53 protein-coding genes (1 of these 53 cut by a window edge) are annotated in these 55,759 nt (G+C 74.0%); 28 read left to right on the top strand and 25 right to left on the bottom strand.

The annotated features are described in order from the left end of the window. Window positions 1-621, bottom strand: partial view of a substrate-binding domain-containing protein gene (locus ABZ234_RS10395; RefSeq protein WP_344183537.1) — the 5' portion only. 396 nt of this gene lie to the left of the window's left edge; only the first 621 of its 1,017 coding nucleotides appear in the window; the start codon lies at window positions 619-621; its stop codon lies beyond the left edge, outside the window. 213 nt (window positions 622-834) lie between these two features. Here ABZ234_RS10395 and ABZ234_RS10390 point away from each other — a divergent pair, with 213 nt between their 5' ends. Genes ABZ234_RS10390 through ABZ234_RS10375 form a run of 4 tightly spaced genes read left to right on the top strand, consistent with a single transcriptional unit; the run spans window position 835 to window position 5,563 of the window. Beyond that, complete coding sequence (locus tag ABZ234_RS10390; RefSeq protein ID WP_267946123.1) at window positions 835-2,130, top strand: extracellular solute-binding protein; 1,296 nt, start codon at window positions 835-837, stop codon at window positions 2,128-2,130. Further along, window positions 2,127-3,017, top strand: a complete 891-nt coding sequence (locus tag ABZ234_RS10385; RefSeq protein ID WP_267946124.1) for a sugar ABC transporter permease — start codon at window positions 2,127-2,129, stop codon at window positions 3,015-3,017. The genes ABZ234_RS10390 and ABZ234_RS10385 overlap by 4 nt, the downstream gene beginning before the upstream one ends. A 1-nt stretch (window position 3,018) precedes the next feature. Then, window positions 3,019-3,843 (top strand): carbohydrate ABC transporter permease, encoded by an 825-nt coding sequence (locus ABZ234_RS10380; protein ID WP_267946125.1) that lies wholly within the window; start codon window positions 3,019-3,021, stop codon window positions 3,841-3,843. Between the two features lie 46 nt (window positions 3,844-3,889). Continuing rightward, window positions 3,890-5,563, top strand: a complete 1,674-nt coding sequence (locus ABZ234_RS10375) for a glycoside hydrolase family 43 protein (RefSeq protein ID WP_355011786.1) — start codon at window positions 3,890-3,892, stop codon at window positions 5,561-5,563. A gap of 376 nt (window positions 5,564-5,939) precedes the next feature. On the opposite strand, the gene ABZ234_RS10370 is transcribed toward ABZ234_RS10375, so the two are convergent. Beyond that, entirely contained in the window at window positions 5,940-6,395 is a 456-nt protein-coding gene (locus tag ABZ234_RS10370; protein ID WP_355011785.1) for a YkvA family protein, read from the bottom strand. A gap of 597 nt (window positions 6,396-6,992) precedes the next feature. Between ABZ234_RS10370 and ABZ234_RS10365 the strand changes: the two genes are divergently transcribed. The 8 genes from ABZ234_RS10365 to ABZ234_RS10330 all read left to right on the top strand — a co-directional run bounded on the left by ABZ234_RS10365 (window position 6,993) and on the right by ABZ234_RS10330 (window position 14,521). Beyond that, a complete protein-coding gene (locus ABZ234_RS10365) occupies window positions 6,993-8,114 on the top strand; it encodes a hypothetical protein (RefSeq protein ID WP_355011784.1) in 1,122 nt (373 codons plus the stop codon). Between the two features lie 69 nt (window positions 8,115-8,183). Beyond that, a complete protein-coding gene (gene cpaB, locus ABZ234_RS10360) occupies window positions 8,184-8,957 on the top strand; it encodes a Flp pilus assembly protein CpaB (protein ID WP_344183527.1) in 774 nt (257 codons plus the stop codon). A 3-nt stretch (window positions 8,958-8,960) separates the two neighbouring features. Next, a complete protein-coding gene (locus tag ABZ234_RS10355; protein WP_355011783.1) occupies window positions 8,961-10,364 on the top strand; it encodes an AAA family ATPase in 1,404 nt (467 codons plus the stop codon). After that, window positions 10,357-10,770, top strand: a complete 414-nt coding sequence (locus ABZ234_RS10350; RefSeq protein ID WP_267946131.1) for a TadE family protein — start codon at window positions 10,357-10,359, stop codon at window positions 10,768-10,770. Before ABZ234_RS10355 ends, ABZ234_RS10350 begins: the two co-directional genes overlap by 8 nt. Continuing rightward, the gene (locus tag ABZ234_RS10345; protein ID WP_355011782.1) at window positions 10,767-11,234 is read left to right on the top strand and encodes a TadE/TadG family type IV pilus assembly protein; all 468 of its coding nucleotides are present in this window, start codon (window positions 10,767-10,769) and stop codon (window positions 11,232-11,234) included. Before ABZ234_RS10350 ends, ABZ234_RS10345 begins: the two co-directional genes overlap by 4 nt. 48 nt (window positions 11,235-11,282) lie before the next feature. Beyond that, window positions 11,283-12,608 (top strand): CpaF family protein, encoded by a 1,326-nt coding sequence (locus ABZ234_RS10340; protein ID WP_355011781.1) that lies wholly within the window; start codon window positions 11,283-11,285, stop codon window positions 12,606-12,608. Window positions 12,609-12,663: 55 nt separating this feature from the next. Next, complete coding sequence (locus tag ABZ234_RS10335; protein ID WP_330161168.1) at window positions 12,664-13,596, top strand: type II secretion system F family protein; 933 nt, start codon at window positions 12,664-12,666, stop codon at window positions 13,594-13,596. 13 nt (window positions 13,597-13,609) lie between these two features. Beyond that, window positions 13,610-14,521 carry a type II secretion system F family protein gene (locus ABZ234_RS10330; protein WP_344183521.1) on the top strand — a complete coding sequence of 304 codons (912 nt, stop codon included), beginning with the start codon at window positions 13,610-13,612 and terminating at the stop codon, window positions 14,519-14,521. Between the two features lie 293 nt (window positions 14,522-14,814). On the opposite strand, the gene ABZ234_RS10325 is transcribed toward ABZ234_RS10330, so the two are convergent. The 5 genes from ABZ234_RS10325 to ABZ234_RS10305 all read right to left on the bottom strand — a co-directional run bounded on the left by ABZ234_RS10325 (window position 14,815) and on the right by ABZ234_RS10305 (window position 22,456). Next, window positions 14,815-16,224 (bottom strand): hypothetical protein, encoded by a 1,410-nt coding sequence (locus ABZ234_RS10325; protein WP_355011780.1) that lies wholly within the window; start codon window positions 16,222-16,224, stop codon window positions 14,815-14,817. Window positions 16,225-16,359: 135 nt separating this feature from the next. Continuing rightward, a complete protein-coding gene (locus ABZ234_RS10320) occupies window positions 16,360-17,595 on the bottom strand; it encodes a tyrosine-type recombinase/integrase (protein ID WP_355011779.1) in 1,236 nt (411 codons plus the stop codon). A gap of 142 nt (window positions 17,596-17,737) precedes the next feature. Next, window positions 17,738-18,244, bottom strand: a complete 507-nt coding sequence (locus tag ABZ234_RS10315; protein ID WP_355011778.1) for a hypothetical protein — start codon at window positions 18,242-18,244, stop codon at window positions 17,738-17,740. An 85-nt stretch (window positions 18,245-18,329) separates the two neighbouring features. Then, the gene (locus tag ABZ234_RS10310) at window positions 18,330-18,653 is read right to left on the bottom strand and encodes a hypothetical protein (protein ID WP_267949961.1); all 324 of its coding nucleotides are present in this window, start codon (window positions 18,651-18,653) and stop codon (window positions 18,330-18,332) included. A 200-nt stretch (window positions 18,654-18,853) separates the two neighbouring features. Then, the gene (locus ABZ234_RS10305; protein ID WP_355011777.1) at window positions 18,854-22,456 is read right to left on the bottom strand and encodes a TM0106 family RecB-like putative nuclease; all 3,603 of its coding nucleotides are present in this window, start codon (window positions 22,454-22,456) and stop codon (window positions 18,854-18,856) included. A gap of 290 nt (window positions 22,457-22,746) precedes the next feature. Here ABZ234_RS10305 and ABZ234_RS10300 point away from each other — a divergent pair, with 290 nt between their 5' ends. Continuing rightward, complete coding sequence (locus ABZ234_RS10300) at window positions 22,747-23,130, top strand: hypothetical protein (RefSeq protein ID WP_355011776.1); 384 nt, start codon at window positions 22,747-22,749, stop codon at window positions 23,128-23,130. Between the two features lie 199 nt (window positions 23,131-23,329). On the opposite strand, the gene ABZ234_RS10295 is transcribed toward ABZ234_RS10300, so the two are convergent. From ABZ234_RS10295 to ABZ234_RS10285, 3 genes are read right to left on the bottom strand one after another with little or no spacing between them, the layout of a single operon-like run. Further along, on the bottom strand, window positions 23,330-23,515 hold the full coding sequence (locus ABZ234_RS10295) for a DUF397 domain-containing protein (protein WP_355011775.1): 186 nt from the start codon (window positions 23,513-23,515) through the stop codon (window positions 23,330-23,332). A gap of 5 nt (window positions 23,516-23,520) precedes the next feature. After that, entirely contained in the window at window positions 23,521-23,691 is a 171-nt protein-coding gene (locus ABZ234_RS10290; RefSeq protein ID WP_355011774.1) for a DUF397 domain-containing protein, read from the bottom strand. Between the two features lie 8 nt (window positions 23,692-23,699). Then, window positions 23,700-24,512 carry a helix-turn-helix transcriptional regulator gene (locus tag ABZ234_RS10285; RefSeq protein ID WP_355011773.1) on the bottom strand — a complete coding sequence of 271 codons (813 nt, stop codon included), beginning with the start codon at window positions 24,510-24,512 and terminating at the stop codon, window positions 23,700-23,702. Between the two features lie 242 nt (window positions 24,513-24,754). Between ABZ234_RS10285 and ABZ234_RS10280 the strand changes: the two genes are divergently transcribed. Next, window positions 24,755-25,315 carry an ATP-binding protein gene (locus tag ABZ234_RS10280; protein ID WP_355011772.1) on the top strand — a complete coding sequence of 187 codons (561 nt, stop codon included), beginning with the start codon at window positions 24,755-24,757 and terminating at the stop codon, window positions 25,313-25,315. A gap of 733 nt (window positions 25,316-26,048) precedes the next feature. Further along, window positions 26,049-26,309, top strand: coding sequence for a hypothetical protein (locus ABZ234_RS10275; protein ID WP_355011771.1), 261 nt, complete (start codon window positions 26,049-26,051; stop codon window positions 26,307-26,309). A gap of 151 nt (window positions 26,310-26,460) precedes the next feature. On the opposite strand, the gene ABZ234_RS10270 is transcribed toward ABZ234_RS10275, so the two are convergent. From ABZ234_RS10270 to nirB, 6 genes are all read right to left on the bottom strand, one after another. Further along, on the bottom strand, window positions 26,461-27,174 hold the full coding sequence (locus ABZ234_RS10270; protein ID WP_344180470.1) for a septal ring lytic transglycosylase RlpA family protein: 714 nt from the start codon (window positions 27,172-27,174) through the stop codon (window positions 26,461-26,463). Between the two features lie 199 nt (window positions 27,175-27,373). Then, window positions 27,374-28,528: a dual specificity protein phosphatase family protein gene (locus ABZ234_RS10265; RefSeq protein WP_355011770.1), complete on the bottom strand. Its 1,155-nt coding sequence runs from the start codon at window positions 28,526-28,528 to the stop codon at window positions 27,374-27,376. Window positions 28,529-28,937: 409 nt separating this feature from the next. Continuing rightward, the gene (locus tag ABZ234_RS10260) at window positions 28,938-29,630 is read right to left on the bottom strand and encodes a sirohydrochlorin chelatase (RefSeq protein WP_355011769.1); all 693 of its coding nucleotides are present in this window, start codon (window positions 29,628-29,630) and stop codon (window positions 28,938-28,940) included. Window positions 29,631-29,680: 50 nt separating this feature from the next. Then, a complete protein-coding gene (locus ABZ234_RS10255) occupies window positions 29,681-30,787 on the bottom strand; it encodes a uroporphyrinogen-III synthase (RefSeq protein WP_267950379.1) in 1,107 nt (368 codons plus the stop codon). A 119-nt stretch (window positions 30,788-30,906) separates the two neighbouring features. Continuing rightward, complete coding sequence (gene nirD, locus ABZ234_RS10250) at window positions 30,907-31,281, bottom strand: nitrite reductase small subunit NirD (RefSeq protein WP_267949967.1); 375 nt, start codon at window positions 31,279-31,281, stop codon at window positions 30,907-30,909. Continuing rightward, the gene (nirB, locus tag ABZ234_RS10245) at window positions 31,278-33,788 is read right to left on the bottom strand and encodes a nitrite reductase large subunit NirB (protein ID WP_355011834.1); all 2,511 of its coding nucleotides are present in this window, start codon (window positions 33,786-33,788) and stop codon (window positions 31,278-31,280) included. The genes nirD and nirB overlap by 4 nt, the downstream gene beginning before the upstream one ends. Before the next feature lie 274 nt (window positions 33,789-34,062). On the opposite strand from nirB, the gene ABZ234_RS10240 reads away from it, so the two are divergent. Next, complete coding sequence (locus ABZ234_RS10240; protein ID WP_355011768.1) at window positions 34,063-34,959, top strand: ADP-ribosylglycohydrolase family protein; 897 nt, start codon at window positions 34,063-34,065, stop codon at window positions 34,957-34,959. Window positions 34,960-35,059: 100 nt separating this feature from the next. On the opposite strand, the gene ABZ234_RS10235 is transcribed toward ABZ234_RS10240, so the two are convergent. Then, window positions 35,060-35,476, bottom strand: a complete 417-nt coding sequence (locus tag ABZ234_RS10235) for a helix-turn-helix domain-containing protein (RefSeq protein ID WP_344180460.1) — start codon at window positions 35,474-35,476, stop codon at window positions 35,060-35,062. Window positions 35,477-35,557: 81 nt separating this feature from the next. Between ABZ234_RS10235 and ABZ234_RS10230 the strand changes: the two genes are divergently transcribed. From ABZ234_RS10230 to ABZ234_RS10220, 3 genes are all read left to right on the top strand, one after another. Then, complete coding sequence (locus ABZ234_RS10230; RefSeq protein WP_267949971.1) at window positions 35,558-35,704, top strand: hypothetical protein; 147 nt, start codon at window positions 35,558-35,560, stop codon at window positions 35,702-35,704. Window positions 35,705-35,719: 15 nt separating this feature from the next. After that, window positions 35,720-36,361, top strand: coding sequence for a DsbA family oxidoreductase (locus ABZ234_RS10225; RefSeq protein ID WP_355011767.1), 642 nt, complete (start codon window positions 35,720-35,722; stop codon window positions 36,359-36,361). Between the two features lie 153 nt (window positions 36,362-36,514). Next, entirely contained in the window at window positions 36,515-37,651 is a 1,137-nt protein-coding gene (locus ABZ234_RS10220; RefSeq protein ID WP_355011766.1) for a hypothetical protein, read from the top strand. Between the two features lie 274 nt (window positions 37,652-37,925). Here the strand turns inward: ABZ234_RS10220 and ABZ234_RS10215 are convergent, their stop codons facing one another. Then, window positions 37,926-38,753: a hypothetical protein gene (locus ABZ234_RS10215; RefSeq protein WP_355011765.1), complete on the bottom strand. Its 828-nt coding sequence runs from the start codon at window positions 38,751-38,753 to the stop codon at window positions 37,926-37,928. A gap of 589 nt (window positions 38,754-39,342) precedes the next feature. Here ABZ234_RS10215 and ABZ234_RS10210 point away from each other — a divergent pair. Continuing rightward, window positions 39,343-40,512, top strand: coding sequence for a PP2C family protein-serine/threonine phosphatase (locus ABZ234_RS10210; protein WP_267949976.1), 1,170 nt, complete (start codon window positions 39,343-39,345; stop codon window positions 40,510-40,512). Between the two features lie 31 nt (window positions 40,513-40,543). Here ABZ234_RS10210 and ABZ234_RS10205 read toward each other — a convergent pair whose 3' ends face one another. After that, entirely contained in the window at window positions 40,544-41,383 is an 840-nt protein-coding gene (locus ABZ234_RS10205) for a class I SAM-dependent methyltransferase (RefSeq protein WP_267949977.1), read from the bottom strand. A 189-nt stretch (window positions 41,384-41,572) separates the two neighbouring features. Next, on the bottom strand, window positions 41,573-44,581 hold the full coding sequence (locus tag ABZ234_RS10200) for an AAA family ATPase (protein WP_355011764.1): 3,009 nt from the start codon (window positions 44,579-44,581) through the stop codon (window positions 41,573-41,575). Window positions 44,582-44,792: 211 nt separating this feature from the next. On the opposite strand from ABZ234_RS10200, the gene ABZ234_RS10195 reads away from it, so the two are divergent. Further along, window positions 44,793-45,281, top strand: a complete 489-nt coding sequence (locus ABZ234_RS10195) for an anthrone oxygenase family protein (protein WP_355011763.1) — start codon at window positions 44,793-44,795, stop codon at window positions 45,279-45,281. A 213-nt stretch (window positions 45,282-45,494) separates the two neighbouring features. Further along, complete coding sequence (locus ABZ234_RS10190) at window positions 45,495-46,409, top strand: aminoglycoside phosphotransferase family protein (RefSeq protein WP_355011762.1); 915 nt, start codon at window positions 45,495-45,497, stop codon at window positions 46,407-46,409. 81 nt (window positions 46,410-46,490) lie between these two features. On the opposite strand, the gene ABZ234_RS10185 is transcribed toward ABZ234_RS10190, so the two are convergent. After that, window positions 46,491-46,643 (bottom strand): hypothetical protein, encoded by a 153-nt coding sequence (locus ABZ234_RS10185; RefSeq protein ID WP_355011761.1) that lies wholly within the window; start codon window positions 46,641-46,643, stop codon window positions 46,491-46,493. A 352-nt stretch (window positions 46,644-46,995) separates the two neighbouring features. Here ABZ234_RS10185 and ABZ234_RS10180 point away from each other — a divergent pair, with 352 nt between their 5' ends. Together ABZ234_RS10180 and ABZ234_RS10175 are read left to right on the top strand one after the other, a co-directional pair. Further along, entirely contained in the window at window positions 46,996-47,367 is a 372-nt protein-coding gene (locus ABZ234_RS10180) for a hypothetical protein (RefSeq protein WP_355011760.1), read from the top strand. A gap of 286 nt (window positions 47,368-47,653) precedes the next feature. Beyond that, window positions 47,654-48,133 (top strand): hypothetical protein, encoded by a 480-nt coding sequence (locus tag ABZ234_RS10175; protein ID WP_355011759.1) that lies wholly within the window; start codon window positions 47,654-47,656, stop codon window positions 48,131-48,133. Between the two features lie 404 nt (window positions 48,134-48,537). Here ABZ234_RS10175 and ABZ234_RS10170 read toward each other — a convergent pair whose 3' ends face one another. From ABZ234_RS10170 to ABZ234_RS10160, 3 genes are all read right to left on the bottom strand, one after another. Further along, complete coding sequence (locus ABZ234_RS10170; protein ID WP_355011758.1) at window positions 48,538-49,413, bottom strand: aminoglycoside phosphotransferase family protein; 876 nt, start codon at window positions 49,411-49,413, stop codon at window positions 48,538-48,540. Window positions 49,414-49,610: 197 nt separating this feature from the next. Further along, on the bottom strand, window positions 49,611-49,799 hold the full coding sequence (locus ABZ234_RS10165) for a hypothetical protein (protein ID WP_355011757.1): 189 nt from the start codon (window positions 49,797-49,799) through the stop codon (window positions 49,611-49,613). Between the two features lie 167 nt (window positions 49,800-49,966). After that, window positions 49,967-50,143, bottom strand: a complete 177-nt coding sequence (locus ABZ234_RS10160) for a hypothetical protein (protein WP_355011756.1) — start codon at window positions 50,141-50,143, stop codon at window positions 49,967-49,969. 295 nt (window positions 50,144-50,438) lie between these two features. Here ABZ234_RS10160 and ABZ234_RS10155 point away from each other — a divergent pair, with 295 nt between their 5' ends. The 3 genes from ABZ234_RS10155 (at window position 50,439) to ABZ234_RS10145 (ending at window position 52,547) form a co-directional block, all read left to right on the top strand. Next, window positions 50,439-50,981, top strand: coding sequence for a peptidase inhibitor family I36 protein (locus ABZ234_RS10155; protein WP_355011755.1), 543 nt, complete (start codon window positions 50,439-50,441; stop codon window positions 50,979-50,981). An 805-nt stretch (window positions 50,982-51,786) separates the two neighbouring features. Next, window positions 51,787-52,209 carry an FG-GAP repeat protein gene (locus tag ABZ234_RS10150; protein WP_355011754.1) on the top strand — a complete coding sequence of 141 codons (423 nt, stop codon included), beginning with the start codon at window positions 51,787-51,789 and terminating at the stop codon, window positions 52,207-52,209. Between the two features lie 182 nt (window positions 52,210-52,391). Beyond that, window positions 52,392-52,547 (top strand): hypothetical protein, encoded by a 156-nt coding sequence (locus ABZ234_RS10145; protein WP_355011753.1) that lies wholly within the window; start codon window positions 52,392-52,394, stop codon window positions 52,545-52,547. An 859-nt stretch (window positions 52,548-53,406) separates the two neighbouring features. Here ABZ234_RS10145 and ABZ234_RS10140 read toward each other — a convergent pair. Further along, window positions 53,407-54,042, bottom strand: a complete 636-nt coding sequence (locus ABZ234_RS10140; RefSeq protein ID WP_355011752.1) for a histidine phosphatase family protein — start codon at window positions 54,040-54,042, stop codon at window positions 53,407-53,409. Between the two features lie 240 nt (window positions 54,043-54,282). On the opposite strand from ABZ234_RS10140, the gene ABZ234_RS10135 reads away from it, so the two are divergent. After that, window positions 54,283-55,629, top strand: a complete 1,347-nt coding sequence (locus ABZ234_RS10135; protein ID WP_355011751.1) for a TIGR01777 family oxidoreductase — start codon at window positions 54,283-54,285, stop codon at window positions 55,627-55,629. Window positions 55,630-55,759: the final 130 nt, after the last annotated feature.

Genomic DNA, 55,759 nt, shown 5'->3' with positions numbered 1-55,759 from the left:
GCGCATCGCGCTCCGGTAGCCGTCCACCCGCGCCCGGCTGCACATCACGTCCGGCGGGCCGCTCAGCGTGGCGATGCGCCGGTGGCCGAGGCCGATGAGGTGCTCGGTCGCGGCGACGCCCCCGGCCCAGTTGGTGGCGCCGACCGCCGGGACGTCCTTGGCGAGGTCTCCGACGGGGTCGACCACCACCACGGGTATGCCCAGCGCGTCCAGCTGGGCGTGCTGCGCGGCGGACAGTTCGGACAGCACCAGGACCACGCCGTCGGAGTTGCGTGCCTGGAGGTTGTCCAGCCACTTGCGCCCCGGCCGGGTGCGGCTGCGGTCGTGCACGGCGGAGACCACGATGCCGAACCCCGCCTCGTGGGTGACCTCCTCGACCCCGTCCAGGATCGCCATCGACCAGGGGCTGCCCAGGTCGAGGAAGACCAGGTCGATGAGGCCCACCGTCCGGTCGTCGCGGTGCCTGCGCGGCTGGTAGCGGTGCTGTTCCAGGAGCCGTTCCACCTGGCGGCGGGTCTCCGCGGCGACGTCGAGGCGACCGTTGAGCACCTTGGACACGGTCGGGACGGAGACCCCCGCCTCCTGGGCGATCTCCGCCAGGGTGGGTCGTCGCTGTGGCATGCGCCTCCTCGTCGGATCCGGGCCGGGAGCGGTTCGCGGCCCTTCAGGATTCTATCTCGAAAGATTTCGAGGGCATTCGCCGTAACCTACCCGAAATCAGAGGGGGCCTTGACGCACCCCCTCGGACAACTTAGCGTCATGCCAACCGAAACATATCGAAATATTTCGAGAATTTCGACCCACGTCTCCCCCCGACGGAAGAGCGGTGTCCCCATGAGAAGCACCTACCGGATACGTGTGATCGGCGGTACCTCCCTGGCCCTGGCCATGCTCCTGGCCACGGGCTGCGGGACGACCGGGCCCGGCGGCGGCGACGCCTTCCAGGTGTGGGCCCTGGAGGACGCCGCGGTGAACGAGCTGGTCGAAGCGGGCATCGAGGCCTACAACGCCGACAGCGACGTCCCCGCCGAACTCGTCACCTACGTCAACGACTCCTACAAGCAGCGGCTCCAGGTGGCCCTCGGCTCGCCCAACGCCCCCGACGTGTTCTTCAACTGGGGCGGCGGCAACCTGGCGCAGTACGTCGACGCCGGCCAGGCCGTCGACCTGACCGGGGCGCTGGAGGACGCGCCGGAGTTCCGGGACGCCTTCCTCCCCAGCGTGCTCGACGTCGCCCGGATCGACGACGCCTACTACGGCGTCCCCATCCTCGGCGTGCAGCCCGTCGTGCTGTTCCACAACAGGGCGGTCTTCGAGGAGGCCGGCATCGAGCCCCCCGAGACCTACGACGAACTGCTCGACGCCGTCGACACCTTCCAGGAGCGGGGCGTCACCCCCGTCACCCTCCCCGGGGCCCAGGGGTGGACCCAGCTGATGTGGTTCTCGTACCTGGTCGAGCGGATCGGCGGCCCCGACAGTTTCCAGGCCGTCGTCGACGGCGAGGCGGGCGCGTGGAGCGACCCGGCGATCGTCAGGGCCATGGAGATGTGCCAGGAGCTGGTCGACAGGGGCGCGTTCGGCACCAACTTCAGCTCCATCGACTACGACAACGGCAGCGCCTCGGCACTGCTCGCCACCGGGGAGTCCGCCATGTTCCTCATGGGGACCTGGGACATCGCCCGCCAGCAGCAGGACAGCCCCGAGTTCATGGCGAGCGGCGACCTCGGGTACACGGCCTTCCCGACCGTGGAGGGCGGCGAGGGCGAACCCGGGGCGATCGTCGGCAACCCCAGCAACTACTTCTCCGTCAACGCCGACAGCGGGCACACGGACGCGGCCGTGGACTTCCTGGTGGAGACCTTCGCCTCCGACGAGTACGTCGACGGGCTCATCGAGGCGGGCCAGGTGCCCCCCATCGAGGGCGTGGAGGACCGGCTCCAGGAGAGCGAGCACGCCGACTTCGCCGTCTTCACCCACCAGCTGGTCTCCGAGGCGCCGAGCTTCACCCAGTCGTGGGACCAGGCGCTGTCCCCGTCCGCCTCGCAGGCCCTGCTGACCAACCTCCAGCTGCTCTTCCTCGGCGACATCACCCCCGAGGAGTTCTCCCAGGACATGGAGCAGCACCTGTGAGGACCGCGACCCCCGCGGAGCGGCCCGGGTTCGCCTGGGCCGCTCCGGCCCTGCTGTTCTTCGGCCTGTTCGGCCTGGCTCCCGTCGCGGTGGTCGTCTACCTCAGCCTCACCGCGTGGAACGGGCTCGGCTCCCCGCAGTGGGTGGGCCTGGACAACTGGCGGGCGCTCCCGGGCGACGACGACGTCACCCGCGGACTGGGCGTCACCCTGGCCCTGACCGCGCTGTGCTGGGCGACGCAGACCCCCCTGGCCCTGGCGTTCGGCACATGGGCGGCGGGACACCAGCGCGCACGGGCCGTGGCGAGCGCCGTGTTCTTCCTCCCGCTCCTGCTGTCCACCGCCGCCATCGCCCTGATCTGGAAGGCGCTGCTCGACCCGAACTTCGGCCTGCCCTCCCAGATCGGCCCCTGGATCGGGCTGCCCGACGGCAACGTGCTCGGCAACCGCTCGCTGGCCCTGTACGCGATCGTCCTCATCCTGCTGTGGCAGTTCCTGCCGTTCCACATGCTGCTCTACCAGGCGGCGGCACGGCAGATCCCGAGCTCCCTCTACGAGGCCGCGGAACTCGACGGGGCCTCCCCCCTCCGGAGGTTCTGGCACATCACCGTCCCCCAGCTGCGGCACACGATCATCGCCTCGTCCGTGCTGATCCTGGTCGGGTCGATGACCTACTTCGAGACCGTCCTGCTGCTCACCGACGGCGGTCCGGGCAACGCGACCCGCATCCTGCCGCTGCACATGTACAACCAGGGCTTCATCGCCTTCGAGATGGGCTACGCGAGCGCCGTCGCGGTGCTGCTGGTCGTCATCGGCACCGGGCTGTCGCTGCTGGTGGTGCGCGTGACCGGCTACGCCCGTATGACCAGCCAGAGAGAGGGAATGTGACATGGCCACCCGAACCAGGCCCTCGGTCGGCGGCGGGATCGGGGCCGCGCTGTGGCTCGTCGTCGTCGCGGTGCCGATCTACTACCTGCTCGCCACCAGCCTGCGCGGGCCGGGCGACTACATGGCCGACGGCCCGCTCGCCCTGCCGGACGACCTGACCCTGGACAACTACCTCAACGTCCTCGAGGTGGGGTTCCTGCGGTTCCTCGCCAACAGCCTGGTCGTGGCGTGCGGCTCCGTGGCACTGGTCCTCGCCGTGGCCCTGCCGGCGGCGTTCGCGATCGTGCGCGGCCGCAGCCGCGCCCTCCGTGTGGCGTTCCTGCTGTTCCTGCTGGGGCTGGCGGTCCCCGCCCAGGCGGTGATCATCCCGATCTACCTGATCATCACCCGTCTCAGCCTGTACGACAGCCTCACGGCGATCATCCTGCCCACCGCCGCGTTCACACTGCCGATCTCCATCGTGGTGCTGACCAGCTCGCTGCGCGACGTGCCCGGCGAGCTCTACGAGGCGATGGCGCTGGACGGCGCCACCAACCTCCAGGCGTTCCTGCGCCTGGTGCTCCCCCTGGCGCGCCCCGGCGTGGTCACCGTGGCCATCTTCGTGGGGCTCAACGCCTGGAACAACTTCCTCTTCCCGCTGGTGCTCACCCAGAGCGAGGAGAACCGCGTCCTCCCGCTGGGCCTGTGGTCCTTCCAGACCCAGTACGGCACCGACGTGCCCGGCCTGATGGCCGCCGTCGTCCTCTCCACCCTGCCGATCTTCGCCCTCTACCTGTTCGGGCGCAGGCACCTCCTGGGCGGGCTGGCCGCGGGGTTCGGCAAGTAGGAAACCCCTCCCGACCACACACGAACCGCACTGACGAAAGGCCACGATGACGACCCTCCCCGCCACCGCCGCGCTCTCCGGGACCATCGCCAACCCGGTGCTCCCCGGGTTCCACCCCGACCCCTCGATCCTGCGGGTCGGGGACGACTACTACCTGGCCACGTCGACCTTCGAATGGTGCCCGGGGGTGGTGCTGCACCACTCCAGGGACCTGGTCCGCTGGCGTCCCCTGGGCGGCGCGCTGACCGAGGCGCGGCTCCTGGACCTGACGGGGCGCCGGGACTCCGCCGGCGTGTGGGCCCCCTGCCTCTCCCACAAGGAAGGGCTGTTCTACCTGATCTTCACGAACGTGGAGAACTACGCGGGCGGCTTCTGGGACACCCCCAACCTCGTGACCACCGCACCGGCGGTCACCGGCCCCTGGTCGGACCCGGTGCCCCTGCACTCCATGGGGTTCGACCCGTCGGTCTTCCACGACGCGGACGGCCGCAGCTGGGTGCTGTCCAACCTGAACGACTGGCGTCCCGGCAGGAACGCGTTCAGGGGGATCGTGCTCCAGGAACTGGACACCGACGCGATGCGGCTGGTCGGCGAGGCGCGTCTCATCTTCGCCGGGACCGAGGCCGGTGTGACCGAGGGGGCGCACCTGTACCGCAAGGACGGCTGGTACTACCTGATGACCGCCGAGGGCGGGACCACCTGGGACCACCAGGTCACGGTGGCGAGGTCGCGCCGGATCGAGGGCCCCTACGAGCCCGACCCGGCCGGCCCGACCCTCACCTCTCGCCCCGACCCCTCGCTGGTCCTCCAGAAGGCCGGCCACGGGAGCCTGGTGGAGACCCGGGGCGGCGAGTGGTTCCTGGCGCACCTGGCCTCGCGCCCCCTCACCGAGCGCGGAAGGTGCGTGCGCGGCCGGGAGACGGCGCTCCAGCGCGTGGCCTGGTCGCCCGAGGGGTGGCCGCGGGTGGAGGGGGCCGCGCCCCGCGAGGAGGTGCCCGGCCCCGCGCTGGAGCCCCACCCGTGGCCGGAGCCGCCGGAGACGGACGGCTTCGACGCCGCCGAGCTCCGCCCCGAGTGGAGCACCCTGCGGCGCCACGCCTCCGCGGACTGGCTGTCGCTGGAGGAGCGCCCGGGGCACCTGCGGATCCGGGGCGGGCAGTCCCCCGCGGGCACCGGCTCGCCGAGCCTGGTGGCGCGGCGCGTCCAGCACGAGCGGTGCGCCATGGAGACGGTGATGGAGTTCCGCACCCGCACCTTCCAGCAGATGGCCGGCCTCACGGCGTACTACAACACCCGGCACTGGCACTACCTGAGGATCGGTTTCGACGAGGAGGAGGGGATGTTCGCGAGGGTCCTCACCTGCGACCGGGGCCGGTACCGGGAGGTCGGGCACCGTGTCGTGGTCGAGGACTGGGAGCGCTGCCACATGAGGGCCGTGATCGACGGCGCCGAACTGCGGTTCGGCCTCTCCCGGGACGGGCGCTCGTGGACCGACATGGGCGTGGTGCTGGACGCGGGCATCCTCTCCGACGACCACGTGGCCGAGCGCGAGGGCGGCGAGGGCGGCCATCCGGACCGGGAGGGCAACGCCGGCCTGGTGAGGGCCTGGGGTTTCACGGGCGCTTTCCTCGGCCTGTGGGTGCACGACCTCGCCGGGACCGGGTGCCACGCCGACTTCGACCACGCGTCGTACCGGGGGACGGCGCGGCCCGACCGGTGATCCCGCGCCGGAGCGGCGGACGGGGACCGCTCCTCGGCCCCGCGGGGCGTGGGAGCGGCGGGCGGGCCCGCGTGCCCCGGCGGGCCGTCGGCGGCACACGGCCGGACGCCGTGGCCCACGACGTGCTCCGGCCCAGGGCGCGGGCGGGCCGCAGGGCCCGTCCGCATCGTTGCGGAGCCACAGGCGTCACACTGTCACCATTTGCGGACCGACCACAATTGCTTTGAGGTCTCAACCCCCACGCGTCACGGGGGCGGCTCGGCGCCGGGGCGGGCCCGGGCCCCGGCCGCGGGGACGGACGGACCGGAGCGGGCCCCGCGTGTCCGGTGACGCGCGGGGCCCGTCAGTGCTTCCGGGAGGCCGGGCGGCCCGCCCGTCAGGACCTCCGGGCGGCGGCCCGGTCGGCCCCGTCTCGGGCGCCCCCGGGGCCCGGGCCCGCCTGTCCGGGATCCGGACGACCGGCGCCCTCACCGGGCCGGTTGGCCTCGTGGAAGGCCTGCTGGGTCTGGCTCTGCCGCTCCCACCGCACGAAGCGCTCGCTCTCGCCGAGCGCCATCGTGGTCAGCCACACGGCGACGCCGATGTCGTCCGCGAGGCCGAGCAGGGGGATGAACAGTTCGGGGACGAAGTCGACCGGCGAGACGATGTAGACCGCCAGCACCAGCATGCCGAGCAGCTTCCCGCTGCTCAGGTCCGGGTACCGGCCGCGCATCTTGGCCCCGAGCATGCGCGGGACGGCCCCGATCCGCTTCCAGACCGAGATGTCGGTGTCGGAGTTCTGGATGACCTGCCAGGCGGCGGCTCCGGCCGCGGCACGGTTTGCCTTGCGCATCGTTGGTCTCCTCAGGGGCGTCTGACTTCTCAAGATATGACGCGAAGTCCCCCCGATTCGTTCCCTCCGCAGGACGCCCCAACCCCCGACGAGACGCACGCGACACCCGTGCCCGCCGGGGAGTTTTCCACAGTTCGGCCGTGGGCACTGGTGGGAGGCGGAGCGGAGGGGCATCCTTGGGTGGGAAGGACGGAGGTGAGGAGACGAACACGCGTACAGCCCGCGAACACGCCGGGCAAGGCACACACATGTCCACCGGACCGGCGCGGAACGGCCTGTCCACCCCCTGGCCGCATGCGGCCGACGCGACCGGCGTCCCGCCCCGGGCCGGTCCCCCGGGACCTGCGCGGGAGGCGCCGCGCACGGGTCGCGCACGCGGGTTCCCGCCCCCGGTCCTTCCGGCCGGCCCGCGCCTCCTGTTCAATGGCGACAAATGCGAGGTCTCCCCCCTTCAGCCACACATTCGTTACGATGCGTTCGGGTGGCACCTTCGACGCGGGAGGCCGCTCTGCTTCAGATCTCTCCCAAGCGCGCAGAACCGATGGAGCTTGCCCAGTGTCCAGAGCCCAACCTCGGTCGGCGACGACCGTCGCCCTGTTGGCGGATATCCCCAGCACGGGCCATGTGGGCGAGGTCCGGGCGCAGCGGTTCGCGATGCGGGGCGAGGGCATCGGCGAGCGCAGCTCGGCGTTCGTCGCCTTCGCCAGGCAGCAGGTGGACGCCGGCCGCAAGGTCGTCGCGCTCTACCCCGCCTGGCGGTCCGAGGACGCCGAACGCGCGATCAACTTCGCGCGCGGCTCCATGCGCACCGACCACGTCGCGGGGATCGCCGTCGACCTCTCCCCCCTGGCGCTGTCACTGATCGCGGACCAGCTCGCCTACCTCGCCCCCTACCTGCCGCCGGGCATGGTCGCCGCGCTCTGCGACGAACTCCCCCGGCACCTGCTCGCGGGCGCCTGGCTGAAGACGGTCTCCGGCCTGTCCACCATCCCCACCTCGATGCGCCAGCACATGGGCTCCTTCGCACCGTCCGTGTCCTTCCTCGCCTACTGCGCCCCCACCGCCCGCGTGGGACGCCTGCGTCCGGCCGACGTCTCCCGGACGCTGCCCTTCCGCCCGGTCCAGCCGGTCCAGCTGCTCTGCTCCACCCCCGACCCGTCCATCACCGGGGTCTTCGACGACAACCTGCCGCAGGCCATCCAGCCGGTGGCCACCCGCACCCTTCCCGTCCAACCGCTCGGGCCCGTGTACTGGGGAACGTCCCGGTACGTGGAGTTCGTTGCCCTGAGCGCCCACCCCCAGGCGCTCGCCTACGCGGCGGGCGCCATTCGCGCCTCGTACTGCTCCTGGTGCGGCGAACCCATGTCGGGCAGGCCCTGCCCCTTCTGCTCGGCCGACAGCCCCCGGACCGGCGCAGGCGTCCGGACACCGCAGACGTCCCGGCCCCCCGTGCCCGAATCCGCGCCCCGGCCGCAGCGGCGCCCGTCCCCCGGACCCGCGCAGGGCCCGGTGGAGGGCCCGTCGCCCGGCCACGCGCGGGGCCGGCGCCGGGCGGGGCCCCTACCCTCCGACCCGCCGTCCGACGGCACCCCTCCGCCCCCGGGCGGCAGGGGCGCCTCCGACGGCCGACCGACCCCACCGACCGCCGACCGGCCGGAGGGCGCCCCGTTCGCGGGCCGCGCCCTGTGGCCCGGTACACCCAGGACCTACTCCCGCTAGGGCCCGCGACCGCGCCGGCCCGACGGGCGGACGGCTCCGCGACGACACTGGAAACGGAAAAGACCCCCTATGAACCCCCGTCAGCGACGTGGCGTGCTGCTCATGGTCGTCGCCGCCATCGGCGCCGTCGCCGTGTTCGCGTCCGTGTTCACCTACCTCAACTCGCAGCAGGACCGCCTGGGCGAGTTCGCGACCGTCCTCCGCCTGTCGGAGGACGTGGACGCCTACCAGCCCGTCGGCGAGGACTCCGTCGAACGGGTGCAGGTGCCGAGGATGTACTTCGACCCCGAGGTGTTCATCACCGACCTGGCCGACGTGGACACACCCGCCGACCAGGAGCTCGTCGCCGCCTCCCACCTGGAGGAGGGCGTCTACCTCCAGCGCGGCATGGTGCAGCCCCAGCCCACCCTCACCACGGGCGAGCGGGAGATCGCGATCATGGTCGACGCCGAGACCGGTGTCGCGGGCAAGGTGCAGCGCGGATCGTTCGTGGACATCTACGGCACGTTCCAGCCGCGCGACCACGGTGAGGCGTGCGCGGTGCGGATCATCACCGAGGTCGAGGTCCTCGACATCGGGGAGCTCCGTTCCCAGGAGCGCGAGAACGGCGGTGTCTCCGGGGTGGTCCCGGTGACCTTCCGCCTCGACCCGCAGGCGGCGCTCCAGCTCGCCTACGCGGAGGACTTCTCCACCAAGCTCAGGCTGGCGCTGGTGAGCGCCGACGGCGGCGGAACGCCCGGGGCCAGCGAGTTCTGCAGCGGGGACTTCGACGACCTCGCCGGGGGCGCGACCCCCGACGAGGGAGAGACGACCGACGAGCGGCCCGCGCCGCATGGGGGGTAGACGTTGATGTTCCGAGTCCTGGCGGGTATGCCCACCTCCGAGGCGGAGCTGGTGCTGGCCGCGCGCTTCGAGGAGCTGGGCAGCGCCGAACTGGTGGCCTCCCGGCCCACCACCTCCGCGCTGATCGACGCGGCGGGGGAGTTCCCCGAGATCGACGTCGTGCTCATCCACCAGGAACTGGGGCCCGCCCCGGTGTTCGACGCCATCCGCGACCTGTCCCACCGCCACCCCCAGCTCGCGATCCTCCTGGTCTCCCCCACCATGGACCCCGACACGTTCACCGGGGCGATGGAGGCCGGCGCCCGGGGCGTGCTGCCCCACGACTCCGGGATCGCCGAGCTGGAGACCCGCGTCACGAAGGCCGCGGAGTGGTCGCGGACCCTGCGCCGCCACCTGGAGTCGGCGTCCCTGGACCTGCCCGCCTCCGGTGTGCGCGGCCGGATCATGGCCGTCAGCGGCGCCAAGGGGGGCGTGGGCGCCACCACCTGCGCCGTCCACCTCGCGATGGTCGCGGCGGCCGCCGGCCGGGTCGTGTGCCTGGTGGACCTCGACCTCCAGACGGGCGACCTGCCCGCGTTCCTCAACCTGCGCCACCGCCGCTCCATCAGCGACCTGGTCGACGCCGGGGACGACATCACCCCGGGGATGCTCGCCGAGACCCTGTACGTGGACCACCGGGGCCCGCACGTCCTGCTCGCGCCCGAGCACGGCGAACGCGGCGAGGACGTCACCGCCCGCGCCACCCGCCGTGTCCTCAACGCGCTGCGCTCCCGGTACGAGCTGGTGGTGGTGGACTGCGGCTCGACCATGAACGAGGCCACCGCCATGGCGGTGGAGCTCGCCGACACCGCGGTCGTCACCGTCACCCCCGACGTCCCGGCGCTGCGCGGCGCCCAGCGGCTCATGGGCATGTGGGAACGGCTGCAGATCCGCTCCCACGAGGACGTGTACTCGCTGGTCACACGGCACAGCCGCAAGAACGAGATCCAGCCGGACTTCCTCCAGCAGCTGTTGGGCACCAGGGTGCTGCGCACCCCGGTCCCCGCGGCCTACCGGGCCCTCGAACCCGGGGAGAACAACGGCGATCCGACCAAGGTCACCGACGAGGGCCTGCGCAAGGCCTTCGCGCGCCTGGCCGCGGAGCTGGACCTGCTGAGCCCGCCGGCCCCTCCGGGCAGCGGCGGCAAGGGCGGGTCGACCACGCCCTCCGGCGGGCTGGGGTCGTTCGCCGCCCTCGCGGACCGCCAGGCACTCGCGCCGTCCACCCGCGACGTGTCCGGGTTCCTCAACGCGTCGGTCCCCGATCCGGCCCACAGGGCCGCCAACGGGTCCTCCGCGACGCCTTCGGGGGGCCGCCCGGCGGCGGGGCCGTGGGGCGGCGGGGGCCGCGGTGGGTTCGATGGCTGAGCCGCGGTCCGCGCGCGCCCGGCGCCGCCGCGACGACGGCGCGGTCATCGTGGAGTTCGCGGCCGCGGTGCCGTTCATGATGCTCGCGATGGCACTGGTGTGGCAGGTCCTGCTTCTCGGCATCACCTCGATGTACGCCTCGCACGGCGCCGCCGAGGCCGCCCGCCAGGCCTCCGTGACCCCCGACGACATGGAGCGCATCGGTGAGGAGGCCCGCAAGCGGGTGCGGCCGCCGTGGGACGGCGAGGACGTGATGACGGTGAGCGTCGTCGAGCGCGACGGCGGGCGGTTCGCGCGGGTCACGCTCGCCATGCCGATCTTCCTGCCCGGGGTCACGGGGCCGTGGGACATCACCGGTGAGGCCCTGGTCGTCCCCGAGGTGGAGCCGCGGGGGACCGCGCCATGAGCCGACCGACCGCCGGTCCCGGCTCCGGCCGGGGCGGCCCCACCTCCCGGGGTTCCTCCCCGGGGCGCCCGCGCGGTGGAGCCGCGCGGCGCCTACCGCTCGGCGGCCGGGCGGGGCGGGACGCCGACCGCGGCGGCCCGCTCCTGGAGTTCGCGGCGTTCTTCCCGATCCTGCTCCTGACCGCGGTCGTCGCGATCGAGGCGTTCCTGGCCTTCGTGGCGGTCGAGCGCCTGGAGTCGGCCGCGCGCGCCGGCGCCCGGGTGGCCGGGGCCGAGCAGTTGCCGGGCGCGGAGGCGGCGGCCCGGGAGGCCCTGCCCTCGTGGCTGGACGACGCGACCGTCACCAGCGGGACCAACGACAGCGAGGGCTTCTACGTGGAGGTGTCGCACCCGCTGCCCATCGTGTTCTCGTCGTCGGGGCTCGACCTGACCCTGACGCGTCGCGTGGACATGCCCAATGTGTGAGGCGGGAGCGGTGCGCCGCGCCCGTCCGGGGGGAAGGAGACGAGGGACATGGGCCTGAAGGACCGCCTCGAGGAGGACCGCGTCGTCGAGGGCCGCGCGGACAGCGCCAGCGTGACGCACTGGCGGCGGCGCCTCCTGGAGGAGATCAACCTGGAGGACCTCACCCAGCTGTCCCTGGCGCAGCGCCGGGTGCGGCTGGAGAAGGTCGTGGGTCACGTCCTCACCCGCGAGGGCCCGGTGCTGTCCGACCGTGAGCGGTCGCTGCTGATCCGCAGGGTCGTGGACGAGGCCCTGGGCCTGGGTGTGCTGGAGCCCCTGCTGGCCGACGAGACCGTCACCGAGATCATGGTGAACGGTCCCGACAACGTGTTCATCGAGCGCGGCGGCAGGATGCAGCGTGTGGACGCCACCTTCAACGGCGAGGAGCAGCTCTACCAGACCATCGACCGCATCGTGTCGCTGGTCAACCGCCGGGTGGACGAGTCCTCGCCGATGGTCGACGCCCGCCTGCCCACGGGCGAGCGCGTCAACGTGATCATCCCGCCGCTGTCGCTGTCCGGGCCGATCCTGACCATCCGGCGCTTCCCCAAGCCCTACCCCATCGACGAGCTCGTGCGGATGGGCAGCCTGGACGCGCCGACGGGCATCCTGCTGGCCGCGATGGTGCGGGCCCGGTTCAACATCGTGGTGTCCGGGGGCACCGGCACGGGGAAGACCACGTTCCTCAACGCCATGTCGGCGTTCGTGCCGACCGACGAGCGCATCGTCACCATCGAGGACTCCGCCGAGCTCCAGCTCATGCAGGAGCACGTGGTGCGGCTGGAGACCAGGCCGGCCAACATCGAGGGCCGGGGTGAGATCGCCATCCGCGACCTGGTCCGCAACGCGCTGCGGATGCGCCCCGACCGCATCATCGTCGGCGAGGTGCGCGGTCCGGAGACCATCGACATGCTCCAGGCCATGAACACCGGCCACGACGGCTCCCTGGTGACCGTTCACGCCAACTCGGCCGACGACGCCATCTACCGGCTGCAGACCCTGGCGACGCTGGGCGACGGCAACGTGCCCTACGACGCGATCCGCGACCAGATCAACAACGCGGTGGACGCCATCGTGCACCTGGGGCGCTGGCCGGACGGGTCCAGACGGGTCAACGAGATCGCCGTGGTCTCCTCACGCCGCCGGGAGGAGTTCCGGCTGGACCCGGTGATGACCTTCGACGCCCTGCCCACGGGCCCCAACAGGTCCGTGTCGGGCGAGTTCCGGCACTACCCGATGCCGCGGCACATGGCGGGACGGATCTACCACGTGGGCGAGGCCATCCCGGCGGCGTTCGGCGTCGTCCCCGACGAGGGCGTCGCGGGCCGATGGTGACCCCCCTTCCCGAGCCCTCCGGGGCGTGCTCGCCCCCCACCCGATTGGAGTCCCGGTGACCTGGCAGTTCGTGGCGATCCTCGGCGGCCTGGCCGTGGTCCTCGCCGTGGCCCTGTGGGGGCTGTGGGAGTTCGTGGCCAGCGCCGAGCAGCGTCGCATGATCGCCGCCCGCAGCGCCCTGGACCGGGCCGAGTACGAGGCGTCCACGCCGGCCGCCCGCCTGGACGCGGCCATCTACCGCACCCAGTGGGGTTCGCGTCTGTACCGCCGGATCGCCAGGTCCGGGGCGGACGTGCGCCTCTCGACGTTCGTGCTCGCGCTGACCGGCGGTTCGCTCCTGGCGGTGATCGTGGTCTGGCAGGTCCTGGCCCCGTTCTTCGGCCTGCTGGCCGCGGTCGGGGTGGCGTTCCTCTTCTTCTCCTACCTGAACCGGGCGGAGGCCAAGCGGCGCGAGGAGTTCACCGCCCAGCTGCCGGACCTGGCGCGGGTCCTGGGCAACGCGACCTCCGCCGGGCTGGCGCTGCCCACGGCGGTGGCGATGGCCGCCGAGGAGCTGGACGGGCCCGCCGGGGAGGAGCTGGGCCGGATGGCGGAGTCGATGAAGCTCGGCGCCGCCTTCGAGGAGGCCGTGCGGGAGCTGCGCGAGCGGATGCCCTCGCGTGAGCTGGGGGTGCTGCTGTCCACACTGGTGGTGGCGTCGCGCTCGGGAGGTTCGCTGGTCACGGCGCTGCGCAACATCTCCGAGACCCTGGAGAACCGCAAGGAGACCCGGCGCGAGGTGCAGACGATCCTCAGCGAGACGACGAGCACCGTGTGGGCTCTGGGGTTCATGTCGGTGGGCGCCCTGTTCCTGATCAACGGCATCGAGCCCGGGATCATGCGCGTCATGACCACGTCCGTCGCGGGGGTGACGGTGCTGCTGGTGGTGGCGGCGCTGTTCGCGCTCGGTTTCCTGCTGGTGTCCCGCATCACCAAGTTCGACCTCTAGAAGGACTCCCCCGATGAGTGTGCTCCCCACCCTGGTCCCGCTCGCCGCGGCGCTGGCCGGCGCCCTGGTCGTGCTGACCGCCTGCTACGGCCTGTACCTGACCATGTCGCGGACCCGGGTGGAGGTGGGCGGTCCGGCGGCCCGCACGCCCCGGACCAAGTCGGAGGAGACGTTCTTCCTGCACCGCCTGACCGAGGCGATCGGCAAGCCCTTCGTCAAGTCGGTCCTGGCGTCGATGAGCCCGCGGATGCGCGCCTCCGTCACCGAGCGGCTGGAGGCGGCGGGGCGCCCGGACGGGCTGACCGTCGAACGGTACGTGCGGCGCAAGATCGGCGAGGTGGCGCTGTACGGCCCCCTGGGGCTGCTGATGTTCGCCGTGGGCAGCCCCCTGGTGGGCGTGGTCGTGCTGGCGTTCATGGGGCTGACCGATCTGAGCATGTACGTCCAGGGCCAGGAGCGGGCCGACCGGGTGCAGTCGCAGCTGCCGGACTTCCTGGACGTGCTCTCGGTGACGGTGAGCGCGGGGATGTCGTTCCGGGCCGCGGTGGCCAGGGTGGCCGAGTCGATGCCCGGGGTGCTCGCCGACGAGTTCACGCTCGCCCTCCGCCAGATGGAGCTGGGGACGTCCCGGCGCGAGGCCTTCGAGATGCTGCGGCGCCGTACCCGCAACGAGTCGCTGAGCAAGTTCGTGACCGCCATCCAGCAGGCGGAGGAGCTGGGCGCCCCGCTCAGCGACACCCTGGTGGACATCAGCCGGGACATGCGCCGTGCCGACGCCCAGTACATGCGCCGCAAGGCCCAGCGGATGAACCCGCGCGTGACGATGGTGACGGCGGTGACCCTGCTGCCGGGGCTGCTGATCCTCATCGTCGGGTCCATGTTCCTGGGCACAGAGGTCGACCTCGGCGCCATCTTCGGCGGCTGACCGCCGGTCCCCGGGGCAGCCCCCGACCGCGGTGGGGGGGGGGGGCCCCCGGGGGGGGGGGGGGGCCGGGGGGGGGGGGGGCCCCGGCGCCGGGGGCCCGGGGGGGGGGCGGGCGCCCCCCGCCGTGCCCGGGGGCGCCCCCGCCCACGGCGCGCTCCCCCGGCGGGTGCGGAGCCGTGCCCCTCCCCCCTCGGGGGGCCGGTGCGCCGGAGCGGGGCCCGCCCGGCTCACCGCGGGGCCGGGGCCCGGCCGGCGCGGTCCCCGCCGGTGCGGGAGCGGTCCCCGGGCGCGGGTCAGCGCCAGGTGGGTCCCCAGTTGGCGCTCTTGGACACCCCGGGCGGCAGGGGCGGCAGGATCCCGGTGCCGGGGGTCCCGGGGCGCTGGGCGGCCCGGCCCGGGGGCTCGGGCGCGGGGTCGGCGGACGGTGCGGGCGGTGCGGGGCGCGGCCCGGCCGGGGGCCGGGTGTCCGGCGTCGGCAGGGGCGGCACGGGGAAGGGCTCGGTCCACGGTTCGGCCGGGGGTGCGGCGGGGGTCGGGGCCGGTGCGGGCGCCTCCTCGGCCAGGAAGCCGCGCACGCGCCCGGGCTCGGGTTCGTCCACGGCCAGGACGGGTTCGGGGATGGGGGTGTGCTCGCCCTCGTCGTCGCTGGGGATGGCGGGTTCGGCCGGGGCGACGCGCTTCCACCACAGGGCGGCCTCCTCCCGGGGCAGTTCGGACTCCACCTCCAGCCATCCGCGGACCTGGGGGTGGCGCCGTCCGGCGTTCCAGGAGCGGGGGTAGGGCTGTTCGTCCAGGACCAGGACGGGTTCGCCGTCGACGGTGGGGATCTCGGCGGGCACGCCCTCGTTCCAGACCCAGGTGCCGTCGTGGGCGACCAGGTTCCACCAGCCGCGCACGGTCTGGGCGGCGGGGTCGGGGTCGCTGTCGCGGAAGGCGGCGACCCAGCGCGGGTCGGGCGGGTCCCCGGCCAGCCCCTGGCCGCGGGGGCCGACGAGGGCGTCGGCGAGCAGGGTGTGGAGCTGGAAGTTGTCGCCGATGCCGTCGAAGAGGACGCGGAAGGCGCGCTGGGAGTGGCGGTCCATGACCAGGGCGCTGGTGGCCTCGGTCATGCGCAGCAGGGCGCGGACCTCGTCGAACTCGTTGAGCAGGTCGCTGAGCTGGTTGGCGATGGCCATGAGTTCGGCGTGCAGGGAGGGTGTGCGGCGCACCAGGGCGCGCACGGAGGCCTCGCCGAGCATGGTGCGGGCGGCCAGGCCGTGGCGGCGGATGGTCCACCAGCACATGGTGGCGTTGGGGGCGTCGGTGCCGAGTTCGGCGGCCACGCGGGCCTCGGCGTCGGCGGTCACGGAGTCGGGGTCGGGGGGCGGGCCGCCGCCGGTGCGCTCCCAGGCGCGGACGAAGACGATGGCGCCCTTGCCCATGGTGCGCAGGCGGTGCAGGACCTCGGGGCCGGTGGGGCCGGGGTCGGTGCCCATCTCGACGAGGGCTCCGGCGACCACCGACAGGTCGGCGATGATGCCGGGGGCGGCGTGGTCCCCGGAGAGGAGGGGGGCCAGGGCCTCCAGGGCGAGTTCGCGCTCGGAGGCGGGGATGCGGGAGGCGAGTACGTAGACCGTGTGCACCGCCGGGGGGAAGTGGCGGGGGTCCGTGGCGACTGAGGCGTCGATCAGCTGCTGGAACGCCCTGCGAAACTCGTCGACCATGGGTCCGTCCCCTTTCTTACGCAACCAACCTAATGTCTCATCAGGGAAGGATCGCACTTTAACGGGTGATTTCATGTGCTGCTGGTGGGTTTGTTGACGTTTTGAGACGCCGGGGGCGTAAGGGCCCCGCGGGGCTCACAGCCCCAGTCGTGTGACCGCGTTGTCCTCCAGCGGGTTGGCGGTGCGGATGTAGTCGTGCACGGTGCGCGGGTTGGTCCACCGGCCCTGGCGCATGATCTCGCGGTCGGTGGCCCCGCCCAGGGCCGCCTGGGTGGCGAAGCCCGCCCTCAGGGAGTGGCCCCCGAAGTCGTCGGGGTCCAGACCGGCCCGCTCGGCGTAGCGTTTGACCAGCTCGTTCACCGCCCGCCCCGACATCGCCCGCTCCCCCACCCGGCCGTGCCGGGTGACCGTGGGCAGCAGCGGGCGCTCGGAGCCGTCGGCCAGGTCGGTGCCCCGCCAGCCCTGGCACCGGTGCGCCGGCGAGGCCGTGGCCGCCGTCCCCTCCACCAGGGCCCGCACCGCCTGCGGCCCGCCGTCGCGGCGCGCCTCCAGCACCTGGGACCAGTCGGCCAGCGCGCACACCGGGCAGGTGTGGCGGTGGCGGCCCCGGGGCAGCGCCACGACCTGGCCGTGGCGCCCCTCCTGGTCGGTCTTGGTCGAGCCCAGCCGCACCACCAGGGCCGGGGTGCCGGTGGAGGCGTCGGTGCGCACCGCCACGTCGTCGAAGGTGAGCGCGGCCAGCTCGGCGCGGCGCAGCGCACCGGCGAACCCGGTCAGCAGCAGCACCGCGTCCCTGCGGCGGCAGACCCCGCCGGGGAAGCCGTCGGCGGGGCGCACCGCGAGCAGGGACTCCAGCGTGGAGAGCACCACCGGGTCCTTGCGGCGCGGCCGGCTCCTGCGGGTGCGGCGGATGCCGCGCAGCGTCATCCGGACCACCTCGGCGCGGGTGGGCGTCTCCAGGCCGTGGGCGCCGTGGACGGCGGCGATGGCCGCGGAGCGCCGTTCGATGCTGGAGGGGGCCAGCGCCCACCCGGCGCCGTCCTCGGTGCGGGCCTGGGCGCAGGCGGCCAGGTAGACGGCCACGTCGACCGGGTCGGCCGGGAGCGACTGGCGGTGCTCGGCCAGGCACCAGGCGGTGAAGGAGGTCCAGTCGGCGCGGTAGGCGCGCAGGGTGTTGGGCGACTGGGCGCTGGCCAGGTACCGGCCCAGGGTCCGGGCCTGTTCGTCGTCGAAGCGCTCGCGGACCCGGGCCAGGGCGCGGGTGTCCACCAGGACGCTGTGGGTGACGCGCTCCAGGCGGGCGCGCACGGTCGCGGGCAGGGCGGCCTCGTCGGCCGGTTCGGGGTCCTGGGAGGGGGTGGGTGTGTTCACGGTTATCCATGATGGCCCAGGCGCGGGTGCGGGCGGCACCGCGACGCACGGGGGCGTGCGGGGGTGGTGGCTGGTGTGCCGGGTGTCCTCAGCGCCGCCGGTCCGGTCCCGCGCGCGGGGGCGGTGTGGCGGGGGCCACGGCTCAGCCGCCGAAGTGGGCGCGCAGGGCGTCCCACAGCTCGGCGGGCGGCATGACCCACAGCAGGGGCGCCGCGGACAGGACCAGGGCGGCCGTGAACCCGATGGCGGCGATCCTGCGGCGCAGCACCAGGGCGGTGACGGCGCCGCCCGCCGGGACGCCCAGGGCCAGGACCAGGACCCACACCAGGGCGTTGCCGACCGCGTCCATCGCCTCCTGCGGGGCCGGGGCGGTGGGGTCGGCCGCGGCCACGGCGGCGTCCTGCAGGTCCATGGCCGTGAACAGCAGGTTGGCCAGGGCCAGGAAGGTGCCCAGGGCCCACACCAGGGTCAGCACCACCCACAGCAGGGTGATCCTGCGGTCGGGCGGGTCGGCCACGACCACCGGGGTGCGGCTGATCCTGCCCCCGGTGCGCGCCGGGGGCGCGTCGGCCTCCCGCGTGCGGGGGGCGGTGGCGGACACGGGGGCGGTGGGCCGGTCCTTGCGGCGTTTGCGTTTCTTGGGTGACACGCGCCTGTCCTTGGTGGGGTGGGTTCGCTGGTCGCCGCACCCGGCCCGGGGTCCTCGCGGACGGGCGCGGCCGGGAAGTCGGAGCCTACCCGCCCAGCGGGGTCAGGTGGATGGCCGACACGAACACCACGGGCCAGGCGAGCAGTGCCAGCGCCCACAGGGCGGCTCTGCGGTCCCCGGCGACGGTGGCCACGGCGGCGGCCAGCAGGGGGATGCCGACGGCGGCGCCGAAGGCGAGGGTGAACCACTCGGCCGCCGAGCCGGCGTGGGAGTGGGCGTCGACGCCCATCAGGTAGCCCACGGGCCCCAACACCAGGGCGAACAGGGCGAGGACGGCGACGACGACGCGGATGCCGGTGGGGTGGCTGGTGTTGCGGCCACCGCCGGGGGCGGAGGGACGGTCAGACACGGGGGCCGTGGTGCCTTTCGAGAACGGGGCGGCGGGCCAGGGCGTCGACGGACGGGGGCATGCCCGGGCCCGGGGGCGCGGGGTGGGTGGGTCCGTCGGGGACGGCCCGCATCCGCCCGGGCGCGGGCGCGCCGGGTCGAGTGCGGTGCTGTGTAAAACGTACTCCACCTGGGGGGCGTCCGAAACCCGAGGGCGGGCCCTCAGAGCGCGGGGGGCCAGGGGCGGGCGCCCCCGACCAGGCCGGTGAAGGAGGCCAGCAGCCGGAGTTCGTCGATGCTGCGCGGGGCCGTGGTGAGCAGGTCGGGCGAGTGGACCACGGCCGCCAGGAGCTGGGCGCGCGAGAGCGCGACGTTGAGGCGGTTGCGGTCCAGGACGAACGCGGTGCCGCGGCTGGCCTCTGCAGCGTTGGAGGTGGTCATCGAGCAGATGACGGCGGCGGCCTCCTGTCCCTGGAAGCGGTCGACGGTGCCCACCCGCACCCCCTCCAGGGCGGGGTCGGTGCGGGCCGCGGCGGCCAGGGCGCGGCGCAGGGCGCGCACCTGGAGGTTGTAGGGGGCCACCACCAGGATGTCCTCGCCGGTCAGGGGGCGCGGCTCCAGGCCGGGGCCGGGGGTGAGCTTGTCCTGGACCAGGCGGGTGGCGATCGCGACGACGGCCTCGACCTCCTCGGGGCTGTGGGTGGTGCGGCCGTGGTGGGTGACGGGCAGGGTGTACACGCCGGGGTCCAGGGCGGACAGGGCGCGTTCGGCGGTGGAGGGGTGGGCGTGCAGGCGGCCCTGGTAGGACAGGGCCGAGACGGTCGCGCACACGTCGGGGTGCATGCGGCGGGTCTGGTCCAGGAAGTAGCCGCGGGCGGGGTCGATGATCTGGCGTCCGGCCATGAGGTGCTGCAGGGCGGAGGCGTCGGCGCCCTCGCCGTGGGTGCCCTGGACGACCTGGGGCAGCTGCTGGGGGTCGCCGAGCAGGACGAGGTTGTGGGCGGCGGCGGAGACCGCGAGGGTGTCGGCCAGGGCGAACTGGCCGGCCTCGTCGATGATGAGCACGTCCAGGGGGTCGGCGATCATCGCGGCGTTGGACAGGGCCCAGGCGGTGCCGCCGATCAGGACGGGCTGGTTGTCGGCGGTGCGCTTGGCGCGCCAGCCCATCAGCGCCTGGGGGCTGGTGGGCTGGTCCCAGGGCAGGTCGGGGTCGACGGCGTCCTTGCCGCGGCCCTTGGCGCGTTTGGCGGCGGCCAGGGACACCCCGGCCTGTTCGGCGGCGCGCAGGGCGGCGCCCATGACGTTCTCCACGGCCTTGTGGCTGGTGGAGCACACGCCCACGTTGCGGCCCTGGCGGGCCAGGTGGGTGATGAGCTGGGCGGCCAGGTAGGTCTTTCCGGCGCCGGGCGGGCCCTGCACGGCCAGGTAGGAGCCGTCCAGGCGGTCCACGGCGGCGATGGTGGCGGCGATGAGGTCGCCGCCGTGCTCGTCCGGGGAGGGCAGGGGGCCGGGGGTGCGAAGGCGGGGCGGGACGCGGCGCAGCACGTCCAGGCCGGGGTGGTGGGGCCACCGGGGCAGGGCGGCGACGGCGGTGCGGGCGACCGACTCCAGCGCCCCGTCCTTGGGCTGGGGGTTGACGGGCGAGCCGGGCAGGACCGCCACGGGCGCGCGGGAGCGGGTGTCGTCGGGGTCGCTGGTCTCGGTGACGGTGAGCGTGTCGGCGTCGGCGCGGGCGACGTTGGCCGGTACGGCGGTGGCCGGCCTGCCCGGGGCGCCGGGGTAGAGCAGGTGGACGTCCTGGCCGGTGGTGAAGGGGTGGGGGTGGGCGGCGTCCAGGCGCATGGACAGCTCGCGGCGGGCCTTGCGCTGGCGGCCGGTGGGCTCGGCCCACTCCCCCGTGTGGACCTGCCAGGGCACGGCGCAGTCGGTGTCGGCCTCCAGGTCGGTCAGGGGCGCGCTGGTGCGGCGGTAGTGCTCGCGCCAGGGCGGCAGGTTCTCGCGCTGGTAGTAGCCGACCAGGGCGGCCAGGGAGGCGCGGGTGCGGTCCTCCTCGCCGCGCTCCTCGGCGGTGGCGGGCAGGTCCGCCAGGAGGGGTTCGGTCAGGGCGGCGTGGCGGGCGAGCTTCTCGGCGCGCTTGCGGGCGCGTTCGGCCTCCTCCTCGGTGAGTTCGAGCTGGACGGGGGGCCGGTCGGTGATGCCCTGGCGGACGCGGTGGTCCTCCAGCCAGTCGCGCAGGCGGGCGGTGGAGTGGCAGTCGTCGCGGTTGTAGGCGCCGATGTCGGCGAGCACCCGGGCGGCGCGGTCGTGGTCGCCGTGCTCGGCGGCGCGCAGGTAGGCGGCGTAGGCGTCGATGCTGGAGGTGGCGGTGGTGACGTCGCCGGAGCGGGCGGCGCCCAGGTAGAGGGGTTCGAGGTACTTGATGGAGTAGGAGCGCTGGGACACGCGCAGGCTCTTGCGGACCACCGTGTACAGGTCCACGAGCCGGTTCTCGCGCAGGAGCCGGTTGACCTCCTCCTCGCGGGTGGCGAACTCGGAGCTGAGGTGTTTGAGCCGGTCCACCTCGTAGGAGGCGTAGTGGTAGACGTGGGCGTTCTCGTCGGCGTCGATGCGCGCGCACGCGAAGTCGACGAAGTCCTCCAGGGCCTTCTTCTCCTGGGCGCGGTCGTGGGCCCAGAAGGTGTGGAAGGTCTCGGCGCCGTGCTCGTCCTCGGTGGTGGCGCCGAACAGGTACTCCAGGCCGCGTCCGCCGTCGCGGGAGTGGTAGGGGTAGCCCTCCATGTCGAAGAACACGTCGCCGGGGCTGGGGGCGGGCAGGGCGGCCAGGCCGTCGGGTGAGAACACCTCGGCGGTGACGGTGCCCTGGGGGTTGTGGGGGGTGCGCGTGGTGTCCTGGCGGACCTGGAGGGCGGCCTGGGCGCGCAGCTGGTCGAAGGAGCGGCGGGGCAGGGTGGCGGGGCGCTGGTCGTCGCCGGCGCCGGCCAGGGCGTCGATGGTGTCCAGGCCGGCGTCGGTGAGTTTGGCGGCCTGGTCGGTGCGCAGCCCGGCGACCAGGGACAGGTGGCGGGCGGCGGTGCGCCCGCCCGAGCACCAGGTGCCGTAGCCGCAGCCCTCGCAGCCGGGGCGGGGTTCGCCCCAGGTGGGGGCGGGCAGGGCGGGGGGCTGGGCGAGCCGGTCCAGCAGGCGGGTGGTGACGGTGGTGAGGATGGGGGCGAAGTCGGCGGTGTCCAGGGTGTGGGTGTGGCCGTCGCCGGTGAGCAGGTGCATGCGGTCGGGGGTGCGGCCGGTGGCCACGGCGACGGCGTGGGCGTAGGCGGCGAGCTGGACGACGGCGCCGGGGCCGGGGCGGCGGGCGAGCTTGGTGTCCCAGGGCTCGTAGGACCAGGGGTCGGGTGCGGGGTCGCGGCGCTCGCCGGTGGCGGGGTCCAGGTCGGAGCGGATGAGGAAGTCGGCGCGGCCGTGGAAGGCCACGGCCGGGGCGGTGGGGGTGGCCGCGGTCAGGGGGTGGTGGAAGCTGCCCTGGTAGATGACGGGCGCCCCGGCGGCCATGGCCTGGGCGGTGGCGGTGGCGGCGGCCGCGAGGGAGGCGTCGTCGGCGCGGGGCTCCTCGATGCGCACTACCTCGCCGAACAGGGCGGTGAGCCGGTCGAGTTCGGCCTGCTCGTGGACGTGGCCGTGGTGGGCGACGAGGGGGTCGACCTTGTCGGGGGCGGGGGCGCCCTCCATGCGGGCGGCCAGCGCGGTCTTGAGGGCGCTGCGGTGGTCGCACTCCAGGGTGTCGACGAGGTCGGTGGGCGAGACGACCCAGCCGGTGGTGGTGCGGAACAACGCCCCTGCTCCCTGTGTGTCGGTGGTGGGTGGGTGCTGGGGATTGTTCCACGTCGAGGTGACGTGTGGGGTCTCACACGCGCGTGTGCCCCGCCACGGGGTGTCGGGGCGCGTCCGCGCCCGGCCGGGTCCGGCCCCTTCCGCGGCGGCCCCGCCGGGGCCGGTGACGCGAACGTGACGCGGGTCGGGGGAACCGGAGGGGCGCGGGGGGCGTCCTCACCGGTGGTCGGCGCGGATCGGTCACCGGAAGAGGTGTCCGCACCGGCGGCCCCGAAGGAGAGTGGATCCCCATGGTGTTCCCGCGCAGTCTTGCGGTGATCGGTGCGAACGCGCTGCTGGTGCTGGCGTCCTCGGCCTCGTGCGAGGTGACGTCGGGCAGCGGGGCCAGGTCCGCCACAACCTCCTGCCAGAGCCGGGACTGCGAGGTCACCGTCAGCGGGGCCCAGGGCACCGGCGACCTGTGGGAGCAGGGGAACACGACGATCGGGTACCGCATCCTCCTGGCCGAGGACCAGGAGGCCGACGTGCGGGTGAGCGTGCAGGAGCGGGCGTACCGGGAGTCGGAGGAGGCCGTTCTCGTGCCAGGGGACTCCGCCGAGGTGGGCGGCTACACCGTCACCTACGTCGAGCACACCGGCGACGCCGCCGCCTTCGACTTCACCTGGCAGGACTGAGCCGGCGCCCTCCCGCTGCGGCGGTCCGCTGCGGGCGGTGGCGGGGCCGCGGCCGCCCGGCTCGCGGGGCCGGGACGGGGCCGCAGCGTCCGCTGCGGCGGCGGTCGGGCCGGGCGGAGACGGGTGCGCCCCGCCCCGGGGTGTCGTGGCGGGGCGCACTGTGAGGCGTGCAGCGGCGGCCGTGGTGGCAGGGCCGGGGTCAGGCGGAGGCGTTCTTGAGGGGGCCCAGGAAGGCCGACCAGGCCGCTGACGGGTAGGCCAGGTGGCCGAGGCCGCGGTGCTCGGTGTCGCGGACCAGGGTGGCCGCGCCCTCCGACACCTCGACACAGTTACCAGCGGAGCCGCTGTAGGTGCTCTTGTGCCACGGAGCGTGTTCGCTCGACACCGGGGTCACCCCTCGGTTTTCACGTGCTGGAGGAGGGCGGTCCAAGCGGTGGCCGGGTACTCCAGATGACCCAGTTCACGGTGCTGGGTGTCACGCATCAGCACTGTTGCACCCTCGGACACCTCGACGCAGGCGGAACCATCACCGCTGTAGGTGCTCTTGTGCCACGGAGCCATGTCGGTCGTCATTTGAACACTTCCCTCGCCTTGCTGATCTGTTCCAGCGTCTCAGTGACCGGAAGCGCCGCGGCTTGGAGGGCGCCGAAGACCACCTCGCACTGCCGCAGCTTGGCCATCTCGTCGAGAACGATCTCACCGGTCATGTACTCCGCCGAGGCGAGAGTGGGCTTGTCCGGGAAGCTGTAGATCCGGAACGGGCCGGACTTCCCGGGGTTGACCCGCGCGTCCATCGGCAGCACTTGCAGGTGGATCTTCTCGTCCTCCACCAGTGTGGTCAGGTGGTCCAGTTGTTCCTGCATAGACGCATCCGTGCCTACGGGGCTGCGGAGCACGGTGCCACTGATCACGAACCACAGTAGCGGGCGCCGCTCGTCGTCCAACAGCTCCCACCGTTCGAGCCTCGCATCCATCATCCGCTCGATCTCGTCACGTTTGGCCCATGGTTTAACCGCTCGGAACAGGGCCCTGGCGTAGCGCTCGGTCTGAAGGAGCCCCGGGATCAGCAGTGGCTGGTACTCGCGGATCTCGGAGGCGGCGCGCTCCAGTTCCGGCACCCGGTAAAACCATTCGGGCAGCCGTTCGGGACTGACCATCTTCGTCCACAGGCGTATGACCTCGTCGCCGCTCTCCAGGACCTCATCGAGCCTGACGGCGTGTTCTCGCAGGCAGAAGCGCCTGCCGCGCTCGATGGACGAGTACATCGTGGGTGAGAGGCCGATACCGAGGGCCGTGGCCGTCCCCGTCAGTCCCCGTTCCTTGCGGAGCCTCCTCAGACCCGCGCCGAACGGTATCCATTCCGGTTTCATCTTGCGGTCCACGCCGATCCCCTTCGCCGTTTCCACCAGAGAGCGGCACCAGTATGCGCCGATGCACAGTCGAGGTGTGCCGGTTCGCTCCAATCTCCTCTAACTGGTGAAAGCCCTAGCGGCGTACCTGCGCCAACGCTCATGGTGTTGCCCACGGACGCATCACGGTCGCAAGTTCGGTCCCGACCGAATCCCGGACCGGGCGTGAGGGCCGTAACCGACGGAACCGTCCGTGACTCAAGGCGACGGTTCGGATGGGATGGGTGATGGGAGTGGGCGCAGTGATCGAGGTGGACCCGGGCCGGTTCCGCGCTGACGGCCAGAAGGCGGGGGCGGCCCCGCGTCCGCCCCGGCGGGTGTCCGACCCGCGCGAGCGGGCGCCGATCGTCCTGGACCAGAGGGCGGAAGGTGTGGGCTCGGCGCTGGTTCTGGCCGGTGAGCCCGCGCAGGCGAGCGTGATGCGCCACCACCTGCGGCTGATCGCCGGAACCCGGCGCCGGGAGTTCCCGACCGTGGAGTCCCTGGCGAGCGAGCTGTTCAACAACGCGATCACGCACTCGCGCAGCGGCGACACGGGCGGGGAGGTGACCGTGGCCGTGGTGAAACTGCCCGACCGCGTCCAGGTCAAGGTCACCGACCAGGGGCCGCGCGAGGGCCGGGCCCAGTGTCCGCACCTGCGCCCGCAGGCCCCCGACGCGCAGGGAGGGTTCGGACTGCGGATGGTCGACGCGCAGGCCAGCCGGTGGGGAACCGTGCACGAGGCGGGGCGGACCACGGTCTGGTTCGAGGTGGACCGCCCCGAGCGCACGTCCTGAGCCGGGCCCGGCGCACGCGACCCCTGACCGACTTCTGCACATGTGAAAGGCCTGAACGTGGTCGACACCACCGTTCACGACCGCCCCCTCCCCCGTGGGGCGGGCTCCGGCGGACCGAGGGGCTCCAGCGAGTTCGGTCCGCTCCTGCCGCGTCCCCGCGCCGACGACCCCGTCGCCCACGGCTACACCGCCGTGCAGGTGGTGCGGTTGGCGGTGTGGGCGGCGCGGGAGTGCAACTGGGTCGACGGCATGGCCATGACCCACCGCGCCGAGACCGCCTGGGAGGCCATCTGCGAGCACCTGCACCTGGTGCGGGAGCGACCCGAGGAGACCGAGCTGATCGCCGTCGGTTGGAAGGCGATGAAGTCCCAGCACTACCAGGACCTCAAGGCGCACGGGTGGGGCGGTCAGGACAAGAAGGTGATCTCCAAGGCGTTCGTCCGTTACTGGACGAGCTTCGGCGCGCCGGTGCACGGGCACGAGGACCATGTCGTGGACCGTCTGGCGCTGGCGCAGATCTGGGTGGTCCTGAGCGCGGAGAACCGGGACGTGCTCATGGCGCTGGCCGAGCACGGGGACCGGCGGCGCGCGGAGAGGTCGCTGGGGATGGAGTCGGCCGCGTTCACCCGGGCGCTGGGACGGGCGCGCAGGGCGTTCCTGGCGCTGTGGCACGAGGGCGAGGCGCCCTCCGAGGTGGGGGCAGGACCGTCCGGGGGCGCGGCACCAGAACGTGATGTACCTCGTGCGGTTGCGCAAGCGCAAGGCCGCCGAGCGCAGGGCCTCGGGGAGGGTTCCGCGCAAGCCGCGTCCGCCGGTCAAGGACCTGGGGGTGCCCGACAGCGTGCTGCTGGCGCGTTACGAGGCCGGGGAGACCTACCGGGCCATCGGTCAGGGGTTCGGGGTGGGCCGGGGGCTGATCAAGGACCGGGTGGACAGGGCCCGCGCCGAGCGGGCGGCGGTTCTGGACCAGGGCCCCTTCCCCGGCGGACCCTGAACGGTCCCGGGGGCCGCCGCGGCCGCCCGGCTCGCGGGGCCGGGACGGGGCCGCAGCGCCTACTGCGGTGGCGGACGGGTCGGGCGGAGACGGGTGCGCCCCGCCCCGGGGTGTGGGGGCGGGGCGCACGGGGTCCGTGTGGAGGGGTCGGCTAGCCGACGACCTGCCATTCGACCTGGCCGACACCGGCCCCGGTGCCGATGATCTGGTCGAAGGCGGCCGTGGACAGGTCCAGGCAGCGGCCGTCGATGTAGGGGCCGCGGTCGTTGATGCGCACGGTCACCGACTTGCCGTTGCTGGGGTTGGTGACCTGGACCTGGGTGTTGAACGGCAGGGTCTTGTGCGCGGCCGTCATGGCGCTGGGGTCGAAGGTCTCGCCGTTGGCCGTGGAGTTGCCCGCCAGGTCGGCGCCGTAGAAGGAGGCCTGGCAGGTGCCGCCGTCGCCGGAGGCCTCGCCTCCCCCGCCGCCGGTGTCGGCCTCGGGCTCCTCGGCCTCCTCCTCTTCCTCGGGTTCCTCCAGGACGTCGGAGGCGTCGGTGCTGGTGCTCTGGGTGGCGGAGGTGACGGCCTCCTGGGCCCGCTGGAGGGCGTCCTCCCCCGCCTGGGGCGCGGCGTCCTCGGCGACCAGGGGGTCGGGGTCGGCCTCGGGGATCCCGGCGGCGTTGGCGGCCGTCTCGGGGTCGGCGCCGGAGGCGATGACGGCCGCGGTGGCGGTCCCTCCCACGAGCAGGGTCAGACCCGTGGCCGAGGCCAGGATCATGGTGCGCTTGCGTCGGCTGCGCTTGGCGGCGACGCGGGGGCCGACGGCGGGGGCGTCGGTGCGGTCGTCTTCGACCGGCGGGGTCTGGGGCTCGTGTTTGCCCACGGCGGAGTCCTTACGAACGGGAACAGGGCGTGGCGGCCCGCTCCTGGTGCGGGGTGTGTGCGACGCCCCGGACGGGTGCGGGAGGGCGTGGCACGGGCGCGGAGCCGGGACCGCCGGTGGCGGTGCACGGGGTCTGGGCGCAGAGCTTAGGGGTAACGCGAGGGTAACGGTACCGGAAAGCGGGGGTTTGTGGAACTTGTCACCCGGTGATGTGGGGTTCGGGCAGTTCGGGGCGCCGGGGCGGGACGCCGTCGGGGAACAGGCGCAGGGCGGGGTCGGGCAGGTGCACCCCGCTGAGCTGGGCGACGGCCTGGGACAGGGAGGGGTTGTCCAGGTGTCCGCCCACGGCGCGGATCATCGCGGCCAGGGTGGGCAGGGGCGGGGCGCCCAGGGAGGCGACGGCGTAGCGGGTGGCCACGGCGGGGGTGCGCGAGGCGCCCGCCCAGCAGTGCAGCAGGACGCGTTTGCCCTCGGCGCGCAGGGCGGCCACGGTCGCGGCGGCCTCGTCCAGGGTGAAGTGCAGGTTGGCGTTGGCGGTGGGGCGGTCGTGCATCCACACCCTCACCCAGTCGGCGTCGGGCAGGTGGGGGGCGTCCTGGGGGTGGGTGCGGCACAGGGAGACGACCGCGTCCACGCTCTCGGGGTGGTGGCGCAGGTGGTCGAGGTTGCCGAGCAGCACCTGGGGGTCCAGGGGGTGGGGGACGGCGAAGGGCGGCAGGCGGCGGGGCTCCTGGAGCAGGACGGGGTGTTCGGGCCAGGCGCCGGGGCGGGTGCCGTGTACGGCCGTCAGCGCGGCGGTCGTGAGGGCGTGGGGGGCCAGGGTCTCGGACATGCGGCGCAGGGCGTGCAGGGGCACGGCGGAGGCGCCCCACAGGGCTCCGGCCAGGGCGCCGGTGTGCATGGCGGCGTCGTCCCCGGCGGCGGTGTACGCCGACCAGACGGCGTCGACGAGGTGGGCGCACGCGAAGGACCCGCTCGCGGGGTCGTGGGCGGGGCGGGGGGTGCGGGTCAGGGCCCGCCAGGAGGCGCCCAGGGGGTCGTCGGCGGTGGTGTGCTCCAGGGCGGGCGCCGACCCGGGCGGGGTGCCGGTGCGGGCGGTGCTGCGCAGGACCTGCGCCCAGGCCTGTTCGGTGGGGTCCGCGGGCGGGGCGGGGGTGCGCGCGGTGGCGGTCAGCTCGGTCAGCGCGGTCCGGATCAGGCGGGGAAGCCGCGCGGAGGCCTCGGTGAACCCGCGGGTCAGCGCGGCGGGGGCGCCCACCAGCGCGGCGGCCACGGGCGCGCCGAGCATCGCGCCGATGGACCGGTCGGCGGCGGGGTCGTGGAAGTCGGGTGCGGGGGCGGGTACTGCGGACATGGCCGTCCTCGTGGGCGCTGCGGTCTGGTGCGGACTGGTGTCCCAGGGGTGGTCTTCCCGCGGGGGCCCGGTGTTGCGCACGGGTTGCCGGTTGTGGCCATCCGGGGTTCGGGGGGTGTACACCGGTGGCTGCGCGCAGGGCTCCTGCGCCGGGTGGGGAACCCGGTGGGCGGCCGGGGTGCGCGCAAGGGCGCCCGGGCCGCGCGGTCCGGTGCGGAGCGGCGTGGGCACGTGCCGAGGGGCGGGGGCCGGCGGTGTGGGGGCGCGGGAGGTGCCGTTCGTCGGCCGGGGGCGGTACGGCCGGTGCCCTTCCTCGCCGGGCCCCTGCCGGTGCGGGGCCGGCGCTCGACTCCTGCGGCCCCCCGGGCCGGGGCCGCGGCCGGGCGGGGCCGCCCCGCCCGGAGGCCGCTCAGGCGTGCTGGGGAAGGGCCGCGCGGTGGTAGCGGTCGGCCACGGCGCGGGCGACGGCCGGGTCCGGGCACAGCGGACGGGCCACCGCGTCGGCTCCGGCCAGGGCGAGCCGGTCGTGGAACAGGCCCGGTGCGAGCAGCCAGGAGGCCACCGCGACGCGGCGGTGGCCCCGGGCGCGCAGGCGGGCGACCTGTTCGGCGACGGTGGGGCGGCCGGTGGCGATGAAACCGGTCGTGACCGGGGCGCCCAGGCGCCGGGCCAGGCGGGCGGCGGCGCGGGACAGCTCGGCTCCGGCGCGCGGGTCGGTGGTTCCGGCGCAGGCCAGCACGACGGCGTCCCCGGGGCGGTACCCGGCCTGGTCCAGGCGGCGCACGGCGGTGTCCAGCACCGCGGGGTGGGTGCCCAGGGCGGGGGTGAGGACGGCGTCGGCGCGCCCGGCCCGCAGGAGCTGGTCGGGGATGTCGGTGCGCACGTGGTAGCCCGAGGCCAGGAAGGCGGGCACGACGACCAGGGGCCCAGGGGTGTCGGCGGCCACCTCGCCGACGGTGGGGGTGAGCACGTCGGCGAAGGCCAGGCGGGTGGGGCGCCCTGTCAGCTCCCCCACGCGCAGGGCCAGGGAGTGGGCCACGGCGGTGCCGTGGGGGTTGCGGGTGCCGTGGACGGCCAGCAGCAGGGTGGGGTGTCTGTTCATGGCTCTCGGGTGTGGGAGTGCGTGTGCGGTGGGGCGCGCCGCCGGGCGGCTCAGAGCTCGGGCGCGCAGTCGTGGGTGTCCAGGGCCAGGCGGTAGCCGCGTTTGACGACGGTCTGGATGATCCTGGCGTCGCCCAGCGCGGTGCGCAGGCGCGCCACCGCCGTCTCCACGGCGTGCGCGTCGGCGTCCTCGCCCAGGCAGGTGAGCAGGCGGGTGCGGTCCAGGACCTGACCGGGGCGGCGGGCGAGTTCGCGCACCAGGCGCATCAGGGTGGGCGAGAGGGTGTGCACGGTGCCGTCGACCAGGACGGCGTGGCCGCGCAGGCGCAGCCGGTGTCCCGCCACGCCCAGGGTGGGAAAGCGCGCGGGCAGCTCCTCGGTGAGCTTGCGGACCTGGGCGCCGATGCGGGCGCGTTCGGGCCACACGGTGGGGATGTCGTGGGCCATGAGGGGGCGGGCGGTGACCGGTCCCACGCACATGGCCAGGACGTCGCCGCGCAGGGCCTCGACCAGGGGGCCGGTGCGGCCGGTGGTGCGGGCGCGGGCCAGCAGGCCGGCGGCGGCGGGGGCGCTGGTGAAGGTGACGGCGTCCACTCCCCCGCAGGTGACGGCCTCGATGAGCCGGTCCAGGGGGGCGACGTTCTCGGGCTGGGTCCACCGGTAGACGGGGACCTCCACGACGTCGGCGCCGGCCAGGCGCAGGGCCGCGGTGAAGTCGGGCAGGGGTTCGCCGTGCAGCTGGATGGCCACGCGCAGGCCCGTGACGCCCTGTTCGAGGAGGTAGTCCAGGACCTCGGCGGAGGACTCCGAGGGCGGGGACCACTCCTCGGTGAGCCCGGCGGCGCGGATGGCGCCCTTGGCCTTGGGGCCGCGGGCCAGCAGGCGCGAGGAGCGCATGCTGGCCAGGAGGGGTTCGACGGTGCCCCAGGTCTCGCACGCCTCGATCCAGCCGCGGAAGCCGATGCCGGTGGTGGCGATGACGACGTCGGCGGGGCGGCGGGCGAGTTCGTCGGAGACCGAGGCCAGGCGCTGGTCGTCGCTGAGCGGGACGATGCGCAGGGCGGGGGCGGCGATGACCTGGGCGCCCTTGCGCTGGAGCAGGGCGCTGAGCTCGTCGGCGCGGCGGGCGGCGGTGACTGCCACGGTGAACCCGGCCAGGGGCGCCGTGGTCGCGGGCGCGCCGGCCTCCGCCCCCGTGCCGCCGGCTCCGCTCGCGCGGTCCCGGTGCGGGTCCGCGGCGGGCGGGGTGTGGGAGGACGGCGCGGACGCGGATGTGCTCAAGGTGACTCCTCTTCGGCGCGGGCGCTGATCTGGACGGTGGCGCCGGTGTCGCGGACGGCCCAGGTGCGCAGGCGCACCTGGGGGTCCTCCAGGCTCTGTCCGGTCAGCAGGGAGAACACATTCTTGAGCATGGGCGAGGCGATGGTGGGCTCGCCACGGCGGTCGCCGACGATGCCGCGCGAGATGACCGCGGCCCCGGTGAAGGGGTCGATGTTGTCGACGGCGAACAGGCGGTTGTCGCGGGTGCGGAACAGGGCTGCCTGGCGGCCGTCGGGCAACAGGACGGCCACGCCGTCGTCGGCGCCCAGGCGGTGGGCGGGGCAGGCGTCGATCCACAGGGCGGGCGGGGCGTGGGTGGTGGTGGCGGTCATCGGGTGGCCTCCTGCGGGCGGGGGGCGGGCATGCCGAGGTCGAGAGCGGCGCCCGGGACGGGCTGGTCGCGTGTGGTGGTGAAGCTGATGGTGGGGTCGGGTGTGCCGGGGGCGTTGGCGAAGGACTCGAACCGGGCGAGTTTGGCGGGGTCGGCCAGGACGGCGGCCCACTCGTCGGTGTAGGAGCGCACGTGGCGTTCCATGGCGGCCTCGAGCTCCTCGGCGATGCCCAGGGTGTCGTGGACGACGACGTCGCGCACGTGGTCCAGGCCGCCGTCCATGGCCTCGATCCAGGGGGCGGTGCGCTGGAGGCGGTCGGCGGTGCGGATGTAGAACATCAGGAACCGGTCGATGTAGCGGATGAGGGTCTCCTCGTCCAGGTCCGAGGCGAGGAGTTCGGCGTGGCGGGGGGTGAAGCCGCCGTTGCCGCCCACGTACAGGTTCCAGCCCTGGTCGGTGGCGATGATCCCGAAGTCCTTGCTGCGGGCCTCGGCGCACTCGCGGGCGCACCCGGAGACGGCGGACTTGAGCTTGTGGGGCGAGCGCAGGCCCCGGTAGCGCTCCTCCAGGCGGATGGCCAGGCCCACCGAGTCCTGGACGCCGTAGCGGCACCAGGTGGTGCCCACGCACGACTTGACGGTGCGCAGGGACTTGCCGTAGGCGTGGCCGGACTCGAACCCGGCCTCGACCAGGCGGGTCCAGATGGCGGGGAGCTGTTCGAGGCGGGCGCCGAACAGGTCGATGCGCTGGCCGCCGGTGATCTTGGTGTAGAGCTGGAAGTCGCGGGCGACCTCCCCGATGACGATGAGCTTGTCGGGGGTGATCTCGCCGCCGGGGATGCGGGGCACGACCGAGTAGGTGCCGTTGCGCTGCATGTTGGCGAGGTAGCGGTCGTTGGTGTCCTGGAGTGTGGCCTGTTCGCCGTCGAGGATGTGCCCGCCCCCCAGGGAGGCCAGGATCGAGGCGACGGCGGGCTTGCAGATGTCGCAGCCCTGGCCGGTCCCGTGGTTCTCGATGAGGGCGGAGAAGGTGGTGGTGCCGGTGGCGCGGACGATCTCCAGGAGTTCGGCGCGGGACTGGGTGAAGTGCTCGCACAGGGCCTTGGACTGCTCGATGCCCGCCTGGGAGAGGATCTGCTTGAGCATGGGCACGCACGACCCGCAGCTGGTGCCCGCCCGTGTGCACGCCTTGAGGCCGGCGACGTCGCAGGCGCCCTGGGTGTGGACGGCGTCGGTGAGGGCGCCCTTGGTGACGGCGTTGCAGGAGCAGATCTGCGCGGAGTCGGGGAGGGCGTCGGCGCCCAGGGCCGCGCCGCCCTCGGGGGTGATGAGGGTGAGCGGGTCGCCGGGCAGGGGCGAGCCGACCATGGGGCGCAGGGTGGCGTAGGCGGAGGCGTCGCCGACCAGGATGCCGCCCAGGAGGGTGGTGGCGTCGTCGGACAGGACGAGTTTGGCGTAGCGGCCGCCGGCGGCGTCGTTGACGACCACGTCCAGGCAGTCGTCGGCGCGGCCGTGGGCGTCGCCGAAGCTGGCCACGTCCACGCCCAGGAGCTTGAGCTTGGTGGAGGTGTCGGCGCCGGTGAAGGTGGCGCCGCCGCCGAGGAGGCGGTCGGCGACGACCTCGGCCATGGCGTTGCCGGGGGCGATGAGCCCGTAGACGGTGCCGCGGTGGGCGGCGGCCTCGCCGATGGCGTGGATGCGGTCGTCGGAGGTGGTGCAGGTGTCGTCGATGACGATGCCGCCGCGTTCGCCGACCCGGAGGCCGGCGGCGCGTGCGAGGTCGTCGCGGGGGCGGATGCCCACGGAGAACACGACCAGGTCGGCGTCCAGGCGGGTGCCGTCGCCCAGGAGGAGGTTGCGGACGCGGCCGTCCGCGCCGGCCTCGACGGCGGTGGAGGCCGCTCCGGTGTGGATGTGCACGCCCAGGTCGGTGACGAGTCTGCGGAGCAGGCCGCCGGCGCCCTCGTCGATCTGGGCGGGCATCAGGTGGGGGGCGAGTTCGACGACGTGGGCCTCCACGCCCAGCAGCCGCAGGGCGTTGGCGGCCTCCAGACCGAGCAGGCCGCCGCCGATGACCACGCCGGTGCGGGCGTGGCGGGCGGAGGCGGTGATGGCGTCCAGGTCCTCGATGGTGCGGTAGACGTGGCAGCCGGGCAGGTCGTGGCCGGGCACGGGGGGCACGAAGGGGGTGGATCCGGTGGCCAGGACGAGCCGGTCGTAGCCCAGGGTGCGGCCGGAGGCGGTGGTGACGGTGCGGGCGTCGCGGTCCAGGGCGGTGGCGCGCTCGCCGACGTGGACGTCCACGCGGGGTCCGGACAGGTCTCCCAGGGACAGGTCCTGGGCGCTGGCGCCGTCGAAGTAGGAGGAGAGCGCGACGCGGTCGTAGGCGGTGCGGGGCTCCTCGCCCACGACGGTGACGTGCCAGCGGTGGTCGCTGTCGCGGTCGTGGAGGGCCTCGACGAGTCGGTGGCCGACCATGCCGTTGCCGATGACGACGAGTTCTTCCATGGTGCGCGGCTCCTCCTGCTGCGGGGTCGGACGCTTCTCAGGCAACCCGCAGGGTGTTACCCGCGGGTCAGCCTCGTGTGTCGCGGTTGTTTCGATGTGCTGTCACCGCAGGTGGGGGGTGCGTGATTCGTGCCGGGGGCGGAGAAGGGCCAGCCCGGGGCGGGTGCGGGCGGCGCGGGGGCGCGGATGGGTGTTCGGTCACACCGGGCGCCGGGGCCGGAGTGCGGGGGCGGTGCGTGGACAGCGGTGGCGGGGTCGGCCAGGATGGCCGGTGATGCACACGATCCCTGATCCGCGCCGGGCGCGCGCCCTGTCCTCCCTGTCCGCACTGTCCGTCGGCGACGCCTTCGGCTCCCAGTTCTTCGTTCCCGCGAACCTGCGCTTCCTGGAGGAGCGCGAGCTGCCCCCGGGGCCCTGGGAGTGGACCGACGACACGGAGATGGCGGCCTCGGTCCACGCCGAGGTGCTCCGGGGCGGGGCGGTGGACCCCGACCGGCTGGCGTCCTCCTTCGCCCGCCACCACGACTTCGACTGGGGGTACGGTCCGGCGACGGGGCGCCTGCTGCGCCTGGTGCGCGAGGGCGGTGACTGGCGGGAGCTGGCCGCGGGGCTGTTCGGGGGGTCGGGTTCCTTCGGCAACGGGGCGGCGATGAGGGTGGCCCCGCTGGGGGCCTGGTTCGCCGGCGACCCGGACGCGGCGGCCGGGCAGGCGGCGGTGACGGCGCGCGTCACCCACACCCACCCCGAGGCGGTGGACGGCGCGGTGGCGGTGGCGGTGGCCGCGTCCCTGGTGGCGGGGGGCGGGGCGGCGGCGCCCGGGCCGCTGCTGGACGGGGTGCTCGAGCGCCTTCCGGCGGGGCGGATGCGCGAGGCGGTGCGCGGTGCGCGCCTGCTGCTGGTGACCGCCGATCCGGTCGGGGCGGCCCGCGCCCTGGGCAACGGTTCGCGGGTCAGCGCCCTGGACACGGTGCCCTTCACCCTGTGGGCGGCGGCCCGGTACCGGTCGGGCTTCGCCTCGGCCATGTGGGCGACCGCCGCAGCCGGGGGCGACGTGGACACCACCTGCGCGATCGTCGGCGGGATCCTGGGCGCGGGCCTGCCGGGCGGCCGGGTGCCCGCGGAGTGGGCCGAGCGCACCGAGCCCCTGCCGGGATGGGCGCTGGAGGGCTGAGCGCGGTCTCCGCCGGGGAGGGGCGCGGTCGCCGTCCGGGAGGGGCCCGCGTGTGCGCGGCGGGCCGGGCGCGGGACCCCGTGCCGGGGCAGGGAGGGGTTCAGGTGCCGTCCGGGCGGGGGTCCCTGGCGCGGTCGTGGCGTTCGCGGGCGGCGCGGATGTCGTCGCGGTGCAGGATCGCCCAGCGGTCCAGCGCGTTGAGGGGTTCCAGGAGGGTGCGGCCCAGGTCGGTGAGGGCGTAGTCCACGCGGGGCGGGACGGTGGCGTGCGCGGTGCGGTCGACCAGGCCGTCGCGGACCAGGGCGCGCAGCGTCAGGGTGAGCATGCGCTGGCTGATGCCGTCGATGGCGCGGTGGAGCTCGCTGTAGCGGTGGGTGCGCCGCCCCAGCATGACGATGACGAGCACGCTCCACTTGTCGCCGACCCGGTCCAGGACCTCGCGGACCGGGCAGTCCTCGGGGGCGCGTTCGTCGGTGTGCCCGGTGGAGGGAACACCGGTGTGCGTTCGGGACGTCAATGTGCCTCCTTGTGCCTGGCCTGGGCTCACCTCATACTGACTGATAATGTTGTTACGCACAATAAGTATGCAAGGGGTGTCGTGAGCGTGAGCAGCCCGGAGCCGGGGGCCGAGCCGCGGGAGGCGGACCGGCCCGCCGAGGAGGAGCTCCCCCTGGACGCGGTCACCGGACTGGTGTCGCTGGGAACCGAGGACGCGCCGGCGTGCTCGGACGGAACGTGCTGGTGAGTGAGGGGATTGTCCGTGCAGGTCGAGGTGTGGTCCGACATCGTGTGCCCGTGGTGCTACATCGGCAAGCGGCGCTTCGAGACGGCCCTGGAGCAGTTCGAGCACGCCGACCAGGTCGAGGTCCTCTGGCGCAGCTTCCAGCTCGACCCCTCCTACCCGCGGGGGCGCGGCGAACCGGTCCGTGACGCCCTGGCCGCGAAGACGGGCGCCTCGCGCGAGCAGGTGCGCGCCATGACCGCGCAGGTGGAGAAGGTCGCCGCGGAGGTGGGGCTGGAGTACGACTTCGAGAACGGGTTCATGGTCAACACCTTCGACGTGCACCGGCTCGTCCACCTGGCGCAGAGCCGGGGGCTGGGCACGAAGGCGCACGAGCGCTTCATGCACGCCCAGCTCGTGGAGGCGAAGGACCTCTCCGACACCGCCACCCTGGTGGAGCTGGCCGTGGAGATCGGCCTGGACGCCGCGGAGGCCCGCCGGGTGCTGGAGGGCGACGACTACGCCGCACAGGTGCGCGAGGACGGCGCCACCGCGCAGCGCCTCGGCGGGAACGGCGTGCCGTTCTTCGTGATCGACCGGGCCTTCGGGATCTCGGGCGCCCAGCCCGTCGAGGTGTTCGCCTCGGCCCTGGAGAAGGCCTACCGGGCGGCGTCGGCCTAGGACGTCCCGGGCGCCAGAGCGCGGGCCGGAACGGTGGCGGTGGAGCGGGTTCCCCCTCAGGGGGGAGCCCGCTCCCGCTCGTGGGGGAGGTGTGCCCGGGGGTGCGCGCGCCAGGGTGGAGGCATCCACTCCGCACCACTCCGGGAGCACGCCATGACCGCCCTGCCACCCCTTCCCGCACCCCCCGCAGATCCGGGGCACGAACGGCACGACCGCGCGACGGCGGTGCCCTGGGCCGCGCTGGCGTGGTCGGCGGCGGCCCTGGCACTGGGCCTGGGCTGGCTGTCGGGGGTGCTGCCCCTGAGCGTGGCCGATGAGGAGGGGTTCGGCTCGCTCTTCGCCGGGCGCGGCGAGGCCCTGCCGGTGGTCCTCGTACTGGCCATGGGCGCGGTGGGCGTCGTGTGCTCCGTGCTGATGCTCCGGGGCGGCGGGCCCCGTACGGCCCAGGCGGGCGCCTGGGCCCTGGCCGTCCTCATCCTGCTGGTGTTCGTGGACGGCAACCTGCTGGCCCTGCTCGGCTACACGATGATCATGCCGGTGGTGGGCTGGATCGTGCCCGGCCTGGCCCAGACATGGGTGACCGCGCTGTTGGCGCCCGACAGCCTCACCGGCCTGTTCTTCACCGCCGGTGTGGGGGTGTGGGTGCTCGCGGCCCTCGCGTGCCGCCGGGCGGGGCGCCGCTCCTGCGCGCGGTGCGGCAGGAGCCCCCGGTGGTCGGCCGCCGTGGAGCGCGGGACCCGGGTGCGGGCGCTGAGGGTGGGTCGGATCGCGGTGGCGGTGGGCGCGGCGACCGCCCTGGTCTATCCGTCCATCAGGATCCCGTGGCTGTTCGGCGTCCCGGTCGGGATGAGCCGGGAGGACTTCGCGGTGCTCTCCGCCGACCCGTTCACGCTGGTCATCGGCGTGGGGTTGGGGTCGGCCGGCATCGTCGGCGCCGTTCTCATGCTGGGGCTGGTCCAGCGCTGGGGCGTGCGGTTCCCCCGGTGGACCGCGGGCCTTGCCGGGCGCCGGGTGCCGGTGCCGCTGGCGGTGGTGCCCGCGACGCTGGTCGCGGTGGCCCTGGTGGCGATGGGCCGCAGCAGCGTCACCGAGGTCCTTGCCGGAGGGGCCGGGTCGATGTTGAGCTCCAGCACCGTGCACGTGGTGGTGTTCTCCTCCATGGGGCTGTGGGGGACGGCCCTGGGCGTGGCCACCGCCGCCTACCTGGTGCGGCGCCGGTCCGAGTGCGGCCGGTGCGGGCGGGGGCTTCCCGAGGCGGAGCCCCGCGACATCCGGGCCGCGGCGGCCTGAGCGGGGACCGCACTTCCCCGCCCTCTCCCGGAGGCGCCCGCCCGGGGCGGCGCGTGCGGGACCGGTGCCCCTCCCCCGGCGGGGAGGGGCACCGCCTCGTGTGCGGCTGGAGTGCTGCGTGTGCGCCCGGCCCCAGGGCCGTGTCCCGACGCGTTCCGGGGGTTCGGCGCGGCTTCCGGGGACGGCGGCCCGGCGGGGCCACGTGGCCGGTGCGCGCTTCGCGGGAGGGAGGCAATGGGGCTGGTCATCGGGCAGGCAGAGGCCCGGTTCGGGCTCACTCCCGGCCGGCGCCGGGCACCCGCACGTGCGCGCACCGGCCCGTGTCCGTCTCCACCTGCCACCCGGCGGCGCGCAGCGCCTCCGCGTAGGCGCCGACCTCCGCGGTGAACCACCCCCCGTCCTCCCGCTGCGAGCGTCGGGCCTCGCCGTGGTACACGTACAGGAGCCGCCCGCGCGGCTCCACGTAGAAGCCCCGGGGTTCCCCCGCCGCCGTCCAGTCCACGGGCGCGTGCCCGGCCGCCTGCAACACGGCCACCGCCCCGAGCACCTCGGGGGGCGAGCCCTCCCACGCCGGTGTCCCCTGCCCGCCCCACCACTGCCTGCCCGGCGCCTGCACGGGCGCGGCCTCGCCCCGCGCGCGCCGCGCCAGGGCCGCGTCCAGCCCGGCACGGCAGGCCAGGACCCCGCGCTGGATGCCGTACTCGTTGCCGGAGCGGTGCGGCAGCCCCTGGGACTCGCGCTCCTCCAGGTAGTCCAGGTGCTCGCGCAGCGCGGCCAGACCCGCCGGCGTGACGCGGAAGGCGTAGCCGCGGTCGGGGGGATCGCACGGGGCGAGGAGCCCGGCGCCGATCAGCCACTCCCGGCGCCGCCGGTCGCCGACGGAGGTGCGGTGGGCGAGGATGTGCGGTCTGGCGCCCAGGTCGTAGAGGTCGACGAAGCGGGCCGGGGTGAGGCGGCCGGGCATGGGGGGCTCCCTGGTGTCGGGGTCGGCGGTGGGGCCTGCGCCCGGGGCGGCGCAGGCGTCCACCGCCACCTTGGCCGGTCCCTCCGACAGTCCGCACCCCCGACCGGCCCGACCGGGAGGCCGGGGCCGCGCGGTCATGGCCGCAGGATGTCCCGTGGAGCGCGGCACGGGGCGCCGACGTGCGGACCGGCCTCCGGGAAGGCCGCACCGAGCTCGTCGGGGAGACCTCCCACGGCCGCCCCGGCGGCTTTTCCAGAGCCCAGGCCTCACCGCCCGGCCCGCATAGGCCGCCGGCGACCTCAGGTGGCAAGAGGCCATCGTCGGAGGCAACGCCACCTCCTACAACCACCAGCCGGGGGCGTCGATCCTCGACGCGCACGGAAGCCCCTGGGAATCGCACGGCCCCAGCCCGCTCGAAAGCCTGACTGAGCACTAGTTCGGACAGACAGCGCGCCGAACCGACCGCCCCCGTCTGACCATGACAAGTCCTGCTGCTCCCGAACGTCCGGCAACAGGACATGCGGCCGGCGAGTAGCTCTTGTCGAGTGGCCGTTGCCGGACACGGCGCGGCCGGGATCGGCCACACCCCGTGCACGCGGGCCGGTCGCGGCGGTCGTGGAGCCGGGGGCGGCCACCCTCCCAAGCTGGACTTTCTGCTCGAAATGTGGCAAACCGGGTAGAGGTTCCGAAGCAGTTGCCGCCTCGCGAGATTGACCGGGGTCATGCCATGTCGCTCAAACACGGGTCCAACGAGCTGATGACGTCCCTGGTCAGGGCCGGGCACCTCGCCAACTTCGAGGAGCTCCCCTCCCTCGTGGCGGGCAAGGCCGCGGCCGCGGACCTCACCGAGATCCGCATCTACCTCGCCGACCGCCAGCAGCAGGTCCTGCGCGAGGTCACCGGCCGCGGTCTCGACGCCCATCAGGGCGGAGACGACCTGAAGATCGACGGGACCGTCGCCGGCGAGGCCTACATCATGGGCGTGACCGTGCCCGTCGGGGACCGGGGCCGCTACTGGGTGCCGATCCTGGACGGGGCCGAACGCCTGGGCGTGCTCCACGTGGCCTACAAGGGCGACCCCGACCGCTCCGCGATGCGCGACCTGGCCGCGATGGTGAGCCTGCTGATCATCGCCAAGCGCGCCAACAGCGACGCGCACGCCCGCCTGGTGAGGGTCAGCCCCATGTCCGTCTCGGCGGAGATGCAGTGGACCCTGATGCCCCCGGGCACCTTCGCCGACTCCCGGGTGACCATCTCCGCCGCCACCGAGCCCGCCTACGACAACGCCGGGGACTCCTTCGACTACGCCCTGGCCGGGGAGATCGCCCACCTGGCCATGTTCGACGCCATGGGCCACGACACCGCCGCCGGGCTGATCGCGAACCTGGCGGTGGGCGCCTTCCGCAACGAGCGCCGGCGCGGCGTCCCGCTGGAAGAGATCCCCCGGGGCGTGGAGAACACCCTGATCCAGGAGTTCGTCCAGACCCGGTTCGCCACCGCGATCCTGGCGGAGCTCAACCTGAGCACCGGCGAGCTGAGGTGGGTCAACTGCGGCCACCTGCCGCCCGTGCTCATCCGGGGGGAGGAGGTCCGCGCACTGGAGTGCGACCCCTCCCACCCCCTGGGCATGGACCTGGGGGTGCCCGTCGCGGTCTGCCACGAGCAGCTCGAGCCCGGCGACCGCCTGCTCCTGTACACCGACGGCATCATCGAGGCCCGCGACTCCGAGGGCCGGGAGTTCGGCGTGGAGCGGTTCGTGGACTTCGTCATCCGCCACCAGGCCGACAGCCTGCCCGTCCCCGAGACGCTGCGGCGCCTGGTCCACGCGGTCCTGGAGTACCACCACGGGCAGTTCGGCGACGACGCCACCGTCCTCTTCTGCGAGTGGCACGGCTGAACCCCGGGCGCGGCCCCGCGGCCGTCCGCGCTCACCCCGGGCGCCGGGCCACCACCGAGAAGTTCAGCGGGATCCGCGGGGCCCCCTCCGGGAGCCGCCACCCCTGCGGGCACGCCACGAGCCCGGGGAAGGCGGGCCAGTCCATGAACGGGTGCTCCCCGAGCGCCTCGACCACCAGTCCCGCCTCCAGCAGGGCTCCGGTCACCTCCGCCAGGCTGTGGCGCCACTGGTGGTTGACGGTGCTCGTGATGGACTCCGCCGTCCCGTCGGTGTAGGTCTCGGCCTCGTCGTAGGTGTCGGCGCCCCCGCCGCCGAGGTAGTCGCCGGTCACCTGCCACGGCTCGTAGTCCAGCGCGTTCAGGAGCGGGTGGTCGTCCCGGACCACGAACACCCCGCCCGGCTCCAGCAGGTCGTGGACAGACCGCGCCCACGGGCCCAGCTCGGGAAGCCACATGACGGCGCCCGTGCCGGTGACGACCACCTCGAACCGCCGGTCGACGGCCTGCGACGCCGTGCGCGCGTCACTCTCCACCCAGGTGACGTCCGCGCCGTCGGCGGCGGCGATGCGCCGGGCGTGGGCCAGCGAGTTCGCCGACAGGTCCAGGCCGTGGACGTCCACGGCGCCCAGCCGGACCCAGCACACCGTGTCGGTGCCGATGTGGCACTGCAGGTGCAGCAGGGACCTGCCCGCCACCGTCCCGCCGTCCAGGTGCGGCTCCAGGACCGCGAGGTCGTTGCGCACGACCTCCGAGATGTAGGAGGGGTCGGCGATCAGCCCATCGACGTCGTACATCGCGGACCGGGCGTGGACGTCGGCCCTCTGGTCCCAGTTCGCGCGGTTGTCGGCGACGGCCCTGTCGTGGTCGCTCATGTCCTCGGACGCCTCGTTCCGTGTGTCGGGGCGCCGGAGCGGATGTCCGCCCGGCCCTTCGGGGCATGGTCTCGGATCGGGGCCGGACGGGGAAGCGGTTTTTCGCGGGCGCGGGCCCCGTGCGGGCACAGGGGCGGAAGGCCCCCTCCCCGCACCGGGACCGGTGTGCCCGGGAGGGCGGGGCCCGGGTCAACCGGAGCCGGCGGCGGCCCCGTCCCCGTGGTCCCGGCCCGGTACCGAGGCCAGGTCCCGGCGCGAACGCAGCCCCAGCTTGGCCAGCGCGTTGGCCACATGGGTCTCCACCGTGCGCGGGGACAGGTGCAGCAGGGCCGCGATCTCCCGGTTGGTGCTCCCCCGCCCGGCCAGGGCCGCGATCTCCCCCTCACGCGGGGACAGGCGGGGGTCCCGCGGGCCGCGCCCGCCCGCCGGGGCGGCCACCACCCCGTGCGCGCGCAGCGCACGGCGCACCCGCGCCGCGTCCCAGGCCGCGCCCAGCGCCGTGTACTCCTCCAGCGCGGCCCGCAGCCCCGCCACGCCCTCCTCCTCGGACCGGTCCCCGGAGCGGTCCAGTCTCGTGTGGGCCGCGGCCTCGCGGACCTGGGCGGCGTCGTAGGGGCGCGGCATGGCCCGGTAGGCGGACGCGGTCTCGGCGTACAGGTGCAGCGCCCGGTCCCCCTGGCCGCGGTGCCGGGCCAGGGCGGCCTCGAACCGCCCCAGGGCCGCCGCGGCGGCCGGGGCGCCGGTGCCGCGCAGTCCCGCCCGGAAACGGGCGCACAGGTCCTGGGCCTCCGCGCCGCGCCCGGCCGGGACCAGCGCCTCCATGCCCGGGACCAGGTCGGCCGCCCACACCCACACGCCCTTGCTCGCCACCAGAGACACCAGGCCCTCCACCCGGGACCACGCCTCCCCGGCGTCGCCCCTGGCGATCGCCAGGCGGGCCAGCAGCCCGGCGGCGAACGCGCGCACGGGAACCGAGTGGTCGGGGTCGGGCGCCGCGGGGTCGTCCCCGGGGGCGGGTTCGAGGAGCGCCAGGTGGGACCGCGCGCCGGCCGGGTCCCCCTGGGCCAGGGCCAGTGCGGAGCGCACCAGGGTCAGCTCGGCGGCGACCGCGTGCAGGTGGGCCAGGCGCGCGGGGCCCAGGTGGCGTTCGGCCTCCTCGTCCAGGCCCGCCCAGTGGCCGCGCTGCCAGTCGAGGATCAGCCGGAGCGCCTGGGCGCTCTCGCGGATGTAGGGCACCTCCGAGGCGATCGACCAGGTGGCGGCGTCCGACAGGTGGCGGTCGGCGCGCTCGTAGTGGCCGAGCATGACCGCGGCGTCGGCCAGGTTGAGCGAGGCGCGGGCGAACTCGCGGCGCCGCACGAGGGCCTCGGGCGTGGGCCGCACGTGCGGGGAGCCGGGGTCGGGCAGGGCCGCTGTCCAGGCGGCCGGGTCCCCGACCTGGGCGAGCAGGGTGGCCTGGTTGACCGAGACGCTGTGGGCCACGGCCGGGTCCTTGCTGCGGTGGGCGGCCGAGACCGCCTGCTCCATCCACCTGCGGTGGGTGTCGACGGGGTCGGGGGTGCTGCGCGGCACGGCCAGGGCGCACATGGCGCGGGCCGCCAGGTCGGGGCGTGAGGTGAGTTCGGCGGCGGCCCGGACGAGTTCGCTGCGGGCGGTGCGCCCCTGCGCCGCCTGGTTGAGCAGGAGCAGGCCCAGCTCCATGCGCAGCTCGCCCCGGGAGGGCGCGGGCAGGCCGGGGGTGGCCAGGACGTCGCGCAGCAGGGCGATGGTGTGCTGGGCGGAGATCCCGGTCAGGGCGGCGCGGCCCAGTTTGAGGGCGAGGTCGCAGCGGCGCCCGGCGGGCAGGGTGGGGCGGGTCAGGGCGTCGCGCAGCAGGGTGACGGCGTCGGCGTCCTCGCCCTGGGACAGGGCCTGGTCGGCGGCGCGTTCGGCGTGGTCGGTCCACTCCTCCACGAGTCCGGCCTCACGGGCGTGGCGGGCCAGGCGGGCGTGGGGAGGCGCGGGGCCCCGGGACAGGGCGCTCAGGGCGGCCCGGTGCAGGTGGCGGTGCTTGCCCAGGGGTAGGGAGTCGTGGCAGACCCGGCGCAGGAGAGGGGTGCGGACCTCCAGGGCCGCCGGGCCGGCGGGCCGCAGCAGGCCGAGCCGGCAGGCGCGGGAGAGCGCCTTCTCCGCGCGGGAGGGGCCCAGGTCCGCGACCCGGGCCAGGACGTCGTCGGCGGCGGGGACCTCCAGGACGCAGGCGGCGCGCACCAGGTGGCGGGTGTCGCGGTCCAGGGCGTGCAGGCGTTCGAGGAACCAGTCGCGCAGGGTGGGGGGTACGGGCGGCTCCTCCGGGACGGCGGGGCCTGCGCCGGGCCCGGTGCCGGCGCGGGCGCAGGCCAGGTGGTGCAGGGTCTCCACGGCGGCCAGGGCCAGGCCTCCGGTCCAGGCGTGCAGGCGTTCGGCGTCCTCGGCGGTGACCCCTGCCCCAACCCCGGCCCCGGTCCCGTCCGGGGGTGGGGCGGCGGTCTCGGCGGCCGGGTCGGCGGACGCCGTGCGCGGCGCGGTCGCACCGCAGGGGCCGGCGTCCAGGAGCCGGGAGGCCAGTGCGAACAGGTCGCGGGGGTTCAGCGGGGCCAGGGCGAGTTCGTGGTGCGGGGTGCCCGGCGGGGTGCGGGCGGCCAGCGCGTGGACGGGGAAGGACCGGGGCAGTTCCTCGGGTCTGTAGGTCAGTACCAGGCACAGGTGGGCGGGCAGGCGCGGCGCCAGGTAGTACAGCAGGTCCCGGGTGGCCGGGTCGATCCCGTGCACGTCCTCCAGGACGAGCACCGTCGGGCCCAGGGAGTCCATGAGCTCGGTGAGGGCCCGGTAGGTGCGGTGGCGCTCGGCCGCCGGCGAACAGGTGGGCGGGGGCGGCGGAGGCAGCCGCTCGGCGTGCTCGGGCATGAGGGGGTGCAGGGCGCCGCACAGCGGGCTGAGCCCGCCGGGGATCGTCGCCCGGCGCAGGGCCTCGATGACGGGGGCGAAGGGGAAGGGTTCGTCCCGGGAGGGGCAGTACCCGGTCAGGACCGTGGCGTCCACGGCTCCGGGGAGCTCCCGGACCAGGCGGGTCTTACCCGATCCGGCGGCCCCGGACAGCAGGACCAGGGACCCGGGGACCGCCGCGGTGCGCAGCTGTTGTCGTTCCTTCTCACGGCCGACGAGCGGGGGGAAGCACACCTACCGACGGTATAGCGGCAGGAGGCGGCGGAGAAGGGGTTCGGGGCGCGCACTCAGGTGTTGACGCGCCGGAAACACAGGACACCGTGCCCGGGCGCCCCGCAGGGCGACAACGGTCCCGGCCGCCCGCGTCCGCAGGGGCGCGCGACCACCGGTTCCGGGCATACAATCCGCCCAGAGGACCGCGACAACAGGAAAACCGGGGTACGAAATGGCGGACATGGTGTACGCGGTCGTCCCGGTGGCCGCCACAGTGTTGACGGGCCTGTTCGCGGGGCTGTTCTTCGGGTTCTCGATCGCCGTCATGCCCGGCCTGGGGCGGGCGGGCGACCGCGCCATGATCGAGTCGATGCAGGGCATCAACGTCGCCATCCTCAACCCCCTCTTCGCGGCTGTGTTCATCGGCGCCCCGGTGGGGGCGCTGGCCTCGGTGGTGCTCCACACCAGTGCGGCCGAGACCGCTTCCGCGGTCTGGTTCGGCGGGGCGCTCGCCTGCCTGGTGGCGGCCCTGGGCATCACCTTCGGGGTCAACGTGCCTCGCAACAACGCCCTGGACCAGGCCGGCCCCGCCGAGCGGATCGCCGACCCGGCGGCGGTGCGCGGCGCCTTCGAACCGGTGTGGGTGCGCTGGAACCACCTGCGCTCCCTCGCCTCCGCGGTGGCCCTGGTCTGCGCCGTCGTGGCCCTGACCGTGCGCTGACCGACTGCCGGAGAACCCCCTGGCACCCGGGTCGACGGCGCGACCGCCGGGTGCGGCGGTAGCGCCCACGCAACGCCCCGGCCGTCGCACCCCGCCTCAGGGGAGGCGGTGGACCTGCCGGGTCCGGGGCCGCCCGATCACCCGGGACCGCCCCGACCGCGCCCCGGCCCGGGGGCTCGGGGTCGGTGCGGCCGGGGTCTACTGTTGCCTCCCATGACCCGCACCGAGATCGACATTACGGGGGAGCTCGTCCGCGGCCTGCTGCGTGAACAGCACCCCGACCTGGCCGACCTGCCCCTGAGCCTCGGTGCGCGTGGCTGGGACAACCAGCTGTGGCGGCTGGGCGACGATCTCGCCGTCCGGCTGCCGTGGGCGACGGAGTCCGCCGACGCGCTGCTGCACAAGGAGTACGCCTGGCTGCCCTTCCTCGCCCCGCGCCTCCCCCTCCCGGTCCCCGTCCCCCAGCGCCTCGGCGAGCCCTCCCAGCGGTTCCCGCGGCCCTGGATCGTCACCACCTGGGTGCCGGGCACGCCCGCCGACCGCGCTCCCGCCACGCGCGCCGGGGCCGCGGCCGACGGCCTGGCCGCCTTCCTCACGGCCCTCCACCGGCCGGCCCCCGTGGGGGCGCCCGCCGGCCGCGACCGCGGGGGGCCGCTGGCCGGGGCCGCCGAGCAGTTCGCCGAGCAGCTCGACACGGCCACCGGGCTGGGGCTGGTCCCCGACCCGGACGCGGTCCGCGCCGTCTGGGAGGACGCCGTCGCCGCTCCCGTCTGGACAGGCCCGGCGCTGTGGCTGCACGCCGACCTGCATCCGGCCAACATCCTCACCGAGAACGGCGCCTTCTGCGGGGTGGTCGACTTCGGGGACCTGTGCGCGGGCGATCCGGCCTACGACCTCGCCGCCGCCTGGACCCTGCTGCCGGACGGCGCCGCCGACCGCTTCCACGACGCCTACCGCCCGGGCGCGGACGCCGCGACCCTGCGCCGTGCCCGCGGTTGCGCGGTGCTGCGCGCCCTCGTCGGGATCCTCGTCGGCGACGCCGGCGAGCACGGGCGCCCCGGCGGCAAGGCAGCCTGGGGCCCGCCCGCCCGCGCCGCCCTGCGGCGCCTCACCGCCCCGGCCCGCTGAACGGGGCCTGGGCAGGGGGTCGAGACTGGCAGGAGTCGTTGATCGAGTGATCTGTATTCTCCGGGGCTTCCGCCGCCGCGATCACTGTGAGTGGTCGCTGGGGGCGTAGCGGTTCCAGGTCCCGCCGACCTCGGCAACGACCTGGGTGGTGGTCTTGTCGTGAAATCCCAGCGCCTGGGCGATGACCGGAGCCGGGGCTTGGAGCACGAGTTGGCGCAGTGCGGAGGTGCGCACCGCTGTTCCGGGGATAGCGTGTTCCGCCGGATGTGTCACGTAGTCGCTGACTTCATCTGATGAAATAGCGGTTCCTTGGAGGATTGCTACAGGATTTAGCGCCAGACCCCGCTGGATGTCACGGCCGGATCTCGACACCCCCCGCGTGACGCACCGTTGCGCGGGGGCTTCTTTGCCGGGGCGCCGACACCCCCTGGAGCTGGACGAGGCAGACCAGTCCGAGAGAAGCGGATCGGGCGGCGCCTAATCTGGAGCTGTCCGCCTCCAAGGATTCGGAGCATCCCCCCATGCGTCTCCTCACGCCCATGGCATTGTCCCTGGTGTTGATCACCGCCTGCTCCGCCTCACCTGCTTGCTGGAGATCGGCGCGGTGAGCATGTTCGACACCGACGACGACCCTCTCGTCCCCGAACTCATCGACCTGGCCGTGCAGACGTTCGCTCCTGAACTGGAGGAAGCACTGGCCGAACAGGTTGACGCCTACCACCGCGGGGCCTGGTCCGGAACCCACATCGTGGGAGAGGACATCGAACCAGGGACCTACACCACCACGGCCCGTGACGGCGAACTGTTCGAGAACGCCTACTGGGAGCGCGCATCCGCTTCAGGGGACATCATCGCCAACGACTTCGTGAGCTCGGCTCAGAGCGTCACAGTGACCATCGCTTCCACCGATGGGCAGTTCACGGCTAACGGGTTCGGCTTCTGGTCACGTGTGGATTGAGCCCCTCGTGGAGTCGGTGAGATGCGGTACCGATAGGCCAGCCTGAGGCTGTCTCAGCGACGCTGGTGAGGGTCGTGTTCGGCGGTGATGGCCTGTCGGTAAGGAGCGTGTCAGGAACGGGGACGAACCAAGTACGCCGGAAAGGAACGAAGAGCCCGCCGGCGCCGTGTCTGGCCCCGGCTGCCCGGCCTGCCAGAGGCGGTGGAGGATGAAGGCGGTGTCGTGTCGGACCAAGGGACGGAAAATCATGAAGCGGTTCTCGCGTGCGATGGCTCTGATAACGGCATTGGCCATCACTGTGGGGACGGGCTGCTCCTCCCCGTTCGTGCTGCGGTACACACCTGTGGCCCAGGTCCGCGAGGTCGAGCCGGAGGAGGTCGTGGGCACCTGGGTGGGTGCCTGGCAGGAGGTGCACACCAGCGAGGTCACCTTTCACCAGGACGGGACCGTCCAGTTCTCCTGGCTGCACAACAGCCACATAGGCATGGGTGATGACTTCTTCGTGACCGGTGCGGGGACCTGGGAGGTGTACGAGACCGAGAACATCGGCCCCCAGGTCCTGCTGCACATGGCCGAGGTCACCGAGTTCGATGAGCAGCCCTCGGTCTCGCCCTACCACCAGCCCGGCGATTCCCCGAGAATCCCCCGGGACTACTCATGGGAGTTCGGCCTGGACCGTGAGTCCGGCGAGCTGCGCATGTACTTGTTCCTCAGCGATGAGGACCTGCGTAACTACCACTGGTTCGAACTGGCCGGGCAGGGGTGACCGCTCAGGCGTCGAGGAGGGGGCGAACCAAGTACGCCGGAAAGGGGCCACGGGGTTCTCCAGCGAAACCCAGGGGTGGTCTAACCGCTCTTATCAACGCGGTCAGGGGTGCCCCTCCCGGGCTCACCTTGTCCGTTCCCGAAGTAGGGGTCCCGGACCGGCAGGCTCGCGCGCGTCCGGCTTGCATCCGATGCAATCGCGGTTCCTTGGAGGATTGCCGCAGGATTTGGCGGTAGGTGGCTGTCCGTGCCGCGTCCACTCCCGGACACGGAGCGGCCGGTCCCGGGCGGTGGGGCATGCTCACCGGGATCGGGCGCAGCCCGAGCGCCCCGGAAGGGAGCACCCGTGTTCACACCCCTCGCCCTTCGCCCTCACCCCCACCGCCGAGTCCGGGCCGGCGCGGGTCAGCCCGTTACGGGGTCGGCGAGGACGTGGGACAGGATGCGCCGCTGCACGCCTCGCTGGTCGGGGCCCGACAGCCCGGCCATGGTCACCAGCGCCTTCCACAGCGCCCAGCCGCGGGCCCTTCGCCAGGTGTCGGACGGAAGGCCGACAGCCTCGCGGAAGACCGGGCGCTCCTCGGCCGTGAAGAACGTCCAGGCCATGACGAGGTCGCACGCCGGGTCGCCCACGGAGCAGCAGCCGAAGTCGATGACCGCGGACAGCGTGCCGTCGGTGGTGAGCAGGTTCCCTACGGCGACGTCGCCGTGGCACCACGTGGGAGCTCCCGACCAGGTTGAGCGCACCGCCTCGGCCCAGATGCGCCGACAGGAGGCGGCGTCCACGGCGCCGCCGAGCCGCTCCAGGGCCTGCTCGACCTGATGGCCGTACACGCCGGGGTGGCACCCGCGGTGGTGCGAGTGGGCCCCGGAAACCGGGCCCGGACCGGTCGGGGCCCGGCGCAGGGCGGTCAGGAAAGCGCCGAGGTCGCGCGCCAGCCGCGTTCGGTCGATGCCGGTCGCGGCCTCGACGGTCACGCCGGGCAGCCAGCGCCGCACCGACCACGGGAACGGGTAGGCCGCCGCCGGCCGGCCGGTGGCGACCGGCACGGGTACCGCGAGCGGAAGGTGTCCGGCCAGGCTGGGAAGGCAGCGGTCCTCCTTCGCCACGGCGGCGACGTAGCCCTCGCCGCTGGGCAGCCGCACGACCAGCTCGTCGCCGAGCCGGAACGTCCGGTTGTCCCAGCCCTGGGAGACTACGGGGCGTACAGGGAGGTCACGCCACCGGGGGAACTGCTCGGCGACCAGGGCGCGCACGAGCTCAGGGGTGATGTCGGCCATGGCCGACAGTCTGCAGGAGCCCCGCCCCCTCCGCAGCCTTCACCGCGGGGCCCCGCGCCCCGGTGCGAACGCCGCACGGCTACGTACGGGCCTTGAACTCGAGGTCGTCCATCGCACCCCTTCAGAGATGGGGTGTTGCAACGACCACTAGAACTCAAGTCATGCCGGACGAAGGGGCCTTTTCTGCGTTCCGGGGCTCAGCCGGAGATGCGCGCCACGACCCGGGCGTACTTCTCCGCCTGCTCGTCGGTGTACGCCCACATGGTCGGCGCCGTCGTCCCGATCGGGGAGATCCTCCAGATCGCCCCGGCCCCGTGGGCACCGGGTGGCAGGCTGGTGAAGCCGACGTCCGGATGACGCTGGGAGAGCTCGTGCTGAGTGGCCATGGCCGTCACGGTAGCCGGATCCGCCGCCTCATGGACCCCTTCCCGCGGTACACGTGCGCGAGGTGCGAGGAGTGGAATCCCAGGGGCGGACCGTACTGCTTGGGCCTGCGGTGCCAAAAGGCCCCAGTGAGCTCCGTGCTCACGAACCTGCGGCGAGAGGCAAGAGCTCACCGCGGAGAGGGCGGGTCCTCGCCCTTGACCACCGTGGCGAGCAGCCCCACAGCGGCACCCAGGGCCGCTCCGGCCGCCTCTGGCCAGGACGCCCGGTCCACCAGCCGCAGGGCACCGGCCAGGGCAGCGCACCCGGCGGCGCCGATCAGGATCACTGCCATCCGAACAGTCATGTCAACCACCTCCGCCCTGCCAACGCGGATGCCCGCCCAGCAATACGCAAGTACGGAGACTTTCTTGGGGGCGGGGCCGAGGAGGATTCCTACAGGGGGGCGGACCAAGTACGCCGGGAAGCGGCAATGGCCCAACGCTTCCGCAGGTCAGGGCAGGCGGACCAATTCGGCCGCTTTGAGTGGACTGATGGTCAAGGAAGTGGTCACTCCGGGCTCACGACATCCCGATGCAGGGCTGCCAAGCTCGAAAACGCCCCCATCCTCCAGCCTGGAGACACAACACATGATGCGCCGTATGATCCCCCGCGCCTTCGCCCTGGTGGCATCCGTCGCCACGGCCCTGTCCTTGACCTCTGCTCCTGCGGCAGCGGAGGACACCACACCCGCCCCGGCGACGTCGAGCGCCGACATCGAGCGCCTGCTCGACTCCGTCGACGCTGCGGTCTGCGTTGAGGGCACCGACACGCGGCTGCGCTGCTATGCCACTGACGCCGACTACCGGTCCGCTGAAGGGCTCGCCCCTGCCGAAGCGGGCACACTCGCCATGTACGACTGCCCGTCCGGCTATTTCTGCCTGTGGGAGTGGACCGAGTTCAACGGCAGCCGTGTGCAGTACCGGACTTCCGGGACCAAGGACCTCTACTCCTACTGGCGCGACCGGGGAACCAGCTACTACAACCGGCGTGAGGCCGGCGGCCGACTGGTCGACATCCGCTCCGGGATGCCCGATCCGAACCTGTACTTCCCCGCCGGAGGTGTGCACAGAGACCTCGGTCGGCAGAGCTACGTCTACGGCGGCACCTGGAACAACAAGGTCGACCGCATCGTCCTGAGCTGATTCGTTGGTCCGCTGCTCCCGAACGCCCGGCAACAGCACATGTGACCGGCGAGTAGTTCTTGCCGAGCAGCCGTTGCCGGACACGGCGCGGCCGGGGTCAGCCACACGCCGGGCCCCGGCGCCGGGGGCGGGGCATGCTCGGGGGGCGGACACATCGTGCGCCCCGGAAGGAGGCCCGATGTTCGCCCCCCGCGCCGCCCCCGGTCTTCACCCCCACCGCCAAGGGCAGCGGCTCTGGCACAGGGAGTCGGGTGCCGAGCGAGCCGTGCAAGACCGGCGAGCCCGAGTGCCCCACGCCGTCCCCGGACAAGGACGAGAACTGAGACGGCCAAGCCCCCACCCCGGACACCGTGGCCGGAGCAAGGGCTTCGTTCGGTTGCTCCTCAACGCCCGTGTCGGGGACGCCAGCCCACGGGGGCGTCCTCGACGGAGTCCCCGTGCGCCCCGGATCGCCCACCAGACAGTGAATACAGCCCCCAGAGCCGCTACGCTGATCGGCCGATCGACCCCGGCGTGGCGCGACGCTCCGCCGGGGAGGGAGCGTGGTGGCCATGGAAGCAGCCAGACGGTACCGGGGATTGGGGGTGGCGGTCGGCCTGGGCCTCGTGCTCAGCGGTTGCGCCCCCGGAGCACCGGCGGACGAACCCTGCCTCGACCCGGCAGGCCGCCTCATCGCCCACGTGAACAACGACGAGTACCCCGACGCCGTCACCGGTACCGAGGGCATCGGCGAGGAGCTGCGTATCGCCTTCGGGGAGGAATCCGGGTTCGGGGAACCTCGCGCCCCCGCGACCTGGTCGGCTTCATGCACCGGTACCAGGACGATTTCTACGCGGCGGTGGCCGACTTCGACGGCGACGGGTGGCTCGACCTGGCGATCGCGGCCTCCGAGGAGACCACAGGCGACAGTCCGGGCCGCTCCCCAGTGACCGAACTTCGGATGGGCCCCATCTCGGGATGGGGCAGAGGTCAGGAGACCCACAGTCTCCTTGAGGTGCACATGAGGGGTCTGCGCGCGGTGGACTACGACGGCAACAACCACCCCGACCTGGCGTTATACGGATACGAAGGGGACGGGAGCTACGCGGTGCGGGGCTACGAGGGCGACCAGGAAGAGGGGCTGTCCTACCGGAACGAGCACTACGAAATGTATGCGCCGGGATGGGCGGAGGACGACCTCCCACCTCCGCTCGACATGGACGGCTTCTACCCGGCGTGCGGTGCGTGAGTGGGGAGCGAACCAAGTAGGGCCGCTTCTCCCGAAGCTACGAGGAGCCGCAAGGTAGCCCGGTCGAGGGTGGCTGCTCCCGGACACTGCGCGGCCGGGGTCGGCCACACGCCCGCCCTCGGCGATGGGGGCGGGGCATGCTCGGGGAGCGGGCGCACCCCAGCGCCCCGGAAGGAGCCCCGATGTTCGCACCCCCCGCCCCACCCCTGGTCTTCACCCCCACCGCCAAGGGCGGGTCTGGGGTCGGCGGTCGGCGCCCCGACGGCACCCGGGACAACGGCGAGCCCGTCCCGGCCCCTGAGCATCCCGCGCCGGCCCCGGACAAGAACGAGGACTGAGACAGCCGAGGCCACGGCCCGATCACGACAGCCCCTGCGCAACGTCGCGTTGCGCGGGGGCTCTCTCGTGCCCGGATCCGTCAACCAGGGTGACTCACCGCCAATAAGGCTCACTTGTCGGGGATGAGGTTGAGAAAAAGGCGCGCCCCCTGTTTGAATGCGAAGGTGAGGAGTCGACATCCTTGTTTTCCTCAACCTCATGAAAGCAGGGTGGGACCCTCGGCCTCTTCCGCCACTCGAGGAGCCCATGCGAATGTCGGGGGTCTGCGATATGACGGGTGCATGGTGACACTGCCGCTCTCCGATGTCCTCTCCCCACAAGGACGAGCCTTCCGGGCTGTGCCCCAATCCCACGTGTGACCGCTACGTGCAGTTCTTGCACGAGACGAACGCCCCTGTGCGCACACGGGTCCGGCCCGAGTTCGGTTACCACGATCCACAGAACCTTCCCGTGGGCATGTACTACCAGGTCTGGACCTGCCCGGTCCGCAAGCGGTCGGTGGTCGTTTTCGAAGAGCGTGACGGCTTCGACGGCCTGGAGTTCTCCGCCGAGGAGGTCGCCGACGTGGCCGACCTCATCTACGATGCGCTCTTCCAGATCTACGTGCAGCCCGCCCAGCGTGCAGCGTTGCGGGCTTCAAGGAAGGCCAAGCGGAACGCGCACCGGGCTCGCCGGAAAGCCGAAGCGGCTGTCGTCCCCCCGGGTGATACAGATGCTCAGGGGCCTCTCGCGGAAACGACGAGCGAAAGCCAGGGACATCCGTCCGGTGCTGCGCTCCTCCCCGACCCACGGGCCCGCGCGAGCCCCCGCCCGTCCGCGGTCGGCGCCGACCGGCCCCGCTGCCGGGACGGGCGCACCTCAGCGGTAGGTCATCAGAGCGGGGCCGCCCTGCTCCAGGTGGGCGTGGTCGTTGAAGGACAGCACCTGGGTGCCGCCGCGCCCGTGCAGCAGCTTGCTCACCGAGCCGTTGACCACCACGCGGTTCATCGCCAGGAACCCGGCCGAAGAGGCGCCCAGCAGGGTCGAGCACACAGCGGCGACGACCCCGGCCGAGGTGAACACCAGCGCGGTCTCCCCGCGCCCCAGCCCCGCGACCAGGTCGGACAGGGCCGCGTTCACCCCCTCGCGGAACCCCTCCCAGGTGCCGGGCCCGCTTCCCCCGGCGCCCATCCACGAGGTCAGGGCCGCGTCCAGGCGCTCCTGGAGCGTGCCCGTCCCCGTGAGGTGGGAGCCGAGCAGGCCGAGGTGGTCGTACTCGTCCCAGCGGGGGTCGGCGGCCGGTGCGGTGTCGATGCCCGCCTCGGCGAGGGCGGCCGCCGCCGTCTGGCGCTGGCGGCGCAGCGCCCCCGTGGCGACCGCGCCGATCCGGAGGTCGCGCCGCTTGAGCTCGGCGCCGAGCAGCCGGGCCTGCTCGTGGCCGGTGGGGCTCAGCTCGTCGTAGTCCTCGGCCTCCGGAGAGGCCTTCCCGTGGCGGATGAGATAGATCGCTGGCATCGCCCCAGGGTACGAGCGGGCCCCGGACCGCAGGCGCACCGGGGCCCTGTTGACATACCGTCCGGTCGGTTCGGGGTGGTGGCGGGCGGTGCCGACCGCGGGAGCGACCCGCGACGGGCCCGGCGGAGCCGGGGCGCCCCTGCGGCTCGGCCCGGGAGGGGCCCGGCGGCGCGCGTGCGGCGTGCGGCGCGCGGCAGCCGGTCGCCTCCGCGTTACCGTGGCCACACGCGACACGGAGGGATGACCATGGTCTTCCGGTATTCGAGCGTGGTGCCCGCACCGCGCGACGAGGTCTTCGACTGGCACGCGCGGCCGGGCGCGTTCGCCCGGCTGGCCCCGCCCTGGCAGCCGGTGCGCCTGACCGCCGAGGCGGACTCCCTCGCCGACGGCGTGGCCGTGCTCTCGTTCCCCGGTGGCCTGCGCTGGGAGGCCCGCCACCTTCCGGAGCGCTACGACCCGCCCCGCAGGTTCGCGGACCGGCTGGTGTCCCAGCCGCTGGCGGCGCTGCTGTCCTGGACGCACGCCCACGACTTCGTCGCGGAGACCGGGGAGAGCACCCGCGTCGTCGACCGGGTCGCCACCTCCGTCCCCGAGGCGCTGCTGCGGCCCATGTTCTCCTACCGCCACGCCCAGCTCGCCGACGACCTGGCGGCCGGGGCCCGGGCACGGGCCTGGCACGACCGTCCGGTGACCGTGGCGGTCACCGGATCGGGCGGGCTGGTGGGGCGCTCCCTGTGCTCGCTGCTCACCACGGGCGGGCACCGGGTGGTCCGGCTGGTGCGCGGGGACCCCGCCCACGCGGGCGAACGGCGCTGGGACCCCCGGGAACCGGCCGCCGACCTGCTCGAAGGCGTCGACGCCCTGGTGCACCTGGCGGGGGAGCCGCTGTTCGGGCGGTTCACGGAGCAGCACAAGGACGCCCTGCGGGACAGCCGTGTCGGCCCCACGCGCGCCCTCGCCCGCCTGGTGGCCCGCAGCGGGACGCGCGTGTTCGTGACCGCCTCGGCCATCGGCTACTACGGGCCGGACCGGGGGGACGAGGTCCTCACGGAGGACAGTCCGCGCGGGACGGGGTTCCTGGCCGACCTGGTCGCGGACTGGGAGGAGGCCGCCGAACCCGCGGCCGGGGGCGGCGCCCGGTGCGTGCAGGTGCGTACGGGCATCGTGCAGAGCCCCGCCGGAGGAGTGCTGGGGCTGCAGTACCCGCTGTTCGCGGCGGGGCTGGGCGGCCGGATCGGCGACGGCCGGCAGTGGATGTCGTGGATCGGCGTGGACGACCTCGCGGACGTCTACGTACGCGCCGTCCTGGACGGGGCGCTGACGGGCCCCGTCAACGGGGTGGCGCCGAACCCGGTGCGCGGCGCCGAGCACGCCGACGTGCTCGCCGGCACCCTGCGCCGTCCCGCGGCGCTGCCGGTGCCGGGCTGGGGGCCGGCTCTCCTGCTGGGACGGGAGGGCGCGGACGAGGTGGCGCTGGCGGACCAGAGGGTGGCCCCGGCCCGCCTGGAGGCGGCGGGGCACCATTTCCGGTACCCGCGACTGGAGGGGGCGCTCGCCCACCTCTTCGGCAGGGAGCGCCCCGTGTGAGGCGGCGGCGCGGCCGTCCCCCCGGCGGGCGCCCGCCGGGGGCGGGGGGGGGGGGCCGGGGGGGCGCCCCCCCCCCCCGCGGGGCCCCCGGGCCCCCCCCCCGGGCGCGCGGGGCCGGCGCACCGCCCCC

It is taken from the genome of Nocardiopsis sp. NPDC006198 (assembly GCF_040613895.1).
Classification (GTDB): Bacteria; Actinomycetota; Actinomycetes; order Streptosporangiales; family Streptosporangiaceae; genus Nocardiopsis; species Nocardiopsis tropica.
The sequence above is the reverse complement of the archived record's forward strand: the minus strand, read 5'-3'. Positions and strand labels throughout refer to the sequence as shown.

Excerpts from the sequence above, each read along its gene's own strand:
- ABZ234_RS10240 (WP_355011768.1), top strand. The coding sequence starts at position 34,063 with ATGCACACGATCCCTGATCCGCGCCGGGCGCGCGCCCTGTCCTCCCTG.
- nirB (WP_355011834.1), bottom strand. The coding sequence starts at position 33,788 with ATGGAAGAACTCGTCGTCATCGGCAACGGCATGGTCGGCCACCGACTC.
- ABZ234_RS10145 (WP_355011753.1), top strand. The coding sequence starts at position 52,392 with ATGTTCGCACCCCCCGCCCCACCCCTGGTCTTCACCCCCACCGCCAAG.
- ABZ234_RS10150 (WP_355011754.1), top strand. The coding sequence starts at position 51,787 with ATGCACCGGTACCAGGACGATTTCTACGCGGCGGTGGCCGACTTCGAC.
- cpaB (WP_344183527.1), top strand. The coding sequence starts at position 8,184 with ATGAACCCCCGTCAGCGACGTGGCGTGCTGCTCATGGTCGTCGCCGCC.
- ABZ234_RS10390 (WP_267946123.1), top strand. The coding sequence starts at position 835 with ATGAGAAGCACCTACCGGATACGTGTGATCGGCGGTACCTCCCTGGCC.
- ABZ234_RS10190 (WP_355011762.1), top strand. The coding sequence starts at position 45,495 with ATGACCCGCACCGAGATCGACATTACGGGGGAGCTCGTCCGCGGCCTG.
- ABZ234_RS10275 (WP_355011771.1), top strand. The coding sequence starts at position 26,049 with ATGTACCTCGTGCGGTTGCGCAAGCGCAAGGCCGCCGAGCGCAGGGCC.
- ABZ234_RS10205 (WP_267949977.1), bottom strand. The coding sequence starts at position 41,383 with ATGAGCGACCACGACAGGGCCGTCGCCGACAACCGCGCGAACTGGGAC.
- ABZ234_RS10325 (WP_355011780.1), bottom strand. The coding sequence starts at position 16,224 with ATGGTCGACGAGTTTCGCAGGGCGTTCCAGCAGCTGATCGACGCCTCA.
- ABZ234_RS10170 (WP_355011758.1), bottom strand. The coding sequence starts at position 49,413 with ATGGCCGACATCACCCCTGAGCTCGTGCGCGCCCTGGTCGCCGAGCAG.
- ABZ234_RS10330 (WP_344183521.1), top strand. The coding sequence starts at position 13,610 with ATGAGTGTGCTCCCCACCCTGGTCCCGCTCGCCGCGGCGCTGGCCGGC.
- ABZ234_RS10135 (WP_355011751.1), top strand. The coding sequence starts at position 54,283 with ATGACCATGGTCTTCCGGTATTCGAGCGTGGTGCCCGCACCGCGCGAC.
- ABZ234_RS10265 (WP_355011770.1), bottom strand. The coding sequence starts at position 28,528 with ATGTCCGCAGTACCCGCCCCCGCACCCGACTTCCACGACCCCGCCGCC.
- ABZ234_RS10345 (WP_355011782.1), top strand. The coding sequence starts at position 10,767 with ATGAGCCGACCGACCGCCGGTCCCGGCTCCGGCCGGGGCGGCCCCACC.
- ABZ234_RS10375 (WP_355011786.1), top strand. The coding sequence starts at position 3,890 with ATGACGACCCTCCCCGCCACCGCCGCGCTCTCCGGGACCATCGCCAAC.
- ABZ234_RS10210 (WP_267949976.1), top strand. The coding sequence starts at position 39,343 with ATGTCGCTCAAACACGGGTCCAACGAGCTGATGACGTCCCTGGTCAGG.
- ABZ234_RS10155 (WP_355011755.1), top strand. The coding sequence starts at position 50,439 with ATGATCCCCCGCGCCTTCGCCCTGGTGGCATCCGTCGCCACGGCCCTG.
- ABZ234_RS10195 (WP_355011763.1), top strand. The coding sequence starts at position 44,793 with ATGGCGGACATGGTGTACGCGGTCGTCCCGGTGGCCGCCACAGTGTTG.
- ABZ234_RS10260 (WP_355011769.1), bottom strand. The coding sequence starts at position 29,630 with ATGAACAGACACCCCACCCTGCTGCTGGCCGTCCACGGCACCCGCAAC.
- ABZ234_RS10300 (WP_355011776.1), top strand. The coding sequence starts at position 22,747 with ATGGTGTTCCCGCGCAGTCTTGCGGTGATCGGTGCGAACGCGCTGCTG.
- ABZ234_RS10215 (WP_355011765.1), bottom strand. The coding sequence starts at position 38,753 with ATGACCGCGCGGCCCCGGCCTCCCGGTCGGGCCGGTCGGGGGTGCGGA.
- ABZ234_RS10290 (WP_355011774.1), bottom strand. The coding sequence starts at position 23,691 with ATGGCTCCGTGGCACAAGAGCACCTACAGCGGTGATGGTTCCGCCTGC.
- ABZ234_RS10140 (WP_355011752.1), bottom strand. The coding sequence starts at position 54,042 with ATGCCAGCGATCTATCTCATCCGCCACGGGAAGGCCTCTCCGGAGGCC.
- ABZ234_RS10350 (WP_267946131.1), top strand. The coding sequence starts at position 10,357 with ATGGCTGAGCCGCGGTCCGCGCGCGCCCGGCGCCGCCGCGACGACGGC.
- ABZ234_RS10220 (WP_355011766.1), top strand. The coding sequence starts at position 36,515 with ATGACCGCCCTGCCACCCCTTCCCGCACCCCCCGCAGATCCGGGGCAC.
- ABZ234_RS10160 (WP_355011756.1), bottom strand. The coding sequence starts at position 50,143 with ATGACTGTTCGGATGGCAGTGATCCTGATCGGCGCCGCCGGGTGCGCT.
- ABZ234_RS10280 (WP_355011772.1), top strand. The coding sequence starts at position 24,755 with ATGGGATGGGTGATGGGAGTGGGCGCAGTGATCGAGGTGGACCCGGGC.
- ABZ234_RS10165 (WP_355011757.1), bottom strand. The coding sequence starts at position 49,799 with ATGGCCACTCAGCACGAGCTCTCCCAGCGTCATCCGGACGTCGGCTTC.
- ABZ234_RS10380 (WP_267946125.1), top strand. The coding sequence starts at position 3,019 with ATGGCCACCCGAACCAGGCCCTCGGTCGGCGGCGGGATCGGGGCCGCG.
- ABZ234_RS10370 (WP_355011785.1), bottom strand. The coding sequence starts at position 6,395 with ATGCGCAAGGCAAACCGTGCCGCGGCCGGAGCCGCCGCCTGGCAGGTC.
- ABZ234_RS10340 (WP_355011781.1), top strand. The coding sequence starts at position 11,283 with ATGGGCCTGAAGGACCGCCTCGAGGAGGACCGCGTCGTCGAGGGCCGC.
- nirD (WP_267949967.1), bottom strand. The coding sequence starts at position 31,281 with ATGACCGCCACCACCACCCACGCCCCGCCCGCCCTGTGGATCGACGCC.